This window comes from Bradyrhizobium cajani (genome assembly GCF_009759665.1).
Classification (GTDB): domain Bacteria; phylum Pseudomonadota; class Alphaproteobacteria; order Rhizobiales; family Xanthobacteraceae; genus Bradyrhizobium; species Bradyrhizobium cajani.
The window spans coordinates 113,804-170,741 of sequence record NZ_WQNE01000016.1; the positions used below are offsets into that span (position 1 = coordinate 113,804).

Annotated in this window: 49 protein-coding genes and 1 pseudogene (2 of these 50 cut by a window edge); 27 read left to right on the forward strand and 23 right to left on the reverse strand. The window is 65.2% G+C overall.

The genetic code is table 11. From position 1 onward, the window contains the following. Together GPL20_RS20115 and GPL20_RS20120 are read right to left on the reverse strand one after the other, a co-directional pair. Positions 1-1,371, reverse strand: the 5' portion of a protein-coding gene (locus tag GPL20_RS20115) for a TRAP transporter large permease (RefSeq protein WP_167533121.1). The gene continues 483 nt to the left of window position 1, outside the view; the window shows 1,371 of its 1,854 coding nt (coding positions 1-1,371); its start codon is at positions 1,369-1,371; the stop codon falls past the left edge of the window. A gap of 5 nt (positions 1,372-1,376) precedes the next feature. Then, complete coding sequence (locus GPL20_RS20120) at positions 1,377-2,408, reverse strand: TRAP transporter substrate-binding protein (protein ID WP_157331235.1); 1,032 nt, start codon at positions 2,406-2,408, stop codon at positions 1,377-1,379. Positions 2,409-2,822: 414 nt separating this feature from the next. On the opposite strand from GPL20_RS20120, the gene GPL20_RS20125 reads away from it, so the two are divergent. Beyond that, positions 2,823-4,307, forward strand: a complete 1,485-nt coding sequence (locus GPL20_RS20125) for a caspase family protein (protein ID WP_157331236.1) — start codon at positions 2,823-2,825, stop codon at positions 4,305-4,307. Between the two features lie 33 nt (positions 4,308-4,340). Here GPL20_RS20125 and GPL20_RS20130 read toward each other — a convergent pair whose 3' ends face one another. Both GPL20_RS20130 and GPL20_RS20135 read right to left on the reverse strand, forming a co-directional pair. Next, positions 4,341-4,697, reverse strand: coding sequence for a hypothetical protein (locus GPL20_RS20130; protein ID WP_157331237.1), 357 nt, complete (start codon positions 4,695-4,697; stop codon positions 4,341-4,343). Positions 4,698-4,816: 119 nt separating this feature from the next. After that, positions 4,817-5,920: a Spy/CpxP family protein refolding chaperone gene (locus tag GPL20_RS20135; RefSeq protein ID WP_246250757.1), complete on the reverse strand. Its 1,104-nt coding sequence runs from the start codon at positions 5,918-5,920 to the stop codon at positions 4,817-4,819. 6 nt (positions 5,921-5,926) lie between these two features. Here GPL20_RS20135 and GPL20_RS39595 point away from each other — a divergent pair, with 6 nt between their 5' ends. Next, positions 5,927-6,235: a hypothetical protein gene (locus GPL20_RS39595; protein ID WP_246250759.1), complete on the forward strand. Its 309-nt coding sequence runs from the start codon at positions 5,927-5,929 to the stop codon at positions 6,233-6,235. 23 nt (positions 6,236-6,258) lie between these two features. Here GPL20_RS39595 and GPL20_RS20140 read toward each other — a convergent pair whose 3' ends face one another. Continuing rightward, positions 6,259-7,683, reverse strand: a complete 1,425-nt coding sequence (locus GPL20_RS20140; RefSeq protein WP_254126136.1) for an FAD-binding oxidoreductase — start codon at positions 7,681-7,683, stop codon at positions 6,259-6,261. A gap of 86 nt (positions 7,684-7,769) precedes the next feature. Between GPL20_RS20140 and GPL20_RS20145 the strand changes: the two genes are divergently transcribed. Beyond that, positions 7,770-8,276 (forward strand): thioesterase family protein, encoded by a 507-nt coding sequence (locus GPL20_RS20145; protein WP_157331240.1) that lies wholly within the window; start codon positions 7,770-7,772, stop codon positions 8,274-8,276. A gap of 37 nt (positions 8,277-8,313) precedes the next feature. On the opposite strand, the gene GPL20_RS20150 is transcribed toward GPL20_RS20145, so the two are convergent. Beyond that, positions 8,314-8,487: a DUF1328 domain-containing protein gene (locus GPL20_RS20150; RefSeq protein ID WP_008556598.1), complete on the reverse strand. Its 174-nt coding sequence runs from the start codon at positions 8,485-8,487 to the stop codon at positions 8,314-8,316. A 237-nt stretch (positions 8,488-8,724) separates the two neighbouring features. Between GPL20_RS20150 and GPL20_RS20155 the strand changes: the two genes are divergently transcribed. The 9 genes from GPL20_RS20155 to GPL20_RS20195 all read left to right on the forward strand — a co-directional run bounded on the left by GPL20_RS20155 (position 8,725) and on the right by GPL20_RS20195 (position 17,030). Next, positions 8,725-11,325: an ATP-dependent helicase gene (locus GPL20_RS20155; protein ID WP_157331241.1), complete on the forward strand. Its 2,601-nt coding sequence runs from the start codon at positions 8,725-8,727 to the stop codon at positions 11,323-11,325. Positions 11,326-11,332: 7 nt separating this feature from the next. Continuing rightward, entirely contained in the window at positions 11,333-11,623 is a 291-nt protein-coding gene (locus GPL20_RS20160; protein WP_157331242.1) for a type II toxin-antitoxin system HicB family antitoxin, read from the forward strand. Between the two features lie 88 nt (positions 11,624-11,711). After that, positions 11,712-12,128: a hypothetical protein gene (locus GPL20_RS20165; RefSeq protein WP_157331243.1), complete on the forward strand. Its 417-nt coding sequence runs from the start codon at positions 11,712-11,714 to the stop codon at positions 12,126-12,128. Next, on the forward strand, positions 12,128-12,793 hold the full coding sequence (locus tag GPL20_RS20170) for an OmpA family protein (RefSeq protein ID WP_157331244.1): 666 nt from the start codon (positions 12,128-12,130) through the stop codon (positions 12,791-12,793). Before GPL20_RS20165 ends, GPL20_RS20170 begins: the two co-directional genes overlap by 1 nt. Positions 12,794-12,964: 171 nt before the next feature. Continuing rightward, complete coding sequence (locus GPL20_RS20175; protein WP_157331245.1) at positions 12,965-13,483, forward strand: Mpo1 family 2-hydroxy fatty acid dioxygenase; 519 nt, start codon at positions 12,965-12,967, stop codon at positions 13,481-13,483. A 29-nt stretch (positions 13,484-13,512) separates the two neighbouring features. Beyond that, entirely contained in the window at positions 13,513-14,544 is a 1,032-nt protein-coding gene (locus GPL20_RS20180) for an NAD-dependent epimerase/dehydratase family protein (protein ID WP_157331246.1), read from the forward strand. Between the two features lie 27 nt (positions 14,545-14,571). Next, positions 14,572-15,198, forward strand: coding sequence for a methyltransferase family protein (locus tag GPL20_RS20185; protein WP_157331247.1), 627 nt, complete (start codon positions 14,572-14,574; stop codon positions 15,196-15,198). A 174-nt stretch (positions 15,199-15,372) separates the two neighbouring features. Further along, a complete protein-coding gene (locus GPL20_RS20190) occupies positions 15,373-15,582 on the forward strand; it encodes a hypothetical protein (RefSeq protein WP_157331248.1) in 210 nt (69 codons plus the stop codon). Between the two features lie 143 nt (positions 15,583-15,725). Continuing rightward, on the forward strand, positions 15,726-17,030 hold the full coding sequence (locus GPL20_RS20195; protein WP_157331249.1) for a PQQ-dependent sugar dehydrogenase: 1,305 nt from the start codon (positions 15,726-15,728) through the stop codon (positions 17,028-17,030). 324 nt (positions 17,031-17,354) lie between these two features. Here GPL20_RS20195 and GPL20_RS20200 read toward each other — a convergent pair whose 3' ends face one another. Next, positions 17,355-18,179, reverse strand: a complete 825-nt coding sequence (locus GPL20_RS20200; RefSeq protein ID WP_167533117.1) for an aspartate dehydrogenase — start codon at positions 18,177-18,179, stop codon at positions 17,355-17,357. 38 nt (positions 18,180-18,217) lie between these two features. Beyond that, positions 18,218-19,135 (reverse strand): LysR family transcriptional regulator, encoded by a 918-nt coding sequence (locus GPL20_RS20205; protein WP_157331251.1) that lies wholly within the window; start codon positions 19,133-19,135, stop codon positions 18,218-18,220. Positions 19,136-19,282: 147 nt separating this feature from the next. On the opposite strand from GPL20_RS20205, the gene GPL20_RS20210 reads away from it, so the two are divergent. After that, positions 19,283-20,356 (forward strand): tartrate dehydrogenase, encoded by a 1,074-nt coding sequence (locus GPL20_RS20210; protein ID WP_157331252.1) that lies wholly within the window; start codon positions 19,283-19,285, stop codon positions 20,354-20,356. An 80-nt stretch (positions 20,357-20,436) separates the two neighbouring features. On the opposite strand, the gene GPL20_RS20215 is transcribed toward GPL20_RS20210, so the two are convergent. Next, positions 20,437-21,291, reverse strand: coding sequence for a tetratricopeptide repeat protein (locus GPL20_RS20215; protein ID WP_157331253.1), 855 nt, complete (start codon positions 21,289-21,291; stop codon positions 20,437-20,439). Between the two features lie 26 nt (positions 21,292-21,317). Continuing rightward, a complete protein-coding gene (locus GPL20_RS20220; protein ID WP_309143240.1) occupies positions 21,318-21,941 on the reverse strand; it encodes a FecR family protein in 624 nt (207 codons plus the stop codon). 469 nt (positions 21,942-22,410) lie between these two features. Between GPL20_RS20220 and GPL20_RS20225 the strand changes: the two genes are divergently transcribed. Further along, a complete protein-coding gene (locus tag GPL20_RS20225) occupies positions 22,411-26,439 on the forward strand; it encodes a VCBS domain-containing protein (protein ID WP_246250762.1) in 4,029 nt (1,342 codons plus the stop codon). Between the two features lie 12 nt (positions 26,440-26,451). On the opposite strand, the gene GPL20_RS20230 is transcribed toward GPL20_RS20225, so the two are convergent. Then, complete coding sequence (locus GPL20_RS20230; RefSeq protein WP_157331255.1) at positions 26,452-27,387, reverse strand: LysM peptidoglycan-binding domain-containing protein; 936 nt, start codon at positions 27,385-27,387, stop codon at positions 26,452-26,454. Between the two features lie 141 nt (positions 27,388-27,528). After that, a complete protein-coding gene (locus GPL20_RS20235) occupies positions 27,529-28,146 on the reverse strand; it encodes a CGNR zinc finger domain-containing protein (protein WP_157331256.1) in 618 nt (205 codons plus the stop codon). Positions 28,147-28,273: 127 nt separating this feature from the next. Here GPL20_RS20235 and GPL20_RS20240 point away from each other — a divergent pair, with 127 nt between their 5' ends. Beyond that, entirely contained in the window at positions 28,274-29,125 is an 852-nt protein-coding gene (locus tag GPL20_RS20240; RefSeq protein WP_157331257.1) for an alpha/beta fold hydrolase, read from the forward strand. A 9-nt stretch (positions 29,126-29,134) separates the two neighbouring features. Here the strand turns inward: GPL20_RS20240 and GPL20_RS20245 are convergent, their stop codons facing one another. Then, complete coding sequence (locus GPL20_RS20245) at positions 29,135-29,614, reverse strand: MarR family winged helix-turn-helix transcriptional regulator (RefSeq protein ID WP_157331258.1); 480 nt, start codon at positions 29,612-29,614, stop codon at positions 29,135-29,137. 106 nt (positions 29,615-29,720) lie between these two features. Between GPL20_RS20245 and GPL20_RS20250 the strand changes: the two genes are divergently transcribed. After that, complete coding sequence (locus GPL20_RS20250; RefSeq protein WP_157331259.1) at positions 29,721-30,929, forward strand: ABC transporter substrate-binding protein; 1,209 nt, start codon at positions 29,721-29,723, stop codon at positions 30,927-30,929. 17 nt (positions 30,930-30,946) lie between these two features. After that, positions 30,947-32,125, forward strand: coding sequence for a cytochrome P450 (locus tag GPL20_RS20255; RefSeq protein ID WP_157331260.1), 1,179 nt, complete (start codon positions 30,947-30,949; stop codon positions 32,123-32,125). A gap of 144 nt (positions 32,126-32,269) precedes the next feature. Here the strand turns inward: GPL20_RS20255 and GPL20_RS20260 are convergent, their stop codons facing one another. Continuing rightward, positions 32,270-32,986 carry a hypothetical protein gene (locus GPL20_RS20260; RefSeq protein ID WP_157331261.1) on the reverse strand — a complete coding sequence of 239 codons (717 nt, stop codon included), beginning with the start codon at positions 32,984-32,986 and terminating at the stop codon, positions 32,270-32,272. A gap of 291 nt (positions 32,987-33,277) precedes the next feature. On the opposite strand from GPL20_RS20260, the gene GPL20_RS20265 reads away from it, so the two are divergent. Then, positions 33,278-34,201 (forward strand): ABC transporter ATP-binding protein, encoded by a 924-nt coding sequence (locus GPL20_RS20265; RefSeq protein ID WP_157331262.1) that lies wholly within the window; start codon positions 33,278-33,280, stop codon positions 34,199-34,201. Beyond that, positions 34,198-34,959, forward strand: coding sequence for an ABC transporter permease (locus GPL20_RS20270; RefSeq protein ID WP_157331263.1), 762 nt, complete (start codon positions 34,198-34,200; stop codon positions 34,957-34,959). The genes GPL20_RS20265 and GPL20_RS20270 overlap by 4 nt, the downstream gene beginning before the upstream one ends. A 51-nt stretch (positions 34,960-35,010) precedes the next feature. On the opposite strand, the gene GPL20_RS20275 is transcribed toward GPL20_RS20270, so the two are convergent. Beyond that, on the reverse strand, positions 35,011-35,340 hold the full coding sequence (locus tag GPL20_RS20275; RefSeq protein WP_157331264.1) for a hypothetical protein: 330 nt from the start codon (positions 35,338-35,340) through the stop codon (positions 35,011-35,013). Between the two features lie 363 nt (positions 35,341-35,703). Here GPL20_RS20275 and GPL20_RS20285 point away from each other — a divergent pair, with 363 nt between their 5' ends. From GPL20_RS20285 to GPL20_RS20295, 3 genes are all read left to right on the forward strand, one after another. Continuing rightward, the gene (locus tag GPL20_RS20285; protein ID WP_167533118.1) at positions 35,704-36,486 is read left to right on the forward strand and encodes a L,D-transpeptidase; all 783 of its coding nucleotides are present in this window, start codon (positions 35,704-35,706) and stop codon (positions 36,484-36,486) included. A gap of 265 nt (positions 36,487-36,751) precedes the next feature. Beyond that, positions 36,752-37,609, forward strand: a complete 858-nt coding sequence (locus GPL20_RS20290; protein WP_157331266.1) for an alpha/beta fold hydrolase — start codon at positions 36,752-36,754, stop codon at positions 37,607-37,609. Positions 37,610-37,741: 132 nt separating this feature from the next. Next, positions 37,742-38,725 carry a glycerophosphodiester phosphodiesterase gene (locus GPL20_RS20295; protein WP_167533123.1) on the forward strand — a complete coding sequence of 328 codons (984 nt, stop codon included), beginning with the start codon at positions 37,742-37,744 and terminating at the stop codon, positions 38,723-38,725. 109 nt (positions 38,726-38,834) lie between these two features. On the opposite strand, the gene GPL20_RS20300 is transcribed toward GPL20_RS20295, so the two are convergent. Continuing rightward, positions 38,835-41,114 carry a fused MFS/spermidine synthase gene (locus GPL20_RS20300; RefSeq protein ID WP_157331267.1) on the reverse strand — a complete coding sequence of 760 codons (2,280 nt, stop codon included), beginning with the start codon at positions 41,112-41,114 and terminating at the stop codon, positions 38,835-38,837. A 226-nt stretch (positions 41,115-41,340) separates the two neighbouring features. Here GPL20_RS20300 and GPL20_RS20305 point away from each other — a divergent pair, with 226 nt between their 5' ends. Beyond that, positions 41,341-42,951, forward strand: coding sequence for a phytoene desaturase family protein (locus GPL20_RS20305; protein ID WP_157331268.1), 1,611 nt, complete (start codon positions 41,341-41,343; stop codon positions 42,949-42,951). 280 nt (positions 42,952-43,231) lie between these two features. Here GPL20_RS20305 and GPL20_RS20310 read toward each other — a convergent pair whose 3' ends face one another. After that, on the reverse strand, positions 43,232-43,387 hold the full coding sequence (locus tag GPL20_RS20310) for a Flp family type IVb pilin (RefSeq protein WP_157331295.1): 156 nt from the start codon (positions 43,385-43,387) through the stop codon (positions 43,232-43,234). A 162-nt stretch (positions 43,388-43,549) separates the two neighbouring features. Here GPL20_RS20310 and GPL20_RS20315 point away from each other — a divergent pair, with 162 nt between their 5' ends. Continuing rightward, the gene (locus tag GPL20_RS20315) at positions 43,550-44,437 is read left to right on the forward strand and encodes a 50S ribosomal protein L11 methyltransferase (RefSeq protein ID WP_157331269.1); all 888 of its coding nucleotides are present in this window, start codon (positions 43,550-43,552) and stop codon (positions 44,435-44,437) included. A 188-nt stretch (positions 44,438-44,625) separates the two neighbouring features. Here GPL20_RS20315 and GPL20_RS20320 read toward each other — a convergent pair whose 3' ends face one another. Beyond that, positions 44,626-44,805, reverse strand: a complete 180-nt coding sequence (locus GPL20_RS20320) for a hypothetical protein (protein ID WP_157331270.1) — start codon at positions 44,803-44,805, stop codon at positions 44,626-44,628. A 186-nt stretch (positions 44,806-44,991) separates the two neighbouring features. Here GPL20_RS20320 and GPL20_RS20325 point away from each other — a divergent pair, with 186 nt between their 5' ends. Both GPL20_RS20325 and GPL20_RS20330 read left to right on the forward strand, forming a co-directional pair. Further along, entirely contained in the window at positions 44,992-46,821 is a 1,830-nt protein-coding gene (locus GPL20_RS20325; RefSeq protein ID WP_157331271.1) for an aminopeptidase P family protein, read from the forward strand. A gap of 300 nt (positions 46,822-47,121) precedes the next feature. Continuing rightward, positions 47,122-48,396: a multidrug effflux MFS transporter gene (locus GPL20_RS20330; RefSeq protein ID WP_157331272.1), complete on the forward strand. Its 1,275-nt coding sequence runs from the start codon at positions 47,122-47,124 to the stop codon at positions 48,394-48,396. A 124-nt stretch (positions 48,397-48,520) separates the two neighbouring features. On the opposite strand, the gene ligA is transcribed toward GPL20_RS20330, so the two are convergent. Further along, entirely contained in the window at positions 48,521-50,671 is a 2,151-nt protein-coding gene (gene ligA / locus GPL20_RS20340) for an NAD-dependent DNA ligase LigA (protein WP_167533124.1), read from the reverse strand. Positions 50,672-50,764: 93 nt separating this feature from the next. On the opposite strand from ligA, the pseudogene GPL20_RS20345 reads away from it, so the two are divergent. Further along, a pseudogene (locus tag GPL20_RS20345) lies at positions 50,765-51,084 on the forward strand (GIY-YIG nuclease family protein). 96 nt (positions 51,085-51,180) lie between these two features. On the opposite strand, the gene recN reads toward GPL20_RS20345, so the two are convergent. The 4 genes from recN to ftsZ all read right to left on the reverse strand — a co-directional run. Next, complete coding sequence (gene recN, locus GPL20_RS20350; protein ID WP_157331274.1) at positions 51,181-52,854, reverse strand: DNA repair protein RecN; 1,674 nt, start codon at positions 52,852-52,854, stop codon at positions 51,181-51,183. Between the two features lie 16 nt (positions 52,855-52,870). Then, positions 52,871-53,770: an outer membrane protein assembly factor BamD gene (locus GPL20_RS20355; protein WP_157331275.1), complete on the reverse strand. Its 900-nt coding sequence runs from the start codon at positions 53,768-53,770 to the stop codon at positions 52,871-52,873. Between the two features lie 244 nt (positions 53,771-54,014). After that, positions 54,015-54,977, reverse strand: coding sequence for a UDP-3-O-acyl-N-acetylglucosamine deacetylase (gene lpxC, locus GPL20_RS20360; protein ID WP_157331276.1), 963 nt, complete (start codon positions 54,975-54,977; stop codon positions 54,015-54,017). Between the two features lie 361 nt (positions 54,978-55,338). Beyond that, positions 55,339-56,938 carry the 3' portion of a cell division protein FtsZ gene (gene ftsZ / locus GPL20_RS20365; protein ID WP_157331277.1) on the reverse strand. 188 nt of this gene lie beyond the right edge of the window, so only the last 1,600 of its 1,788 coding nucleotides appear in the window; the start codon falls outside the window, past its right edge; it ends in the stop codon at positions 55,339-55,341.

Here is a 56,938-nt window from a genome sequence, read left to right on the forward strand (position 1 = left end):
AAAACTGTGCGCGGCCGATCTGAAGCCGAGCTCGCGGAACACCACGCTGCCGACGACGAGCGCATAAGCCACCGCGAACGCCGATATTTCCGTGGCGGTGGCAAAGCCGCTCTTGAAGCCGAAGAAGATCATGAAGATCAGGCCGAACGAGGCGATCGCGCCGCTCCACAGGCCCGACACCGGCATCTGCGGTTCGACCTCTTCGGCCTGCGCCGGCCGCTTGCCGAAGATGATGGAGACCGCGATCAGGACCAGCGCCATCAGCGCCGACGGCAGGAGGCCGGCGACGAACAGCCCGCCGATCGACAGGTTCGCGACGAAGCCGAGGATGATCAGATTGATGCAGGGCGGAATGGTCTCGGCCATCACCGCGGACGCCGCCAGCAGCGCCACCGCTCCGCCCGGGTTCTGCTTCGAGCGGCGCGCCGCCGGGATCAGCACGGAACCGACGGCGGCAACATCCGCCATCTTCGAGCCGGAGATGCCGGAGAACAGCACCATGGAGGCGACCATCACGACGTTCAGGCCTCCGCGCATCCGGCCCACCGCGCGCTGCAACAGCTCGATCAGCCGCACCGACATGCCGTTGGCTTCCATGAGGTAGCCGACCAGGATGAAGAAGGGAATCGCGAGCAGCACGAAATTGTCGATGCCGCGCGCCATCTGCTGGGCGAAGATGACGCCGGGCAGCGCGCCTTCGACCCAGATGAAGATCAGCGCGGCGAGCGCCAGCGCAAAACCGATCGGCAATCCGCCGAACAGGGTTGCGAAGAAGCCGATCAGCATCAGCGTACCCGCCGACGGCACCGAGGACGGCGACAGATAATCCCAGGCGAGATAGAGGCCGGTCACGACGATGATCGCAACGAGGCCCCTGACGATATCGGGCAACGGCCTTGCGCAGAGATGGTCGATCGCGAACACCGTCATGAACAGCGCGCCGACGCCCATCGGGTAGAAGGTCAGCTCCAGCGGCAGGCCGGAACCGGTGGTCTGGCCCGATGTCAGCGAGCCGAGCTTGATGGCGTTGTAGGCGACATAGCCGGAGATCAGCACGATCAGCAGTGCGCTCGCGGCATCGACCAGCGTGCGCAGCCGCGCCGGCAGCAGGTCGCGGAAGAAGGACACGCCGACATTCTCGCCGCGCGCGAGCGCGCTCGCCGCGCCGAAGAAGGCCGAGCCGACCATCAGTCCGCGCGCGACGTCGTCCGACCATTCGACCGGCGCATTGAAGAAGAAGCGCAGCAGCACGGACGCGCAGACCACCAGCAGGTCGGCGGCCAGCAGGATGGCCGCGACCGCATCGCTGAGGCGAAGCAGCAGGGCGATGCTCCCGTGGCGGCCGCCCGAGAGCGACATGGCGCCTGTCATCGCCATCAGGCTTGCGTCGCGCGGATGATGTCGATGACGGCCCTGGACTCCGGCCGCGCCTTGATGAAGTTCTCGGTCTGCGGCGCCACGCGCGTGCGGAAGGCCTCGCGGTCGCATTCAGCCAACGTGACGCCCTTCTCGGTCAAGGCCGCCAGCGCCTCCTTCTCGACCGCAAGCCCATGAGCGCGCGTGTCGGACGCGGCTTTCTTCGCGGCATCGAGGAAGCCCTCGCGCAGCTTCGGGTCCATGCGGTTGTAGGTCATGTCGCTGAAGTAGATCGCGAGCGGCGAGAAATTGTGCTGCGTCAGCCCATAGAACTTCGACGTTTCGAAGAACTTGCTGGCCAGGATCGTCGGCGGATCGTGCTCAAGCCCGTCCAGCACGCCGGCCTGCAACGCCGTGTAGATCTCGCCGAACGCCAGCGGCGTCGCCGCGGCGCCCATCAGGCGCAGGCATTCCGTGATGACAGGATTTGGCAGCGTCCTGATCTTCAGGCCGGCGAGATCCTCCGGCGTCTTGACCGGCTTCTTCGCCAGCACGCTGCGGGAGCCGAAATTATAGGCCCAGGCGATGATGCGGATGTTGCCGCCCTTGAGCAGGGCGTCCTCGATCGGCTTGGCGGCGCCGGCGTCGAACGCCTTGGTCTGCTGCGGGAAGCTCGAGAACAGGAAGCCGAGATCGAAGGTGCCGACCAGCGGCACGAGGTTCGCCGAGATCGACGAGCCCGACACCATGAGATCGATGACGCCGAGCTTCACCGAATTGATGACGTCGATCTCCTGGCCGAGCTGGTTATCGGGAAAGAATGCGACCTCGATCTGCTCGCCAAGCCCGTTCGCCTTCAGGTTCTTGACCAGATTGTCGCAGTAGACGCGGCCGTTGGCGTATTTGGGATCGTTCGGCAGCGAGGAGGAGCATTTCAGCTTCAACGTTGCGGCTTCGGCGCGGCCGATGATGGCGGGGGAGAGCACGAGACCGGCGGTGACCGCCGCCGATGACTTGATGAACGCGCGACGGTTCACGGGCACGATGGTCATGGTGCGGTCTCTCCCCGACTGTTCTTGTTGGTGGCCGCGATCGTCGCGTGCGGCCTGTTGCGCGAACTGTATGGCCAAAGCGACAGGGCAGGCAAGGGTTGCAGCCAGCCGCCGCCGAGCGGCGCCCTGCGAATGACGACGGCACGAAAGCGGCGCGAAACAACCGTGTTTTTCCGCGATTCTCGCTCAGGACCGGCCGCGCCGTCCGATGTTCGAGTCCGCTTTGGCGCGACGCTCCCGATCGATCCAATTGGAGCATGGATCAATGCGCAATTCACATGGATGACACCACAACGATGCTAGGCTGGCTCCGGCGGGCGCCATTCGCAGCGTGATCCAGCGCACAGACAGACGCGTGGCGACAACCTAGAAAAAGTGACATCATCGCGCGCATTGCCGATGGAGGTGACAACCATGCGCCGTCCAGTCCTTTGCAATTTGTTCCTTGCATCCGGTCTTCTTGCGCTCACGCAATTGATGACACCGACGGATGCCGCCGCCGAAGCCCGTCTCGCGCTCGTGATCGGTCAATCCGCCTATCGCACGGTGCCGGAACTGCCCAACGCCGCCAACGACGCCAAGGGCATGACCGAGTTGCTCGGCAGCGCAGGCTTCACCGTCACCACGGCAGCCAATCTGGCGCAGAACGAGATGCGCCAGGCGATCTCGGATTTCGCCGGCAAGGTCAGCGCCAGCGGCGCCGACACCGTTGCGCTGGTGTTCTATGCCGGCCACGGCCTGCAGATCGACGGCGAGAACTATCTGGTGCCGGTCGATCTCGACCCGAAGCGCGAGGCCGACATTCCGCTCCAGGGCGTACGGCTGAACGATTTGCTCAATACGCTCGGCGCGCTACCGACGCGGGCGCGCATCTTCATGCTCGATGCCTGCCGCAACAATCCGTTCCCGGCGCTCAGCGGCGCCGGCCACGGCCTTGCGATCGTCGACACCAAGGCCGGTGCGCCCGGCTCGTTCATCTCCTATTCGACCTCGCCCGGCGCGGAGGCCGAGGACGGCTCGGGCATCGACAGTCCCTACACCACGGCAGCACTCACCGTCGCCAAGCAACCGAACCTGCCGATCGAGGAGGTGTTCAAGCGCATCCGCGTCGCCGTGGCGCAATCGACCGATGGACGGCAGATCCCCTGGGAAAGCTCGTCGCTGACGACCGACTTCAGGTTCTTTGGCGAGACCGGCAGCCAGCAGCCGTCCCTTCCGGGCGCAGGCTCAATGGCGCTCGCCAGCGGCACGCGCAGCGTCGAGGACTGGCGCAGGGACTTGCAAGGCAAGCCGGCCATGGTTGCCTATGAACTCGTGATCACCGACGACACCGTGCCGGCGTATCAGGCCTATATCGAATTGTACGCCCAGGACACCCGCACGCCGCGCCTGCGCGCGGTGCTGGAACGGCGACGGCAGATGCTGGCCTGGGAGCGCGCGACCGCGATCAACACCCGCGCCTCGTTCGAAGCCTATCTGGCGAACTGGGACAACAGCGATCTGGCCGCGACCGCGCGCCGGCTGCTGCTCCGCGTCCAGAACCGCAACTACGCACTGCCTGTCGCCGCTGCGGCCACTCCCGCCCCGGTCGCGGTCGCGATGGCACCGACCTGCCCGTGCTCGACGCCGTCGCCGCCGGCAACGCCGGTCAACCCGGCGGTTGCGCCCATCATCAAGAAGCGCGTCGACGACACGCCGCCGAAGCGCAAGGTCGTCGAGACGCCGCCCAAGCGCCGGCCTGCGCCTCCGCCGGAGGAAGTGGTCTACGAGCGCGCGCCGCCCCCCGGTCCGCCGCCCGGCGCCGTGATGCAGGGTATCGGCATCGGGATCGGACTCGGCATGGGAATGGGCGGCCGCGGCGGCGGAGACAATTATCGCGGCGACTACCGCAGATACTGAGGCGGTCCGAAAACGAACGAGGCAGGCTTACGACTACGCGAGCGCCGGATAGTCGCGCTGCATGGCCTCGCGAACCCAACTGGCCTGGATTGCGCGCGACAATATCTGGGCGGTCTTGACGTCGTCGGCCTTCATGCAGAGATCGACGATCCGGCGGACAGCGTCGTCGCGCATCAGATCGTCGGAGATCTTCATCGCGATCTCCATCGCGGCGCGTGCCGCGCGTTCATAGCGCTCGGCACCTTGTACGGAATCTCCGACGGTTTCGGCGCTCGCCCTCGCGGCCTGGCAGATCTTGCGTATCCGGTCGGCTGCCTCGATGTCGCCGATCGGGCCCTGGATCGGCTCATCCCATATGTCTGCGGGACGCCGCCTTGCAAACCACTTCATCTTTCCGCCACCCCGTGATCTCCCAGTCACGCCTCGTCCGGTTTCGGCAGCGCCCAGCATAGTGGGCCCGGTCAGAATCGGCGAGGCGGTTTTTTCCGCCCGTTTGGCTTGCCGCGTGCTCAGGACATGCGGCGCGGCCCGATCGCTTCGAACTGCGCCTTCTGCTCGTCATTCAGCGTGGCGTAGAAATCATCGAGCGCCGCGCGCACCGATTTGACGCCCTCCAGCATCACGTCGAGGCGCTGGCGGATCGCGGCCATGCGTGCCGGCGGTGTCATCACGTCATTGGGCTGGCAGGCCGCCTTGAGCGATGCGCCGACGTTGGCGCTGGTATCCTGGAGCACCTGGAGCGCCGCGCGCTGGGTGTCGTTGGGACGAAGCCTCTCCTCGATCGTGGCGCCGGGCCAATCGAACGCGGCGGGCGTGCTGCAACTCTGGACCACCGATCCATCGACATTGTTCGAGGCCGTCGCGCGACGCTGATTTTCGGCCAGCGCGTTGAAGCGCGCCTTCTGCTCGTCGGTCAGCGAACCGTAGAACCTGTCGAGCGCGGGCTGGACGAGATCGACCGCCTTCTCCATCGCCTCGACCCGCTGCTGCATCGCCGCGAGCCGGCCGGGCGCCGTCGCCGCAACCTGGGTCGGACAGGACGTTCGGATCAGCTCGGCCGCGTCGATCGAGGCATTGCCGAGAGCATCGAGGTTGGCGCCTTGCGCATCCGTGGGCTGCACTGCGGCCGCGATCTGATCGATCGGCAGACCGACGATGGCGCGGCGATCGCTGCCGCAGAGCTGATCGAGCGTAGCACCGCGCGCGTGCCGTCGTCCTTGTGGACGTTGCGGCAGATACATCGCGAGGCGATCATAGCCGTAGGGACCGAACATGCCGGCATAGATGTCCGGATAGCCGTAGCCCCAGAAGCCGACACCGTCGCCCCAGATCGTGTAGTCGTAGAGATCGTTGTAGGCGAACGGCCAGAACAGTGGTCCGACCCAGCCATAGCCGCCACCCGCATGCTGCCACCAGCCGCTGCTCGTGCCGTGCCAGCCGGCGAGCGCGGCCGCGGCCGCGAGCTGCGCCCGTGCGGCCGGATTGCTGATCAACCGGCCGTTGCGGAATGCGCTGGCGTTCAGCGCATTGCGGAAGTTCGCAGGCCGTATCGCCGCATTGCGGATCTGACCGAAGTTTTGGCCGCCACGCCGGGCCCCGGTTGCAAACCGCATCCCGCCATGATGCCCGCCACCGTGAGCGTGCTTGAAGCCATGACCACCATGATGACCACCACCATGGTGACCACCGCCATGATGACCGCCGCCATGGTGACCGCCGCCATGGTGACCGCCACCGTGATGGCCACCGCCATGCCCGCCGCCGTGGCCGCCGCCATGTCCGCCCTTCGCCAGAGCCGCACCCGCCAGCACGCAAGCAAGCGCCACCACTGCAATTCCAACGACTGGTCGCAACATCGTATCCTCCCGAAGAGCCGCGCCATTGAGGCATCGGAACTTGGCGGGAATTGGAACCGGCTGGACTGCTGAAAGTTCCCGACGCAGGCCGCGGCCTACGCCTCCGGCACGATCTTGCCGGGATTGAAGATGTTGAGCGGATCGAGCGCCTGCTTCAGCGCCCGCATCGCGTCGAGCGCCTCGGGACCGAGCTCGGCCTTGAGGTATTTCTGCTTGCCCTGGCCGATGCCGTGCTCGCCGGTGCAGGTGCCGTCCATCGCCTGCGCACGCTCGACCAGGCGATGCATGAACTCCTCGCCGCGCGCCATCTCGCCGGCGTCATTGGTGTCGCAGACCAGCGAGCAATGGAAATTGCCGTCACCGACATGGCCGACGATCGGCGACAGCAGGTTGAGGCGCTTGAGATCTTCCTCGGTCTCGCTGACGCAATCGGCGAGCCGCGAGATCGGCACGCAGACGTCGGTCGCGACCACGCCGATGCTGTCGCCGGGCCGCAGCGCCTTCACCGACCAATAGGCGTCGTGACGTGCCTGCCACAGCTTCGTGCGATCCTCCGGCTTGGTGGTCCAGGAGAAATCGCCGCCGCCGCACTCTTTGGCGATCTCGCCGAATGCCTTCGACTGCTCGGCGACCTCGACCTCGCTGCCGTGGAATTCCATCAGCAGCAGCGGCGTCTCCGGCAGCGTCAGCTTGGAATAGGCGTTGCAGGCCTGCACCTGCGCGGCATTGAGCAGCTCGATGCGCGCCACGGGAATGCCGGTCTGGATCGCCAGGATCACCGCCTGACACGCCCCGTGCACGGTCTCGAACGACACGGCGCCGGCCGCGATCGTTTCCGGGATGCCGCGCAGGCGGATGGTCAGCTCCGAGATGATGCCGAGCGTGCCTTCGGCGCCGACGAACAGATGCGTCAGATCATAGCCCGCCGAGGATTTCTTCGCGCGCGTGCCGGTCGTGATGATCTCGCCGTCGCCGCGCACGACCTTCAGCGCCAGCACGCTCTCGCGCATCGTGCCATAGCGCACCGCATTGGTGCCGGACGCGCGCGTCGAGGCCATGCCGCCGAGCGAAGCATCCGCGCCGGGATCGATCGGGAAGAACAGGCCCTGGTCGCGCAGATGCTCGTTGAGCGCCTTGCGGGTGACGCCGGGCTGGATCACGCAGTCGAGGTCCTCGGCATGAACCGCGAGCACCTTGTTCATGTCGCGCAGGTCGATCGAGATGCCGCCGGCGGGCGCATTGACCTGGCCCTCGAGCGAAGTGCCCGTGCCGAACGGGATGACCGGCACGCGATGTCTGGCGCAGATCCGCACCACGTCCTGGATGTCGGCGGTCTCCTGCGCCATCACCACGCCGTCCGGCGGCTGGTTGACGATCCATGTGGTGGTATGGCCGTGCTGCTCGCGGACGGCCTGCGAGGTGATGAGGCGGTTGCCGAAGCGTGCGGCGAGCTGGTGCAGCGCGCTCGCGAGGGCTTCCGGCTCCGGCCGCGGCGGATTATTGGTAATGGTCGTACCCACGGACATTCCTCCCGACAGAAGAACCGTGGCAAAGGACATATAACCGGTCAAGTCAAGGGACCGGACGCATAGCCAGGGAATGAGACATGCCGGAGACTGCCGCTTCAGCGCCCAACGCCGAGCCGTTCCGCGCCTCGATCATGCAGATCGAGCCGCAATGGATCGACTATAACGGCCACCTCAACATGGCCTATTACAACGTGATGTTCGACCGGGCGATCGACCAGATGTGGCTCCAGCTCGGGATGGGGCCGGCCTACATGAAGGAGCGCGGCGGCTCGAGCTTCACCGCCGAATGCCATGTGCGCTATTTGCGCGAGATCCATCTCGGCGATCCCGTGCAGATCTTCGTCTGGCTGCTGGAGGCGGACGACAAGCGGATACACACGTTCGAGGAGATGCGGCACGCCACCGAGGGCTGGCTGTCCGCCACTTCCGAGAACATGTCGCTGCACATGGACATGAAAGCGCGGCGCGTTGCGCCGTTTCCGCCCGACATCCAGCAGCGCATCGCTGCGGTCACGGAGGCCCACAGCGCCGTGCCGCGCCCCGAGGGCATCGGCCGGAGCGTGGCGATGCCCTCGAGGCGTTAAGTTCGGCGCGATCGTGTATGGCGTTTTGGCGGTCGCCCTATATCCTGTTGCGGCCGCGCGCCAGACCGACCACGGCCGAGACCAGGAACAGGACGACCGCGATGAAGAAGATGATCTTGGCGATTTCGATCGAAGCGCCGGCGATGCCGCCGAAGCCCAGGATACCGGCGATCAGTGCGATAACCAGAAACGTCACAACCCAGCCAAGCATGGTCAAACCCTCGTCTTGATGTCTGTCTGCGTCTAGCGCGACTGGCCGCGCCACCTGCCCAGACAATCTCGACGCGAGAACGATGGTTCCGGCAGGCATAGGGTGGAAATTCGCAGCCTTCGCAGGAACAAATCGGCCCGCCGCGTACGTGGAAAACCCTTGCCGGCGCCCCATATAGGCACCATTCCCTGTTATGAAGGCTCCCTTCCGCCACCCCGCGGTGCCATCGTGGGGCCAATGATTCGCATGACCGAGCCGAGCAAGATCACCTCCCAGAGCGTCCCCGACCACCAGCCCGCGGCCGGCGGCATCGCCGCGCGTGCCCGCGCCTCGGTGGGACCGAAATATCTGTCCGGGCTCAATCCCGAGCAGCGCGAGGCGGTGGAGACGCTGGACGGCCCGGTCCTGGTGCTGGCCGGCGCCGGCACCGGCAAGACACGCGTGCTCACCACGCGCATCGCCCACATCCTGAGCCAGGGCCGCGCGCGCCCGGCCGAGATCCTGTCGGTGACCTTCACCAACAAGGCCGCGCGCGAGATGAAGCACCGGCTCGGCCAGATGCTCGGCCACGCGGTGGAGGGCATGCCGTGGCTCGGCACCTTCCACTCCATCGGCGGGCGCATCCTGCGCTTCCATGCCGAGCTGGCGCAGCTCAAGTCGAATTTCACCGTGCTCGACGTCGACGACCAGGTGCGGCTGCTCAAGCAGCTGCTCCAGGCCGAGAGCATCGACGACAAGCGCTGGCCGGCACGCATGCTGGCCGGGCTGATCGACGGCTGGAAGAACCGCGGGCTGATGCCATCGCAGGTGCCGTCAGGCGAGGCTGCGATGTTCGCCAACGGCAAGGGCGGCAAGCTCTATGCGAGCTACCAGGAGCGGCTGAAAATCCTGAACGCCGCCGATTTCGGCGATCTGCTGCTGGAGAACATCCGCATCTTCCGCGAGCACCCGGACATCCTGCGGCAGTACCAGCAGCGTTTCAAATTCATCCTGGTCGACGAGTATCAGGACACCAACGTCGCGCAATATCTGTGGCTGCGGCTGCTGTCGCAGGCGCCGGCGAAGCCAGCCGCACAAGCCGTCATTCCGGGGCGGCTCGAAGAGCCGAACCCGGAATCTGGAGATGAGTCCACGGATCGAGATTCCGGGTTCGATGCTGCGCATCGCCCCGGAATGACGGAGCGCGCGGCGATTGCGGCCGCTCCCGCAGGCCCCACCAAAAACATCTGCTGCGTCGGCGACGACGACCAGTCGATCTATGGCTGGCGCGGCGCAGAGGTCGACAACATCCTGCGCTTCGAGCACGATTTTCCCGGCGCCAAGGTGATCCGCCTCGAGCGCAACTACCGTTCGACCGGCCACATCCTCGCCGCCGCCTCGCATCTGATCGCGCACAACGAAGGCCGGCTCGGCAAGACGCTGCGCACCGAGGACCATGACGGCGAAAAGGTCACGGTGACGGGCTCGTGGGATTCCGAGGAGGAGGCCCGCGGCATCGGCGAGGAGATCGAGCAGCTCCAGCGCCAGGGCGAGAAGCTCAACGAGATCGCGATCCTGGTGCGCGCCTCCTACCAGATGCGCGAATTCGAAGACCGCTTCGTCACGCTCGGCCTGCCCTATCGCGTGATCGGCGGCCCACGCTTCTACGAGCGCGCCGAAATCCGCGACGCGCTCGCGTATTTGCGCGTCATCAATTCACCGGCCGACGATCTCGCCTTCGAGCGCATCGTCAACACGCCGAAGCGCGGGCTTGGCGACGCCACCGTGCAGATGCTGCATGACCACGCCCGCAAGCGCCGCATCCCCTTGTTCGAGGCGGCGCGCGCCGTGGTCGAGACCGACGAGCTGAAGCCGAAGGCGCGCGGCAGCTTGCGCGATCTCATCACCCAGTTCGACCGCTGGCGCGCCCAGCGCGAGGTCACCGCGCATACGGATCTCGCCCAGATCGTGCTCGACGAGAGCGGCTATACCGAGATGTGGCAGAAGGACCGCTCGGCGGACGCCGCGGGCCGGCTGGAGAACCTGAAAGAACTGGTGCGCTCGATGGAGGAGTTCGAGAACCTGCAAGGGTTCCTCGAGCACATCTCGCTGGTGATGGACCGCGAGGGCGGCGCCGAGGACGATGCGGTCTCGCTGATGACGCTGCATTCGGCCAAGGGCCTCGAGTTCGACAACGTGTTCCTGCCCGGCTGGGAGGAAGGCCTGTTCCCGAGCCAGCGCACGCTGGACGAACAGGGCCGCGCCGGCCTGGAGGAAGAGCGGCGGCTCGGCCATGTCGGCCTGACCCGGGCGCGGCGCCGCGCCAAGATCTATTTTGCGACCAACCGCCGGATCCATGGCACCTGGTCGACCACGATCCCGTCGCGCTTCCTCGACGAATTGCCCGCGGCCAATGTCGAGATCACGGAATCCAAGGGCGGCTCGGCCTGGGGCGGCACCGGCGGCTACGGCGCCTCGCGCTTCGACGACATGGAGGCGTTCGGCTCCAGCTATTCGACGCCGGGCTGGCAGCGGGCCCAGGCAAACCGCAACCGCGGCGGGGGCCGCGGCGGCGGCGGCCGGGGCGGCTTCGAGGAAGAGGCATCGACGTTCTCGTCCGCGTCGTCCTCACCCGATTTCGGCAGCTTCTCCTCGCGCCGCCGCGGGCCCCTGACGATCGAGGGCGAGCTGGTCGCCAAATCCACCGGCACGACCTCGGAATTCTCGCTCTCGGACCGCGTGTTCCACCAGAAATTCGGCTACGGCCACGTCACCAAGATCGACGGCAACAAGCTCACCATCGCCTTCGACAAGGCCGGCGAGAAGAAGGTCGTGGACAGTTTCGTGCAGCGGGCGTGAGGCCGATATGCCTCAGTACGTTGCCATCATCGAAGACTCAGGCCCTGACGACGCCGTCAGCTTGTGGTTTCCGGACCTGCCCGGCTGCATTTCCGGCGGCGACGACGTCGACGAGGCGCTGGAGAATGCGCCCGAGGCGCTCGCTCTCTATGCGCAGGACCTGATCGAGGATGGTCGGCAGCTTCCCCCGCCGAGGACACTGGACCAGCTCAAGGCAGATCCGGAATTTGCCGACGACCTGGCGAAACACACGGTCGCCCTGATCGAATGGCCGCCCCTCACTGAGGCCACGGAGTGAGGATTGTTCGCCGCACTGCCGCAACTCTCGACGGTTCTGGTCCGAACAGCCCTTGACCATACCGAACTTCCCCGTATCAGATGCAGCCATGGTCCGGGGCTCCATCACACTGATCGTGCTTGCATTGGTCATGCCGTCGCTTGCGGCGGCGGAGACCATGAGCTTTGGCGATTCGATCGGGATGCTGGCCAAAAGCTGCGGTGCGGAAATCGTCGCCAATTGCCGCGGCGTCAACCCGGACTCGACCCGGCTGAAGGAGTGCCTGTCGCGCAACCGCGACGTGCTGTCGCAACAATGCCAGGGTGACTACCTCCGCACCTTCGACGCCATCCAGAAGCGCGTCGCCGCGCGCGTCACGGTGGCGAACGCCTGCCAGCGCGAGATCGTCAAGGTCTGCGGCGGCTCGACCAAGGAGACCAGCAAGTCGATCCCCTGCCTGGTCTCGACGCCCAAGGGCATCAGCAACAACTGCCTGAAGGCCGTCGACGAGGCGGGATACCGGTGATGCGCGCGAAGGGGCTCTCCACCGCCGGAATCGGCATCGCGCTGGGTTTCGCCCTGCTCGCGACCGCCGCACGCGCGCAGACGGCACCGACCCGCGACGACATCGTCGGCAAGCTCAACCATTTCGAGGAAGCCGCCGAGGTCGACCTTCCCGCGCTGAAGCAGCAGGTGATGGAGCGCGCCAAGGCCAGGATCAAGAACGATCCGGGTCCGGTGAACCGGCCGCTGATCGCGCCTGATCTGGCCAAGCTGCCCGCCTTCAATGCCCAGATCCAGTTCGATGCCGACACGCCGATCATCCAGCCGGACTCCTACCAGACCGTCGGCCGCATCGCGGACGCGCTGGTTCATTCTTCGCTGCTGCCCTACACCTTCCTGATCGTCGGCCATGTCGAATCCAACTCGAAGACGCGCGAGGCCAACGCGATCCTCAGCCAGCGCCGGGCCGACGCCATCCGCGACGTCCTGGTCAACACGTTCAAGATCTCGACCAAGCGGCTGCACCCGATCGGCCTCGGCGAGGAGCAGTTCCTCGACCGGGCCAAGCCGACCTCGGCCGTCAACGGTCAGTTGCAGATCCTGACCTATGCCAAGCTGCCGGAGGAGCCGGCGCATCCGGCTGCGGCACCTGCGCCTGCGGCGAAAAAGCCCGCCAAGAAGCGCTGAGGATGCGCGCCGCGGCGCCCGACGGAACCCCTTGAAGTCCTGACCATTTGTGACCTGTCTCACAGCGCGACAGCATGGTTTCGCGCGACAATGGAGCCTGTTTGTGCACCGCCCGGTCCGGTGCTATAGGCTTTTTTCGTCCTTCCCGACCCCGTGCTGCATGAGACCAAGATGGGTGGCTATTTTCAACGCCAACTTGCCGTTTATGTCGAGTACCATCGTGATCCTCGGAATACGGCGATGCATGTGGTCGGCATTCTCCTGCTGTTCACCGGCGCCGTGCTGCCGCTGACCCTGGTGAAGGTGCCGCTGTTCGGAATGGAGCTCAGCCTGGCGGTCATCCTGGCCTTGCCGGTTCTGGTCTATTGGCTGCTGCTCGACGTGGCGCTCGGGGTCGGTATTCTGGTCGTCTCCATCGTGCTGTTTTCGATCGCAACGAGCGTTGCGGCCCAAGTCAGCATCGTGGCGATGTGGGCGATCTTCGCCACGCTGGTCGTGCTCGGCTTCGCCGCGCAGACCATCGGCCACAAGGTTTTTGAGGGGCGCGAGGCCTCGTTGTTCACCTTTCCCTCGCATCTTTTGCTTGGACCGATGTTCGTGATGGCAAAATTATTCATCGCGCTGGGTTTTCGTCGCGACCTTGCCGCGATTCTGGCGCCTCTTCCGACCAATTCCCTTTCAACCCGATAGCTCCAGAAGCGAAACAGTAAACCTTCTTCATGGCTCTCGTACTGGTTACCGGTGGCAGTGGTTTCATCGGACATCATCTCGTAGATGCGCTCCGCGCCCGAGGGCAGCGGGTACGCGTTCTCGATGTGCGTCCGCCAGCCGCGGCGAACGCGGACGTTGAACATGTGCACGGTTCAGTGCTCGACGGCGCCGCGGTCGATGCCGCGCTCGCCGGCGTCGAGCAGGTCTATCACCTCGCCGGCCTGCCCGGCATGTGGGTCGCCAACAAACAGGACTTTCACGACGTCAATTGCCGCGGCACCGAAGTCATGCTCGCGGCAGCGATGAAGCGCGGCGTGTCGCGCTTCCTGCATTGCTCGACGGAATCGATCCTGTTTCCCTATACCGACCTCAACGGTGTTGCCGCCGAAGAGGCGCTCCAGCCGGCCGATGCGATGCCCGGCGCCTATACGCGGTCGAAGTCGCTCGCCGAGCATCATGCTGCCAAGGCCGCGGCCGATGGCTTTCCGCTCGTGATCGGCACGCCGACCATGCCGATCGGAGCTGCCGACCACAATCTGACGCCGCCGACGGCGATGCTGTGGTACTTCCTCCAGAAGAAGGTGCAGCCGCATCTCAACTTCCTGGTCAATCTCGTCGATGTCCGCGATGTCGCGATGGGCCTCGTGCTGACCATGGAGCGCGGCCGCATCGGCCAGCGCTACATCCTCGGCGGCGACTGCGTCCCGCTCGGCAATATCCTGCGGATGATGTCCGCGATGAGCGGGCGCCGGCAGTTTCCGGTCGTCGTGCCCGGCAGGATCGCCGAGCTTTCGGGCATCATGCTCGAATACATCTCCGATCGCATCACGCGCCGGCCGCCTAACGGCACCGCCGAGGGCGTGCGCATCGCGCTCGCCGCGAGCGACCTCTCGATCGGCAAGGCGCGGACCGAGCTCGGCTACTCGCCGCGCCCGATCGAGCCGGTGCTGCGCGAAACCATCACCCATCTGCTTGCCCGCAACGGCCAGCGGCCTTCCGGCGCCATCGAGCATCACGCGCTTTCCTCGCGCGCGGGCTGAAGCCGCCGCCCAACCCAAAGAACCTTCATGTCCTTCGATTTCAGCAAGCTTCTCTCTGTCGCCTGGGGTGGTTGGACCACGACCTGGCCGACGCAACTGCTCGCCCTGATCTGGCTCGCCTGGCTCGCAAGCTGGGTCGGCGCCTCGTTCTGGCAGGGCCGCACCCAGAAGCAGGTGTTGACGCTGGAGTCCGGCCGCTATCGCATCCCGATCCTGGTGGGCGGCATCCTGTTCACGCCGTGGACCGCGGAAGTGCTGAACGAGAAGCCGCTGTGGGTCTTCAGCAATGCCGGTGTCTACATCACGGCCCTGATCGTGCTCGCCGGCATCTCCTTCACCTGGTGGGGACGGCTGCATCTCGGAAAGTTCTGGTCCAACACCATCACCCACAAGGAAGACCATCGCGTCATCGACACCGGCCCGTACGGCATCGTGCGCCATCCGATCTACACCGGCCTGATCGCCGGCATGCTCGCGACCGGCATTGCCGTCGGCACGGTCACCGCGATCCTCGGCGCCGTCCTGATCTCGCTCGGCATGTGGCAGAAGGGCCGGATGGAAGAGGTGTTCCTGTCCAAGGAGCTCGGCGAGGACGCCTACGGCGCCTATTGCCGTCGCGTCCCGATGATCATCCCGTTCCTGTCGCCGCGGTGAGGCGCGCTCTCGCGTCCGGACGCGCGGCTTGTAGCCCGCATGAGCGAAGCGATATGCGGGACCAGTCGCCCCGGATATCGCTTCGCTCATGCGGGCTACGGGAATCATTACCAGGAACCGCCCCTCCGCTCGCCCGTTACCCCTCGACCTGCATCGACCGCAGAGCATCGAGCCATGTCGGACGCCTACGACTATTTTCGCGCGCATGCGATCGCCGCCGTCCGCAAGGCGCGGGCGCTGCGGCCCGGACGATCGAAGCAGAAGCAACGCACCGTGGCGCGGGTCTATCATCTCCTGTCCAAGGAGGCTGCGCTCGCACCGAACATCCATCATCTCGATGATTTTCGCGTAGCCCGGCGGCTGGAGCGGCAGATCGGCCGGTGATGTCCCGGGTAAGGCCCGTCGGCGCTCGTCCCATGCAAATTCGGTCGGCTGCCATTCCACGGGAATAGGCCCCGGCGGCGTGCCGCACAGGTTGACGTCTGCCCCGTCAGCCAGTTGGATGCGCGCGCAAACAGGGGCTTCTCATGACCTTTTCCAGCATCTTCGCGCAGTTCGTCGCATTCCTTGGTGGCGTCGCGCTGCAATGGCGGAAGCTGTCCGGCACCGAGCCCGCGCCGGCCTGGGGAGAGAAGCCGGCCATTCCCGAAGCCAAGCCGCAAGGCGCCATCCCGACCTTGAAGATGCCGACCGCGCGCGGCTGGAGCGAGGGGCAGAAGCCGACGGTCGCGCCCGGGCTCAAGGTCAACGCGTTTGCGACCGGCCTCGACCATCCGCGCTGGATCGAGGTGCTGCCCAACGGCGACGTGCTGATCGCTGAAGCGACGCAGATCGCCGGTCCGCCGCGCAGCGTGTTTCACTATGCGATGCAGGCGACGATGCGGCGCGCCGCGGCCCTCGGCGTTTCCGCCAACCGCATCACGCTGCTGCGCGACAAGGACGGCGACGGCCTCGCCGAATATCGCGGCGCGTTCATGGAGAACCTCAGCCAGCCCTTCGGCATGGCGCTGGTCGGCGACACCTTCTATGTCGGCAACACCGATGGCGTGATGGCCTTTCCCTATGTCGCGAACGCAGATCGCATCACCGCGCCGGGCAAGCGGCTCACGACGTTCAAGCCGAGCGGCCACTGGACACGGAGTCTTCTGGCAAGCCCCGACGGCAAAAAGCTCTATGCCGGCGTCGGCTCGCTCAGCAACATCGCCGAGACGGGCATGGAGGTCGAGGAAGGCCGCGCCGCGGTCTACGAGCTCGACCTCGTCGCCGGCACGCATCGCATCTTCGGCGCCGGCCTGCGCAATCCCGTGGGACTCGCGTGGGAGCCGACGACCGGCGTGCTCTGGACCGTCGTCAACGAGCGCGACGGTCTCGGCGACGAAACGCCGCCGGACTATCTGACCTCGGTGCGCGACGGCGGCTTCTACGGCTGGCCCTATTGCTATTGGGGCAAGACCGTGGACGACCGCGTGCCGCAGGACCCGGCGATGGTCGCCAAGGCGCTTCAACCGGATTACGCGCTCGGCGGCCACACCGCCTCGCTCGGCCTGTGCTGGATGCCCGCGGGCACGCTGCCCGGCTTCCCCGACGGCATGGTGATCGGCCAGCACGGCTCATGGAATCGCAGCAAGCTCTCCGGCTACAAACTGGTGTTCATCCCGTTCGAGAACGGAAAGCCCTCCGGCCCCGGTCGCGACATCCTGTCGGGCTTCCTGTCCCCGGACGAGAAAGAATCCTACGGCCGCCCGGTCGGCGTCACGATCGGCCCCGACAAGAAGTCGCTGCTGATGGCCGACGACGTCGGCAACGTGATCTGGCGCGTGACGGGCGCGTAACCCCGACACAGCTGTGTTCCCTCCCCGCCTGAGGCAGGGCTATCGCATATGGCATTTTGCGTGACCTGAGCGCGCGCCTCGTCCTTCGAGACGACCGCTTCGCGGTCTCCTCAGGATGAGGCTAAGCGGCATCGGCGCTCGTCGAAACTGCTGCCACGCACTCGGTCCTCATCCTGAGGGCCCGCCAACGGCGGGCGTCTCGAAGGACGGCCACAAAGAAATTGGCAGCATATGCGATAGCCCTCCCCACAAGGGGGGAGGGAACGGAGAGAGCACTGCCGTTGGTCGAGCTTGACTAGACCTCAACTCATCATCCTCTAAAACTCACGTCCCGACGCAGAGCGTGGCGCGCTGCTTGCGCAGCAGCGCGATCACGGAGAGCGCCGTGATCAGCCCGGTCTTGGGATTCTCGGACGGGATGTTCTCGATGGACATCGAGAAGCGCGCCGAATCCGCCTCGACCTCGATGCGGTGAACGTTGCGCGTCACCGTCGGGTCGGCCCAGATCTGCACTTGGGTTCGGTCGGGCCCGACGCCCGCGAGCGACAGCGCAACCGCGACGTTGAGATTGGCCGGGAAGCCCTTTGCGGCCTCGCGCGCGGTGCCTTCGAACAGCTTGAGCGGCTCGCGCAGATTGTCGATGTCGATGTTGTTCTCGACGATGAACGGCGCACCCTTCAAACCGTCGATCGGCTTGCGCGTCACCATCTTCACGGAATGGATGGTACCGACCGCGGCGGCGTTGACGGCGTCGAGCCCGATCAGCGCGCCGGTCGGCACGATGATGCGGCCGCCATTGGCGCGGGCGAGATCGACGAGATCGAAATTGTCGAGCAGCCCGCCGACGCTGACGACGACCGCGGACTTGCCGCGCCTCACCGCGGGTTCGACGATCTCGCGCAGGTGCTGACTTGGGGCGCATTCGACCACGATGTCGGCGACGTCGCCGAGCTGGTCGATCGGCACGATTGTCGGCGAACGACGCAGGCCATCGACGAGCGCTTGGTGCTTCGCGGGATCGCGCACCGCGATGGCCGACAGCGTCAGGCCTTCGATGCCCTGATCGAGCGCGGTCGCGATTTTGGTGCCGATCGATCCCAGCCCGGCAATGCCCACCCGCAACTCGCTCACAGCTTTCCGCTCGGTCATGACATCCCACCTCCTCGCCAAGCCAACGTCATAACCCCTCAGGCATCCCGCGCATAGCTGCGCAGGCGCGCCTCCAGCAGCGCCAGCATTGCGTCGCGGGCCGGATCGCGCGAGCCGCGCAGCCATGCGGCCGCGAGCGGCAGCCGGCCGACCGGACCATTCCGCTTCGGCCGGAGCGGCACGAAGCGTACGCCGGTGACCGCCATGCGCGCGGTCCAGCGCGGCACGATCGCGACCCCGAGCTTGGTTGCGACCAGATTGATGATGGTCTGTTTCTCGTCGGCGACCTGCACGATGCGCGGCGTCAATCCTGCCTGCTCGAACAGTTTGACCGTGAGGTCGTGGCTGTGCGGCCGCGAGCGGCGGTCCGGCACCAGCATCGCCTCCTCGGCGATATCGGCCAGCGTGATTGATTTGCGCCCGGCCATCGCGTGCCGCTGCGGGAACGCCACGATGGCGGTCTCCTGGAGCAGATCGCGGAATTCGAGCCGCTTGTCGGCGCGGCCGGGCGGACGGACGAAGGCGAGATCGAGCGCCCCGGTCAGGATCTTCGGCAGCAGACGGACCGTCTTGTCCTCGAGAAGCTGCACCGCGATGTCAGGGTGCTTGTCGCGGAAATCGCGCAGCAGCGGCGGCAGCAAGCCGGCCGCCGCGCTGTCGATGGCGCCGATCCGCAGGCGGCGCGGGGCGCCCGCGCGCGAGCGGTTGCGCAAGTTACTCTCAACCGCCTCGACCCGGGCAAGGATGGCGCGGGCATCGCGCAGCAGCGTCGTTCCGTCCTCGGTAAGCGACACGGCACGCGTCGTCCGCGCGAACAGCCGCGTTCCCAGGTCCTCCTCCAGCAGCCTGATCTGACGGCCGAGCGCTGAGGGCAGCATCTGGAGCTGCTGCGCCGCGCGGCCGAAATGCAACTGCTCGGCCGCCGCCACGAAGCATCGGAGTTGCTGCAATTCCATTCCGGACCTCTCGTCTCGCCATGCGAGGATTATATCATTTTTTTGTATAAACCAGCGTCAATTGAGTCTGCTGCTCGCCCCGTTTAGCTTCGCCGCCGACGCAGACCGTCAGATATGCTGGCGCGATCTCTCAAACGGAGCCCTCCCATGCGCACCCATTCGATCGCAGCAATCCCCGCCGACGGCATCGGCCCCGAGGTCATCTCGGCCGGCGTCCGCGTGCTGGAGGCGCTGGCAAAGCGCAGCGGCGACCTCGCCTTCAACGTCAGGACCTTTGACTGGGGCTCGGATTACTACAAGAAGCACGGCGTGATGATGCCGGCCGACGGCCTTACCGAGTTGAAGAAGTTCGACGCGATCTATTTCGGCGCGGTCGGGGCGCCCGACGTGCCCGACCACATCACGCTTTGGGGCCTGCGCTTGCCGATCTGCCAGGGCTTTGACCAATACGCCAATGTGCGGCCGACAAAGATCCTGCCGGGCGTCGCCTCGCCGCTGCGCAATGTCGGCGTCGGCCATCTCGACTGGGTGATCGTGCGCGAGAATTCGGAAGGCGAATATGCCGGCATGGGCGGCCGCGCGCACAAGGGCTTGCCGGAAGAGGTCGGGACGGAAGTCGCGGTGTTCACCCGCGTCGGCGTCACGCGGATCATGCGCTATGCGTTCCAGCTCGCACAGTCGCGCCCGCGCAAGCTGCTCACCGTCGTGACCAAATCGAATGCGCAGCGCCATGGCATGGTGATGTGGGACGAGATCGCGGCGGAGGTCGCTACCGAATTCCCCGATGTCAGCTGGGACAAGATGCTGGTCGATGCCATGACCGTGCGCATGACGCTGCATCCGAAGAGCCTCGACACCATCGTTGCGACCAACCTCCACGCCGACATCCTCTCCGATCTCGCCGGTGCGCTTGCGGGGAGCCTCGGCGTGGCGCCGACCGGCAACATCGATCCGCAGCGCCGCTTTCCCTCGATGTTCGAGCCGATCCACGGCTCGGCCTTCGACATCACCGGCAAGGGCATCGCCAATCCGGTTGCGACCTTCTGGACCGGCGCGCAGATGCTCGAGCATCTCGGCGAGAAGGACGCCGCTGCCCGGCTGATGGCAGCCGTCGAGCGCGTCTGTGCAGCCGGCGTGCTGACACCCGATGTCGGCGGCAAGGCGACGACGAAGGAAGTGACGGACGCGGTGATCGACGCGATCCACGGCTCGAACGCATAGCATTGTGGCTCAGGACGCCTGAGGGGCCTTGTGGTCCATGAACTCAACATCAATGCGGATTCAGTGGACCGGCCGCGACGTCACTGCACGCCATAGCGCGCGAAGGCGTCGCCGACCTTGACGTCGATGAGCCGTGCGGCCGAGACGTCGCGATCGCCGCCGGCCTTGTCACCCTGCCTGAGTCTGGCCAGCCCGCGCCCATGGAGCGCGCTTGCCTGATTTGGCGCCAGGCGCAACGCCGAATTGTAGTCGTCGATGGCCGCGGCGAACTGGCCCATCTTCAGATGGATCAGCGCACGGGAATCGTATGTCGCGGCATCGTTTGATCCCGTCTGGATCGCCCTGTCGCAGTCGTCGAGCCCGGCCTGGAGATCACCGATGATCGCTCGGGTCCAGCACCGCCCGCTCCTTGCCAATCTCGAATCCGGATCGAGGCGGATGGCCTCGTCGAAGTCCCGCACGGCCCGATCATACTGGTTCAATTTAAGATGGGCCTCGGCGCGGTTGGCGAAGGCGCCGCCATAACCGGGGTTGAGCCGGATTGCCTCATCGAAAGCCTTGATGGCGTCGCCATACGCGCCCTTCCTCAAATAGGCCACGCCGCGGTTGTTCACCGGCTTGACGTAGCCAGACGCGAGTTCGATCGCCCGATCGAAATCGCTGATCGCACGGTCGTACTCCGCTGTCGCGGTATAGGCGTTGCCACGATTGTTGTAGGCCACGGCCAGCGCGGTCGCCTTGACGTCACCCGAATTGATGAGCGCCGTACAACCGGCGATCCGGGCTTGCGCCGGGATGCGGTCCGCACCGTTGCACTGCTCAACGGTCTTGAGCCGACTGCTCTTCTGCGGCTGCTGCGCGGCCGCCGGCGACCCGAGCAACAGCAGGGCGAGAATGGGCGCGACGCTGCCGATGATGGCGGCCCTCATAATCATCTTCGTGTCTCATCCCGAAGATCGCTTCAGCATCCTCGGCAGATGTTCAGTCTGGGACCGCTTTCCCGTTCGGGCTGCCGCGGCGTGGCCGCGGCGCGCTTCTTGAGCAATTTGCCCTTGCCCTCTTCGATGAGAGTCGAAAACTTGACCGCGCCATCATCTGAAATTTCGATGTGCGGCGTGGTGCCCCGGATTCCCATCGTTGCAACGGGCGTATCGACCTTCATATCGCCGGTCTTCGCGACCTGGCCGGCAACGAATGTGGCCGTCCCTCTGGTCAGATTGAAGAACGTGGCGTTGGACTTGCCGTCAGGCTCGTACACGTACTCGTCCAAAGTCATGCGCGCGTTGCTCGACAGATTGAACGACGAGCCATCGTTGAAATTGATGCTGACGCGGCTGTCCGTCTCGGTTCGCACCACGTCGCGCAGATACACGACGTCGCCCACCTTGGTTTGAGCGGCCTGATCGGGAAGGTTCGCCTGGACGACGACCGCACCAGCGTGCTCGATCGTGACCGACCCCGTGACGGCCACGACCTTTCCGATGGGCTTTGGCGCAACATCCCGAAGGACGGGCCTTAACGGATCGACTTGAGCCTGCGCCGGCGCAGCAAGTCCATTCGCGATGACCCAAGCAAAACCGGCCACCAAGGTTGTAATCGTGTGCCTCCACATGACCCGCCCTTTCCGAGAAGATCCTGTTCGCGTGCCCGCTTGCCGGGCTCTGCAAGTCCCGGCCAAGCTCGCGTGTCGCGCACCGCCAATATCTACCACCCGGATTGGTCCTCTGGACCAGCTCACCAGAGGGAGTACCTCGTTTTTGCCATTGATCTCAGCGCCAAGCCGTTTGCCTCGCCATAGAAAGTGAGCCACCTTTTTCGCGCCGCTTAGTCGTCAATTGTTCCGAGAGACAAGCTGCTCGTGTCGAGTTCGCGGCATCTGGCGTGACTTGGTGATCGCCTTCCGTACCCCTAGAGATGGGACTTTAGTCAAACGTTTCGGCCTGCAGGTCTGGGATGCCAGCGCCAATGTTTGCTCCAATGGCGTAGGCAAAGCCGACAAGAAAACCGCAGCACCGCGCCAAGCCCGAATAATTCGGCATGCGAGGCCAAAGCCAATGTTCATCGCTTCGGGCGTTGCTCCCCATGGGGCCATGGCGGCTCCGCCTCTCCAGATCATCGGCATGGTTCAGACAACCTTTGGTCAGGCTACTCTCAGGCGTGACAGCGGCGCGGCGAGTCGGGTCAGCGTTGGCGACCTTGTCTGCCGCGGTGACGTAATCGAGACTGCTGCGGATGCGCAGATCGGCATTCGGCTTCTCGACGACACTGTATTCAACGTCTCCAGCCGCGCTCGTATCGAACTGCGCGAGTTCGCCTGCGATTCCGACGGGGCTCCGCGTTCGACCGTCGTTGCGGTCACCAGCGGAAATTTTGCCTTCGCGGCCGGCCGGCTGGCAAACAGCGGCACCCTGACGGTCGACACCCCCATGGGAAGCGTTCGCAGCCGTTCCCATGCGAGCGGGTTCGGCATCTTGACGATCGCGGCGTTGACTTTCTCGATGGTGAAGGACGCACCAGCCGCAGACCCGGACGCCACGTTTCTGGACGACGACAAGATCACCTACAAGGACCTGCAGCACGGCGCCTTCGAGCTCATCACCAAGGAGCCGGTACCACGACACATCATCGTCGATGATCCCAGCGAGACGATCGTCCTGAACCGGATCGGTTCCTCGGTCAGTGTGAACCAGGTTGCCAACAGCGCTGCTCGAATGGAGGAGTTGCAGGCGGCTCAACAGGACGTGCTCGCCAATCTAACGCGAGGCGCAACGGGATCGAGCACGCCACCTTTCGCCGACTCGCTGCCGCTAGAGCACATCAATTTCACGTTCGAAGAGAGAATTGCGCCGTTGGGCTCGGCTACGCCAGAGCCGGTGTTCGTGATCCCACTCATCGTACGGCCGCCGCCGACGCTGGGCGTGTCGGCCGGCCCAGTCGAGATCGACACGATCACATTCGACGAATTCACCGCGACCACCGGTACCTTCGCCGCCAACAGCTCGCTCAATGCCACATTGACCTACGGTCTCGGCGGCGGGACGGCCGGCACCACGGTCCTGAACGGAAGTACATACGATCTTTCGCAGACCGGACCGTACGGCACCCTCTATCTCAATAGCACATCCGGCGCCTACGTGTTTGTGCCGAACAGCGCTGCAATCAATGCCCTGTCGTCGCCGACGAGCACGAGCTTCGTCATCACGGTCTCGGACGGCGGGCTCTCGGCGAGTCAGATCTTCACCATCGCCATCAACGGAGTCAACGACACCGCCACGATCTCAGGCGACGCCGGCGGCGCGGTGGTGGAGGCGGGCGGCACCGCCAATGCGGCGCCCGGCATGCCAACCGCGACCGGCACGCTCACAGACACGGATGTCGACAACCCGCCCAACACCTTCACGGCCATCAGTTCGCCGACCAGGAGCACGGGCGGCTACGGCAGTTTCACGATGACTGCCGCCGGCGTGTGGACTTACATCCTCGACGATCGCAATAGCACGGTGCAGGCCCTTCGCGTCGGCGACACCTTGACCGACACCCTTACGGTGACCAGCATCGACGGCACCCCGCAAGTCGTGACGATCACGATCCAAGGCAGCAACGACGCCGCCGTCATCTCCGGGACTTCGACCGGTTCCGTCGTCGAGGCGAGCGGCGCTTCGCCCGGCATGCCGATCGCGGCGGGTACACTTGTCGCCACGGATGTCGACGACCCCTTCAGCACCTTCGTGGCGGTCGGCGCGCCGACGGCAAGCGCGCACGGCTATGGCTGTTTCACGATCACCGCGGCCGGCGTGTGGACCTATAAACTCGACAATGCCAACGCTGCGGTTCAGGCGCTCAACAAGGCCGACACGCTGACCGACTGCTTCACGGTGACCACGACCGACGGCACGGCACAGGTTGTGACGATCACCATCAACGGCAGCAACGATGCGGCTGTCATTTGCGGAACGACGACCGGCTGGGTGCTCGAGGCCGGATGTGTGGCCAATGGAAAGCCTGGCAAGCCGACTGCGACCGGCACGTTGACCGATGCCGATCCCGATGATGCGTCCAACACCTTCACCGCGGTGAGCACGCCAAAGACGAGCGCGGGCGGCTTCGGGACCTTCACGATGACCGCGCTCGGCACGTGGACCTACACGCTCGACGACAACAACAGCACGGTGCAAGCCCTCAATGCCTGCGATACTCGGACCGATCATTTCACCGTGACGACGCTCGACGGTACGCCGCAGGTGGTGACAATCACGATCAAGGGCACGAACGACGCCGCCATCATTTCCGGAACCACGACGGGCTCGGTGCTCGAAGCCGGCGGCATCTCGTCCGGGATCCCATGCGCGACCGGCAAGCTCGCCGATACCGACGTCGACAATCCGGCCAACACCTTCACGGCGGTAACCTCGTGCACTGCAAGCGACGGCGGCTACGGCACCTTCACCATGACCGCGTCCGGCGTATGGACCTATGTGCTCGACAACAACAACTGCGTGGTGGACGCGCTCGACATCGGCGATACGGTCACCGATCACTTCACGGTGACGACCATCGACGGCACCGCCCAAGAGGTGACGATCTGCATCCATGGCGCCAGTGAAGCCGACCCCAACGACTTCGACAATCTGGCAACAGGAGCAACCGTCGTCTGCGATCCCCCGTTTGTCTACGGCACGCCGGGGGATGACTGTATCGCCGGCGGCGGCAATTTTCCCCAAACGGTCTACGGAGGCGCCGGTGATGACACCCTCAACGGCACCGGCGTGAACGACACCATCTTTGGCGGATCGGGCAACGATGCGATCAAGGGCAACAACGGGGATGACGTCATCTACGGCGGCTCCGGACGAGACAATATCGACGGCTGCAACGGGTGCGACACCATCATCGGCGGGCTCGGTCCGGACAAGCTCACGGGCGGCAATGGCGATGACGCCTTCGTTTATCTGTCGACGGCAGATTCCCGTGCAGACCGGTTCGATACGATCACTGATTTCAGATCGGGAGCCGACAAGATCGATTTGACGGCTATCGGTGCGCTCGCATTCCTGGTCCTGGCATTGACCTCGACTGGCACATCCGTGCCGGCCCACACCATCGCCTGGATTTACGACGGCTCGGCCAATGAAACCGTCGTCTATGTCAATCCGACGGATCAAGCGCTCCATATCGGTGATTCCAGCCTGCTGGAAGTTCATCTCCAGGGTGTCGCGACCATCGATTCGTCCGATTTCATCGTGGACCAAACCGTCGCGCCAGCCCCGGCTGTGAGCGACACCATCGGCCCGACCGCAGCAATGCAAGGTGACACCGCCGTCGCTGCGATCGGTACGTCCGAGATCTCCGCCGACACGACGGACGGTAACAGTCCGCTCTCCTCCAGCGGAGGCTCAACCGCTCCATCGGTGGATGTAAGCCATCGCCTCGATGCCGCTCAGGATCAAAGCACCTTGAGCGAGGCAACCACCTCTTCCACCTCGGGCCAAGCTGCCACGCAATCCACCCTCTCGGATCCGGCAACCGTTTCGCCGTCGATGGACTCCTTCAGATTTGTGTTCGAACAGACCGCGACCAGCGAGAGCACCCATTTGAGCGGAACTGGCGCGAGCGGCATGCCGGCGGAAAGTCATCCCATGCCGGATGTTGCCTCCACCATGGCGAGCGCTGCCGATACCGGAAATGCGGTCGATGCCGTCCCCGAGATCGGCCTCGACAACGGCGACGGCGCTCATTCGAGTCCTCCTCAGGCAAACGAACACCGTCACGCTCCGACTGGGGAGCCAGGCAGGCCTCATTCTCAACTGCATTCTGCGGCTGATGGCGCGCTCGGCGCATACGGACACTGGCAGGCGAATCCGCACGGGCTGGGCCATTCCTTCCACTTCCTGAATCCGGCGATCGAGAGATCGGGCGTCACATTCGAGAACGATGTCCCATCGCCGCTCGACCATCACGAACGCGCGGCAAAAGCCGAAGGACATGGCGGCGCCGCGGCGGCAGCCGACGTTTTGCAGCTGGACCATGGCGCTCACGTCGCCGGCGGCTTAGCCGCCCATGCGCCGCACGACCTCTTGGTGTGAAACGATTTCGGCCTATTTCCGCCCAGCCGGTGGCGGCGTCGCCATCGCCGCCGCCGGCTCGGGCGGCGCCAGGTGGCGCGGGACGATGATGGACTGGCCGGGGGTGAGCTGCGCATTCTCCGGCAGCGAGTTGCTCTGCGCGAGCGACCACAGCGGCACGCGATTGGCCGCCGCGATGCTTTCCATGGTGTCGCCGCGGCGGACCGGCAGGCGCACGCCGCTATCCCACAATTCGACCAGCGTATCGCCGGGCACCAGATAGCGCAGCGGCACGGCACCGGCCTGGGCCTGCGCCTGAATGCGCGGCAGCTGCGTCACCATGTCGAGGATCTGGCGATGGATGTCGTCGGACTTTTCGATGTTGATGTGGCTGACCCGCGCGTTCTCCTTGAGGTCGTAGCTCGCATAATGGCCGCGATAGCCGGCCACGGCCACGACATCGCCGCCGCCGAGCACGCTGTCGGAGAGGAAGATGTTGATGAAACGCTCGACATTGAGCGGCACGTCGCCGGTCGCGTGCGCGGGGTCGATGGTGATCACGAGGCTGATCGGGATGTTCTCCTTGGCCGCCATCTCGGAGATGACGATCGAGCACAGCCCGCCCATGGAATGGCCGATCAGCACGATCGGCGCCGACGTTTCCTTGTAGCTGGCGATGGCGCGATTGCCGATCAGCCGGCACAGGGTGAATTCATAGACATCCGCCGAGAAGCCGGCCTGCGTCAGCTTCTCGCCGAGCCGGTCCATGCCGGTCGAGAAGAGCGGACCCATGGCGCCGCGGAACAGGTAGATCTTCGGCGGCGGCAACGGCTCGGCCGGCGCAGGCGGCGGCACGGCGGGAGCGACGGCAGCGGGCTTCAGCTTGGGCGGTGAAGCCACGGCCATGCCGGTGCTCAAGGCGAGCAGCCCGAGCGCTGCCAGCGCGACGATTCGCCTTCGATCAACCATCAGTCCAGCAGTCCCACCACGGAAGGCAAAGACCTTCCCCCGCCGGGCTTAGTGACCATCGATTGGGTGGAATTTGGGGCATCGAGGCTCAGCCGCGGCGTACGGCCGCCTGCATCAAAGCTCCGTGATCTGCCGAGGCCGTCACTGCCTGCCCTTGAGCCGGCTGCGGTGCGCGGCCTGCTTGGCGCGGTTGCCGCAGATCGCCATGGCGCACCAGCGCCGCGCACGCCTGCGGGTGTGGTCGGCGAACAGCATGGTGCAGTTGTGGCCCTCGCATGCCTTCACGTTCGAAAAGTCCTCCTCGCAGACGAATTGCGCCAGCGCCTCGCCGACCGGCAGCAGCAGAGATTGCGGCGATTGCCAGCGCCGCGTCATCTGCAGCGCCAGCGCCCCGCCACGGTCGGGAGCCGGTACGATCTGCCGGAATGCCTCGTCGCGCTCCAGGAGACTGTTGAGCGGGCCCAGTTCCTGGAGTGCGCTCGCCGTGAGCGGCCGGCCGCCATGCTTGCGAACGAACCCCCTGAACCATTCCCGCAAGGCGCGGGCCTCGTCGGCCACTTTGCCCAGCTCCGCCGGTGTTGCGCGCGCCTTCAGCGCATCCAGCGCATCGGTCGGCACGAGCCCCGCCTGCGCCAGCCAGTCGATCAGGCCATCGCCATCGTCGAGCCAATCGATGGGCGTATCGAGCGGCGTCGCAACCGAATTCAGGAAGTCGAGGCCGCGCGAGTCCGCGATGAACATGGCAGGCGGTCTGTGCATGAGCGATCCCCAAGCCGGTCTGAAAGGGTCATTTTCAGTAACCTGTTAAAAGCCAATTGACAAGTTACTAAACGGCGACGTAACCTCATGTAAGTCATTAAACAGGTTACTACGAAGGAGAACGGTGATGACCCCGACCACCTATCGCACCGCAGATGTCGACGGCTTCAAGCTGTTCTATCGCGAAGCTGGTCCTGTCGGCGCACCGAAGCTTCTTCTGCTGCACGGCTTCCCGAGCGCGGGCCACATGTTCCGCGATCTGATCCCGCTGCTCGCCGACAGGTTTCACATCGTGGCACCGGATCTTCCCGGCTTCGGCCAGTCCGACATGCCCCCGCGCGACGCCTTCTCCTATACCTTCGACAACGTCGCGCGCGTGATCGCGCGCTTCGCCGAGATCATCGGTTTCGATCGCTTCGCGGTCTATGTCTTCGACTATGGTGCGCCGACAGGTTTTCGGCTTGCGCTGCGCCACCCCGAGCGCATCACAGCCATCATCTCGCAGAACGGCAACGCCTATGAAGACGGCCTCAGCGACGGCTGGACACCGATCAAGGCCTATTGGCAGAACCCCTCGCAAGCCAATCGCGATGCGCTGCGCGCTTTCCTGACGCCGGAGGCGACGCGCTGGCAATACACGCATGGGGTGCCCGATCCGACCATGGTGTCGCCGGACGGCCAGAACCTCGACAATTACTATCTGGCGCGCCCGGGCTCGGACGACGTGCAGCTCGATCTGTTCGGCGACTACAAGAGCAACGTCGCGCTCTATCCCTCATTCCAGGACTATTTCCGCACGCACAAGCCGCCCTTCCTGGCAGTCTGGGGCAAGCACGACCCGTTCTTCATCCCGCCCGGCGCGGAAGCGTTCAAGCGCGACAATCCCAACGCCGTGGTGCAGTTCTTCGACACCGGCCATTTCGCGCTGGAAACACATGCAAGAGAGATTGCTGACGCCATTCGCGCGTTCTTGCACTGACGGGAGCGGCTAGAACCGCAAAATCCGGTTCAGCAATTCGAGCAAGCTGCGCTGCTCGGCCTCGTCGAGCGGCGCCAGCATCTTTTTGTTGTAGGGCGCCGTCAGCCGCGCGCCCTCCTGAATCAGCTTTGCACCCTTCGGCGTGAGCATGAGCTCGATGGCGCGGCGGTCCGACTTCGAGCGGTTGCGCTTGATGAAGCCGGACGATTCGAGCTCGTTCAGGATCTTGATCAGGTTCGGCAGGCGCAGCCGAAGCACGCTGGCGAGGCTGCTCGGCGGAACGCCGGGATTGTCGCGAATGACGACGAAGATCGCATAGGTCGCGGGCGTCAGCCCCAACGCCGCGAACTCCTCGTAGAAGCCCTCGAAGAATTTGAGCTGCGCGAGCCGCAGCATGAAGCCGGGGGTTCGCTGGAGCGCTCGCAGGTCCAGCAATCCTTCCGACGGCTGCGCGGCCTTCGTTCCGGGTCTCAACGCTTTCGGGCTCATGATCCTCAATCCGCGGCGGCCAGTTTGGCCGAATTGACACGCTCAGAAACAGCTATAAAATATAACTATTATTGAGCGGCACCAAGACCGCCATGGGAGGGAGACAATGAACAGCAAATTCCTGCATAAATTGTGCATCTTGGCCTCTGTTCTGGCGGCGGCACCGGCATTCGCCCAGGACGTGGTGAGGATCGGCGTTCTCAACGACCAGTCGGGTCCGTTTGCGAGCTACCAAGGCATCGGCTCGGTCGTCGCCGCCAAGATGGCGGTCGAGGATTTCGGCGGAAAGGCTGCCGGCAAGCCGATCGAGGTCGTCGCGGCCGATCACCAGAACAAGACCGACATCGGGATCGGCATCGCCAGACGCTGGTATGAGAACGACGGCGTCGATGCGATCTTCGACATTCCGAACTCGTCGATCGCGCTTGCGGTGGCCGGCATGAGCGCCGAGAAGAACAAGGTCTTTGTCGGATCGGGCGCTGGAACGGTGCTCTTGACCGGCGAGAAGTGCACGCCCAATACGGTGCACTGGACCTACGACACCTATGCTTACGGCCGCGGCCTCGGCAAGGCGATCGTGCAGCAGGGCGGCAAGAAGTGGTTCTTCATCACCGCCGACTATGCGTTCGGCCACGACCTGGAGAAGCAGGCCGCGGAGGCCGTGAAAGCATCAGGCGGCGAAGTGCTCGGCAGCGTGCGACATCCGCTGGGAACGGCGGACTACGCCTCTTTCCTGCTTCAGGCCCAGGCGTCGGGCGCGACCATCATCGGCTTCGCCAATGCCGGCGACGATACCATCACCTCGATGAAGCAGGCTGCCGAGTTCGGGCTGACCAAGGACCACAAACTGGTCGGATTGATCCTTGGCATGAACGGCCTGCCCGCGCTCGGCCTGAAGTTTGCGCAGGGCGCGCAGATCATGAACCCGTTCTACTGGGATATGAACGACGGCACGCGCGCTTTCGCAAAACGCTTCGCCGAACGCATTCCGTCGAAGGCCTATCCGAACGACATGCAGGCCGGCGTCTATGCCTCGGTCATTCACTATCTCAAGGCGGTGGACAAGGTCGGCAGCACCAAGGACGGCAAGGCCGTCGTCGCCGCCATGAAGGAGATGCCGACCGACGATCCACTGTTCGGCAAGGGTTATGTCCGCAAGGACGGGCGCAAGATCCATCCGCTCTACCTCTTGCAGGTCAAGGCACCCGAGGAGTCGACCTCCACCTGGGATCTGCTGAAGGTCGTCGCCACGATCAAGGGCGAGGAGGCGTTCCGCTCCGAGAGCGACGGCCAGTGCCCGCTGGCGAAGCAATAGCGGGCCTGGAGCTGACCATGAGCGGCATTGCCTCCAGTCCGGTCGACCCGTTCGCGCCTGACTTCCTGATGGACCCTTATCCTGCCTATGACGCGCTGCGCGCGCTCGGGCCCGCGTTCGAATTGGAGCGTTACGGCGTGTGGGCCATGGCGGGCTATGCAGAGGTCGAGCCGGCCCTGAAGGACTGGAAGACATTCATCAGCGGCGAGGGCGTCGGGCTGCACGGGATGAACCCGGCCTTGCCGAAGCCGCTGACGCTCCAGATCGATCCTCCCGACCACGACAAGGGCCGGCGGGTCCTCGGCCGCACGCTGTCTCCGGGCGTCGCGAGAAAGCTGCGCGAGACGTTTCAGCGGGAAGCAGAGAAGAAGGTCTCGGAGCTGATCGACAAAGGCACGTTCGATGCCGTGGCTGATCTCGCCGAAGCCTATCCGATGAAGGTGTTTCCGGATGCGATCGGCATCCGTCCGGACGGCCGCGAAAAGCTGCTGGCCTGGAGCACGTTCGTCTTCGACAGCTTTGGGCCGGAGAACGAGATGCTCGCGGCTTCGCGGCAAGAGGGGCTCGCGGCGCAGAGCTGGATCATGGAATGTTGTGCTCGGGATGCGCTGCGGCCCGACAGCCTCGGCATGATGATCTACCAGGCCGCCGACGACGGCGAGATCACCGAGCACGAAGCAACGCATCTGGTGCGGCCGTTCCTCACCGCGGGGATCGACACCACGGTCAACGGCATCGGCAACACCCTGCTCGCGCTTGCCACGCACGCGGATGAATATCGCAAGCTGCACCACAGGCCGGAGCTGGCGCGCAATGCCTTCGAGGAAGGCCTGCGCTATGACTCCCCGGTGCAGACGTTCTTCCGCACCACCTCGCGCGACGTCGAGATCGGCGGCGGTGTGATCCCGGCGCATCGCAAGGTGCTGCTGTTCATGGCCTCGGCCAACCGCGATCCGGCGCGGTGGGACGGACCCGACCGCTTCGAGGTCGAGCGGGTCGCAACCGGCCATGTCGGCTTCGGCGCCGGCATCCATGCCTGCGTCGGCCAGATGATCGCCCGTCTGGAAGGCGAATTGATCTTCAGCGAACTCGCAAGGCGCGTGAAGTCCATCGAGCTTACGGCGGAGCCGAGGCGCAGGCTCAACAATTCCCTGCGCGGACTGGAGAGCATGCCCGTGCGGGTGAGGGCCGCTTAACGAAGGAGAGAACCCTCACCCGGCGCTTCGCGCCGACCTCTCCCGCAAGCGGGAGAGGTGGGAACGAGCCGGGCCAGCCGATTCAACTCAAAGCCATTCCGCTTAGGCCGGATCACGCGGCGCCGGGGCGACGAGACGTTGCCCTCAATTCCTCGCGGGAGCCGCCGCGGCCGCGGCGCGTGCGGGCCGCGGTGCGCCGGGTTCGGCAACCGGCGCCGGTGCACGCGAGCGCATGATCGCGGCATCGATCTCGGCGATCACGCGGCGCTGGATCGCCTCGTTCTTGTCGATCGAGATGTGGCCGACGCCGGTACCGCGCACGTCGACATTGACGAGCTTGCCGCGCAGGCCGGCCGCAGCGCGAACGGGCTCGCCGGGACCATCGCCGATATAGATGTTGATGTAGCGCTCGGCGCCGGTCGAGAGCCTGGTCTTGAACACGGAGTCGAGGCCGATCGCGAGCTTCACGGGCACGCCGAGCTGGTTGAGCTTGGCGATCATGTCGGGCAGCGCGGTCGCGCCGGAGGAATGCCCGACCAGGATGATGGTCTTGAGCCGGCCGGCCTTGTAGGCGGTCGCCGCCTCATCGGCGAGCGAGGACCAGGACACGAAGTTGGCGACGGTCACCGGGATGCCCTGCGCCTGGAGCCGGGCGCCGATCGTGTCGAGCCCGAGCGAGAAGATGTTGAGCACACCGCGGAGCAGGTAGACATGCGTGGTCGCGGCCGCGGCCTGGCTCGGTGCGGCCTTGGCGGTGGTCGGGCTGATGGCAACAGCGGACAGCAGGAGCAGGCCCATCGCCCAGGCGCGGAGGGCGGACAACTGGCTGGCGCCAGCGGTGTGACGGCCGTTCGGTCTCATCGATGTTTTCCCTGGGGACGATACGCTTCGCGATTGGCCGGAATCGTAGCCATGGCCTGCTCGCAGACGCAACAAAGAGCCGCGTGAGCGACAATCTTAGCAGCAAGCCGTGACCATCGCGCAACACCTGCCCGGAACCTGCCACCGAACGGCCTGTTTTGAGACCATTTTTCTCCGGGCAATTGCGGCCCGGCAAGGGCATTCCTATCTCAGGGCTCCGCTGACCTGCCCTCCCGGGACGGGTTCCAGCCTCCCTCCCCCAGCCTTTGCCCCTTAGCCTTGCGGCCATTCATGTCCTCCATCATCTCCGTCGCCAATCTGTCGAAGACCTATGGGTCCGGCTTCAAGGCGCTCAAGAACATCAATCTCGACATCAGGCGCGGCGAAATCTTCGCGCTGCTCGGCCCCAACGGTGCCGGCAAGACGACGCTGATCTCCATCATCTGCGGCATCGCCAACCCGAGTGAGGGCCGCGTCCTCGTCGGCGGCGAGGACATCCAGACCTCCTACCGCAAGGCGCGCTCGCTGATCGGCCTGGTGCCGCAGGAGCTGCACACCGACGCCTTCGAGAGCGTGTGGGCGACGGTGAGCTTCTCCCGCGGCCTGTTTGGCAAGCCGAAGAATCCTGCGCATATCGAGAAGGTGCTCAAGGACCTCTCTCTGTGGGACAAGAAGGACAACAAGATCATCACCCTCTCCGGCGGCATGAAGCGCCGCGTGATGATCGCCAAGGCGCTGTCGCACGAGCCGCAGATCCTGTTCCTGGACGAGCCGACCGCCGGCGTCGACGTCGAGCTGCGCAAGGGCATGTGGGAGGTCGTGCGCGGCCTCCAGCAGTCCGGCGTCACCATCATCCTCACCACGCACTACATCGAGGAAGCCGAGGAGATGGCCGACCGCATCGGCGTCATCAACAAGGGCGAGATCGTGCTGGTCGAGGACAAGACGACCTTGATGCAGAAGCTCGGCAGGAAGCGGCTGACGGTGCATTTGCAGGGCAAGCTCGCGGCATTGCCGGAGAGCCTCAGCCCCTACAAGCTCGACCTTTGCGATGGCGGCGCGACGCTGGTCTACGACTACGACACCAAGGGCGAGCGCACCGGCATCACCAGCCTGCTCGGCGACCTCCGCACCGCCGGCATCCGCTTCAACGATCTCGACACGACGCAATCGTCGCTCGAGGACATCTTCGTCGACCTCGTGAGGACGTCATGAATCACCGTGCCATCCGCGCCATCTATCTGTTCGAAATGGCGCGCACCTGGCGCACGCTGCTGCAAAGCATCGTCTCGCCGGTGGTCTCGACCTCGCTCTATTTCGTGGTGTTCGGCGCCGCGATCGGCTCGCGCATCAGCGAAGTCGAGGGCGTCAGCTACGGCACCTTCATCGTGCCGGGCCTGATCATGCTCTCGGTGCTGACCCAGAGCATCGCCAATGCCTCGTTCGGCATCTACTTCCCGAAATTCACCGGCACGATCTACGAGATCCTGTCCGCGCCGATCTCCCATTTCGAGATCGTGCTGGGCTATGTCGGCGCGGCCGCGACCAAGTCGATCATTCTGGGCCTTATCATCCTGGCGACAGCCGGGCTTTTCGTTCCATTGCATATTCACCATCCGGTCTGGATGCTGACCTTCCTGGTGCTGACGGCGGTGACCTTCAGCCTGTTCGGCTTCATCATCGGGATCTGGGCCGACGGCTTCGAGAAGCTCCAGATGATCCCGATGCTGGTGGTGACGCCGCTGACCTTCCTCGGCGGCAGCTTCTATTCCATCGATATGCTGCCGCAGGGCTGGCGCACGGTGGCGCTGCTCAATCCGGTGGTCTACCTGATCTCCGGCTTCCGCTGGAGCTTCTACGAGATCGCGGATGTCAGCGTGTCCGTCAGCATCGGCATGACGACGGCATTCCTGGTGATCTGCCTCGCCATTGTCTGGTGGATTTTCCGCACCGGGTATCGGCTGAAGAATTAGCTGTCATTCCGGGGCGTCCCAAGGGCGAGCCCCGGAATGACGGCCGTGGACTCACCGATAGCAGTGGAAGCGGTGATAGCCGTCGTAGTAGCCGTGGCAGCGGTGGCGATAGTGGCGATGGGGAATGCCGAGCACGCCCTCGACCGCACCGACGGCGCCGCCGACACCGGCACCGACGACGCCTCCGACCGCGCCGCCCACAGGGCCGGCGATCCGGTTGCCCTCATAAGAGCCTTCCTGGGCGCCGCGCACGATGCCCTGAGCGCGGCTGGCTTGCGGGATCGACATCAGCGCGAGAAGGATGGCCGCGGCTGCGAGCAGCAGGCGGGCGGACAAACCGGCCGGCAATTGCGCGGCGGTGACGACAGGAGCTTTGTTCATCTTCGATCCCAAGGGAAGCGCTAGGAGTAAAGGGAAGCACAAGGGGTGACTTGCGGCGGGCGCCGCGTCTCGAGGCGGGCCATCATCAACGCGCCCGGCGGCCAAATGGTTGCGCCTTTATGACGAATTGTCGGCGTTGTGAACGCATGTCGGGCTCGCGAAAATGTCAGCACCGCCAGAGCCAGCGCGGCACAGAGCGGCCTTGCTTACGCCCGGCATCGCGTTAACGATGGACGGCCAGCCCGCTGGAACGAAAGCCGGATTGCAGGCATATTGCACGCCGGGGGACGGAGAGCCGCGGCGCGTAGCGTGAACAGGCCGGAGGCCAGAACTCAAATGCGTTTCCCTCAAATGCGTTTCCAGATGCGTTCCTTTTTCATTGCTTTCACTTCCCTGATGCTTTTGGGCGCGGGTACCGCGCAGGCCAAGGTCGAGATCACCGTCGACAAGGACAATCAGCAGATGATCGTCGCGATCGACGGCGTCACGCGCTATCGCTGGCCGGTGTCGACCGGCATCCCCTCGCGCGAGACGCCGAATGGCGCGTTCCGCGCCTTCCGCATGGAAGAGGATCACTACTCCAAGGAATTCGACGAGGCGCCGATGCCGCACTCGATCTTCTTCACCAAGGTCGGGCACGCCATCCACGGCACCGACTCGGTCGGCCGGCTCGGCTCGCCTGCGTCCCATGGCTGCGTGCGGCTGTCGCGGCAGAATGCATCGACGCTCTACGCCCTGGTGCAGGAGCAGGGCGTGCTCAACACCACGGTGACGCTGACCGGCTCGGCGCAAGTGGCGCTGGCGCGCAATCCGCGCGGCCGGAATGCCAACGCGGTTGCCCGCGCCGCGCAGCCCGCTGAGGACCAGTACTCTGCTGCCGGCGATCCCGTAAATCTGACGCCGCCGCAACCCGCCCGCCGCTACATGCCGCAGGACGACAATTACATCTACCCGGCCGACGGCAGCGACACCGGCGCACGCTATCCGGCGCCGCGCGGCAGCCGCCCACTCAATGACGCGCAGGTCTATCAGCAGCAACAGCCGCAGCAGTACTACAATCAGGGCTACGGCCAGCAGCAGGGCTACTATTATCAGCCACAGCCCCGGCAGGTTTATCAACCGCGCGGCTATTACTACCAGAACTGACGCTCTCTGAACGCGGCGTTGCCGCGTTCGACCATCTCCCTACCGCACCTCCGAAGGCACGGGCGACCGGCTTGGCGCGGGCCCTTCACTTTTGCGCGAAAATCCCGCGCGCCGGCAGCGGACGGACGTCCGTCATCCAGCTGTAAAAACCGGGCAATACCGTTTTGCTCCATAGATCGAGCATGTGAGCACGGACGCCCGAAGGGAGTAGCGCTCGCACACAACGTCCTTCGTGCCATTTGAATCACCAGCGGCGGAGACTGTCATGAAGCGAGGCATCGTCGTTTTTGTCTCGGTTGCGGCGCTTATGGGCTTCAATTATTTCGCGGCCGGCAAATGGGCGATCCGTCACAGGACCGTGCCACTCGCCGACATCCTGCGCGACGGCCGCGACGTGACCGTCGAGGTCTCCGTCCGCCGCGACCGGGAGATCCAGGCGATGGCTGAAATGATCGACCTGCCGGTCGTGATCCTCAGCCACGGCAACACGGTCAAGCACACCGAGTATTCGTTCCTCACCAACACATTCGCCGCCCGTGGCTATCTGGTCGTCAGCGTTCAGCACGATCTTTCGAGCGACGATCCCATGGTCACGAAGGTCGGCGAGGAATATGTCGGCCGCCGCTCGCAATACAACCGCGGCATCGCCAACATCCTGTTCACGATCGAACGGCTCAAGCAGCTCTACCCGAATGCGGACTACCGCCACCTGACCCTGGTCGGACATTCGAATGGCGGCGACATCTCGATGTATTTCGCCAAGCGCCATCCGGAGCTGGTGAAGAAAGTCGTCACGCTCGACAATCTGCGCGTCCCCTTCGTCACTGACGGCAAGATCAAGATCCTGTCCTTCCGCTCGAAGGATCCGCAATTCAAACCCGATCCCGGCGTCGTTCCTGACGACGAGACCTGCGCCAAGGTCGGCATCCAGGTGGTCAAGACCGAATTCCAGCACAACGAGCTCAGCGACCGCGGCTCGGATCAGGTCAAGGGCTTCATCGAAGGCGCCGTGCACGACTTCCTGAACGAGCTCGGCGAAGACGACAGTCCCTTCAACATGCCGCGTCTTTCAAAGCCGCGGCCCACCATCGACCAGCTCGCGGCCGCCGCACCCGACCGTTGAGCACGCCTTGCGCAGATCCTCTCTTGCGCGTCGAATCCCGGCCCTGCCGGCTGGACGGGATCGCGGATGCTGATTATTGGTCGGTCCGGCACTGCGATGAAGCTGCGTTCCTCCTGCCTCGCATGGTTCGTGATGTCATTCCGTTTTGCGGCAATACTGGGCACGCTCTGTCTTCTCGTCACGGGAGAGGCCATGGCCTTCGATCTCGAAGCACATCGTGGCGGGCGGGCGCTGCTGCCGGAAAATACCCTGCCGGCCTTTGCCAACGCCCTGTCAATGGGCGTGGACACGCTGGAGCTCGACGTCGGCGTGACGGCGGATGGCGAGATCGTCGTCTCGCATGAGCGCGGACTCAATCCGGATCTCGCGCGCCGCGCCGATGGCACCTACGTCAATCCACCGGGCATACCGTTGGTGAAACTGCGGCTCGATGAGGTCAGGACCTACGACGTCGGCCAGATCCGGCCGGGCAGCACCTACGCGAAACAATTCCCGGACCAGCGCGCCGTGCCGGGAACGCGCATTCCAACCTTGAGCGAGCTGTTCGCGCTGGTGCGCAAGTCCGGGAATACGCGCGTGCGCTTCAACATCGAGACCAAGATCGATCCGAACCGCCCGGACGAATCCCTCGACCCGAGCAGCTTCGTCACGAAGCTGCTCGGGCTGGTCGAAGAGGAAAAGCTTTCCGACCGCGTCATGATCCAGTCGTTCGACTGGCGAACGTTGCAGCTCGTGCAGCAGCAGGCACCGAAGACGCCGACCGTGTACCTGACGCTCCAGCGCGGCTCGGGCCAGACGGTGGCACTCGACAAAGCCACCAGCTGGACGGCAGGCTTCAATCCGGCCGATCATGGCGGCTCGCTGCCGCGGACGATCAAGGCCGCAGGTGGCGCGATCTGGTCGCCTAATTTCGGCGATGTGACCGCGGCGCTCATCTCGGAGGCCCACGCGCTCGGGCTGCGCGTCGTGGTGTGGACGGTCAACAAGCCCGAAGACATGGCGCGCATGATCGAGCTCGGCGTCGACGGCATCATCTCGGACAGGCCGGACCTGTTGCGGCAGGTGGCGAGCGAAAAGGGAATTGCGTTGCCAGGGGGGACGCCGGTGGAGCCGTAGAATCGCGTCGCCTTGTAGCCCGGATGGAGCGCAGCGCAATCCGGGGCCGCTCGTGCGTTAGAGACGGTTCCCGGATTACGCTGCGCTCCATCCGGGCTACGAAGCTGCCCTACTCCCCACTCCGCAAACGCCGGTACAGCGCGCCCAGAATGTTGGAATAATCGTCGGTCCAGACCCGCACCCTGTCGTCGGCCTCGGTCTCCTCCCACTGCTTGGAGGAGACGATCTTGCCGACATCGGTCGCCTCGCGCGCGGAGATGACGACGTCGGTGGAGAAGATGTAATCGGAATCGCGGCCCGAGTCCTCGTTATAGACCCAGCTCTTCAGATCATTGGCGTCGGCGATGCCGACCACGACCGGCTCGAGATCGAGATGCCGGTTGGAGACATGCATCACCACCGCGCCATGCGGGGCAAGCTTGTCCTTGTAGATCTTCATCGCCTCTTCGGTCGCAAGATGGATCGGGATCGCGTCCGAGGAATAGGCATCGACGATGATGAGGTCGTAGGCGCCGTCCGGCTCCTTGGCGAAGGTGAGGCGCGCATCGCCGATCACCGGCTTCAGATCCGGCAGGCAGCTCGATATGTAGCGGAAATTCCTGGTGTCCCGCGCGGCATCGACCATGGTCTGGTCGATCTCGAAGAATTTCCAGCTCTCGCCGGGTTCAGCCGCGCAGGCAAGCGTGCCCGAGCCGACGCCGATCGCGGCGACCTTCAGCGGCGCGCCCTTGCGCTCGCGGATCGCGGTGATGGCCTGACCGATGCCGCCGTCCTTGTGATAGTAGGTGATCGGCTCGGGCCGGCCAACGACCGGCGTGCCGTCATTGTTGAGGAAACGCTCGGCGCCGTGAATCGTGGTGCCGTGCATCAGCACGTGAAAATAGCCGCCGGGCGTCACCACGATCTTGTGCACGCCGAAGAAGCTGCGCACGGTGATGACGCGCCCCTCGTCCGCGGGATAAACGCGGATCAGCGCCAGCGCGAGCACGACGGTGGCGAAGATCTTCCAGCGGCCCGCGTTGAGCGCGAGCGCCAGCAGCGCTGCGAGCACGCCGACGGCGCCGGCCACCCAGACGCGGTGGTCCTCGAACCAGGTCGAGAGACTGCCCGTCGTGGTGGACGGCGCGACGAGCGCGACCGCGAGCGCGACGAGCGCCAGCCAGTACCATTTGACGATGCCGGCAAGCCGCTCGTTCGCCGAGGGCCGGCACAGCGCCGCGAGCGCGATCAGGATCGGATATTCGGCGATCCATGAGAAGGTGAAGGGTGCAACGAGCCCGGCGAACAGGCCGCCGACCATGCCGCCGAACGACAGCGCGACATAGAAACCGGTGAGATATTTGGCGGCCGGCCGCGTCCGCGCCAGTTCGCCATGGCAGGCCATGGCGATGACGAAGAAGCACAATTGGTGACCGCCAAGGGTCAGCAGCAGGTTCTGCTCGCCGCCGAAGGCGAGCAGGACAACGACGCCAGCGATCGCGACCGGCTGGAGCATCAGCATCCATTTGTGCGGCAACAGCGGCCGCGACTGGAACACCACCACCCAGGTGAGCAGATACAGCGACAGCGGCAGCACCCACAGCAGCGGCGCCGCGGCGACATCGGTCGAGATGTGCGCGGTGACGGCAATGAGCAGGCCCGACGGCACCGCGGCCAGGAATATCCAGCGCAGCCGCGTCACGAGCCCGGGCGCCGGCGCATTCACCTCCTCGGTTTGCGCGTCGGCGACAGCAAGCTTCGGCGAGCGCAACAGCAGCGCGCCGCAGGCGGCGATCAGGAGGATCAGGAGGCCGTAGCCGGCGGTCCAGAACCGGTTCTGCGCGTGCAGCGTGAACATCGGCTCCAGCAGGAACGGATAGGACAAGAGCGCGAGGAAGCTGCCGATGTTGGAGGAGGCATAGAGGAAATAGGGATCGTGAGCGGCCGGATGGCCGGTGCGGACGAACCAGGCCTGGAGCAGCGGATTGTTGGCCGCGAGCGCGAAGAACGGCAGGCCGATCGAGACCACGAACAGGCCAAGCAGCCAGAACGCATAGCCCGAGCCGGGTGGCTCGCCATAGGCGGAGGCGATGCCGAGCGGCAGCGTCGCGAAGGCCGCGATAAGCAGCAGCAGATGCACCGCAACCGGAACGATCCGGTTCCGGATCTGCATCAGGAGATGCGCATAGGCGTAGCCCGCGAGCAGCAGCGACTGGAAGAACACCATAGCCACCGACCACACCGCCGGCGAGCCGCCGAGCCGCGGCAGCACCATCTTCGTGAACAGCGGCTGCACCGAGAACAAAAGCAGCGCGCTGACGAAGATCGCAGCGGTGTAGACCGTCAGCAGCAGCCGGTTGCGCGAGGCGGACGGCTGCTCCGTGGCGGCGGGTTGCACGATCGAATCCATGGATGCTCCGGCAAAACCCCGGCGGGCGCCGGGCGCGCGCAATGGAGCACAAGGCGCCTGAACGGGCAATAAAGGGCCGCGTGATGTTGCAGCGAGGAATGCTTGATATACAGATGTCGTTCCGGGATGGTCCGAAGAACTTACCCGGAACCTCGAGATTCTCCGGTGCGCAACCGCGCACCGTCGTTCGATGCCTTGCATCGCCCCGGAATGACGCCAGGAAATCATGAGCGAAACCGACGTCGTCATCATCGGCGCTGGCCATAACGGCCTCACCTGCGCGGCCTATCTCGCGACGGCGGGACTGCGCGTGCGCGTGGTCGAGCGGCGCAAGGTGGTCGGCGGCGCGGCAGTCACGGAGGAGTTTCACCCGGGCTTCCGCAATTCGGTCGCGGCCTACACCGTGAGCCTGCTCAATCCGCAGGTGATCCGCGACCTCAAGCTCGCCGAACAGGGCCTGCGAATCGTCGAACGGCGCGCGCAGAATTTTCTGCCCGCGCCCGACGGCAGCTATCTCCTCACCGGCGAGGGGCGGACGAAGGCGTCAGTTGCACGGCTCAGCGCGCATGATGCCGATGCGCTCGACGGCTTCTCGCGGGAGCTCGAGGACATCGCCGATGTGCTGCGGCAGTTCGTGCTGCGCGCCCCGCCGAACCTGCTCGACGGTTTTGGTACCGCCGCTCTCCGCGAGGCCGTGAACGCATTGCAGAGCGCCAACATCCTGCGCTCCCTGACCCTGGAGCAGAGCCGCAGCCTGCTCGATCTCTTCACGCGCTCGGCCGGCGAGATGCTGGACGAACGTTTCGAGCACGATCTCGTCAAGGCACTGTTCGGCTTCGATGCCATCGTCGGCAATTATGCCAGCCCCTACGCTGCGGGCTCGGCCTATGTGATGCTGCACCACGCCTTCGGCGAGGTGAACGGCAAGAAGGGCGTCTGGGGGCACGCCATCGGCGGCATGGGCGCGATCACGCAGGCGATGGCGCGTGCCGCGCGCGACATGGGCGTTGCGATCGACACCGATGCCGGCGTGCGCGAGATCATCGTCGAGCGCGACCGCGCGGTCGGCGTCGTGCTGGAGAACGGCGCGACGATCCGCGCCAAGTATGTCGCGGCCAATGTCAACCCGAAGCTGCTCTATACCCGGCTGATCGCGGCCGATGCCCTGCCAGGGGACTTTCTCGCCCGCATCCGCCACTGGAAGAACGGCTCCGGCACGTTCCGCATGAATGTGGCGCTGGACCGCCTGCCCTCCTTCACGGCGCTGCCTGATAATGGCGATCATCTCACGTCCGGCATCATCCTGGCACCGAGCCTCGGCTATATGGACCGCGCCTATCTCGATGCCCGCGCGCACGGGTGGAGCCGGGACCCCGTCGTCGAGATGCTGATCCCCTCGACGCTCGACGACACGCTGGCGCCCGAAGGCAAGCACGTCGCGAGCCTGTTCTGCCAGCACGTTGCGCCGGAGCTGCCCGATGGAAAGTCCTGGGACGAGTATCGCGACGAGGTCTCCGATCTCATGATCGCGACGGTGGACAAATATGCACCCGGCTTCGCCGCCAGCGTGCTCGGCCGCCAGATCCTCTCCCCGCTCGATCTCGAGCGGCAGTTCGGCCTGCTCGGCGGCGACATCTTCCACGGCGCGCTGACGCTGAACCAGCTGTTCTCGGCCCGGCCGATGCTGGGCCATGCCGATTATCGCGGCCCCCTGAGAGGCCTCTATCACTGCGGCTCCGGCGCCCACCCCGGCGGCGGCGTCACCGGCGCCCCCGGCCACAACGCCGCGCAGGCGATCTTGAGGGATCACCGATCGCTGTTCGGAAGTCGTGGATAGGCCTGTGGGCAGGCTGTGGACAGCGTGTGACCAAACCGGGGACATCCTGCACGGCTGATCAGGACAGGCTTGGGGACCGGCAGTGGAAAACCGCGGGGGTGATTGCGGGAAAGGTCGGTGGATAACGTCCTGGCAGGAGCGCGGATAATATGTGGAGACCGCCTGAACGGTTGCGCACGGCAAAAACGACTTCGCCCGCAAGGGGTAATTCCCCATGCGGGCGCTCGTCAGAAATAGCCTGCGAAGAAAAGTAGCCCCGTAAGAAAATGGGAGGGGGAAATTACTTCAAGGAGGTGCTAATCGAAGTGAACTTCTCGTTCATCGCGGTGCCCAGGCCGTTCACCACGGTGATAATCGCCAGGGCGATACCGGCCGCGATCAGGCCGTATTCGATCGCAGTGGCTCCGCACTCGTCCGACCAGAACTTCAAAACCATGCGCTTCAAGACACGTCTCCATTCTACTTCAAGTTGCTTCGATTGATCACGACATCCGAAAATATACGTGGCGGAACCTTCGGCTCGGTTAATCCTCAAATCGCAACTTATGCGGAAAGTTGGGAACAAAAGTTCCAAAAATTGAACTCGACGGAACCCTAGATGCAGCCTTCCCCAACCCATCGCGCCAGTTTTTCGATCGGCACCGAACTTACCGCCCGGCGGGTCGTCGACGTGCTCACCGAGGTCTTTTTCGAGGGCGATGCGGCGGTCGCGGCCTTTGAGCAGCCGGACGGGCGATGGGAGGTCACGCTGCATTTCGCCGAGGCGCCGGACCAGGCATTGTTGCGCGAACTCGTTGCAACTTCGGCAGGAAATGAGATCGCCGCCACCCTCGCCTTCGACACAATCGAGGCCAAGGACTGGGTCAAGGCGAGCCTGGAAGACCTCGTCCCGGTGCCGGCCGGGCGCTTCGTCGTGCATGGCAGCCACGACCGCGACCGCGTGGCGCCGAACAAGCTCACAATCGAGATCGAGGCCGCGCTCGCCTTCGGCACCGGCCACCATGGCACCACCCGCGGCTGTTTACTGTTGCTTGACCATGTCCTGAAGAGTTCCCGGCCGAGGAACCTGCTCGACCTCGGCACCGGGACCGGCGTGCTGGCGATCGCCGCCGCGAAGGCGCTGCACCGCGCGGTGCTGGCCTCCGACATCGATCCGCCGTCGGTGCGGGTGGCGGCGGAGAACGCGACGCTGAACGAAGTCGGCAACCATGTGCGGGTGATCCGCGCCACCGGCTTCGCCGCGCCGGATTTTGCCAGATGCGGTCCGTTCGACCTGGTGCTCGCCAACATCCTTGCCAACCCGCTCCGGCAATTGGCCGGCCCAATGGCGCGGCATCTGGCCCCCGGCGGACGCGTCATCCTCTCGGGCCTGTTGACGCACCAGGCGCCCGCCGTCATCGCCGCCTACCGCGCGCGCGGCCTCGTGCCGCTGCGTCATCTGCGGATCGAAGGCTGGAGCAGTCTGTTGCTGCGGAAGGTCGGATGAGCTGCGGCCTGAACGGTGCTGCGCTCCCTCACCCCGTTCTTACGGGGAGAGAGTTGGGGTGAGGGGCCGCTTCCACAAAGATGGTGACAGTTGGACTCGCGGAGACGCCCCCTCACCCGGATTGCATCTTCGATGCAATCCGACCTCTCCCCGCAAGCGCGGCGAGGTGGAGACCAGCGCTCGCCGCCTTACTCCGCCGGCTTCTCGTCCCGGCGCATCGCGCGCTCGTCCTGCAAGGCGCGCCTCCCGCGGCGCTCGGCGAAACGGTCGATCATCTGGCTGATGAGGCCGCGCGGCTTCTTCGGTGTCGCCGCAGTCGGGGCGCGGCGAACGGGCGGCGAAATCTTCTCAAACGTGAACGCTGGCATCGTGTGTCCCCTCGCCGTTGAGATGAACCACTTGCTCGAATTTCCCTGTTATCCGGACGAAGCGCAACTGCCGCACCCTTTACTCCACTCGACTCGAACGGAACTTTTCAAGCACAGTCCATGCCAGATGCGACGTAAATGCGTCGACATTGCGAACTCACCCCTGTGATCCTAGACTGAGCAATCATGTTCGAAGCGCACTTCCAGACATTCGAGGAGCCCGAGGCCGGCGTCGCAATGACGGCGCGCCTTGCCGCGCTCCGCGAAGAACTCGCCCGCCGCAAGCTGACCGGCTTCGTCATTCCCCGCGCCGACCAGCAGCAGAACGAATATGTGGCGCCGTCGGAAGAGCGGCTGGCTTGGCTGACCGGCTTTACGGGCTCGGCGGGACTGGCGGTGGTGCTGACCCGCGAGGCCGCATTGTTCGTCGACGGCCGCTACACGATCCAGGCCGCCAAGCAGGTCGATGCAAAGGCCTGGGCGGTGGAATCGCTGATCGATCCGCCGCCGGAGAGTTGGGTGTCGGCGCATCTGAACGCCGGCGACCGCCTCGGATTTGATCCGTGGCTGCACACTTCTGCGGCAGCCGAGCGCTTGTCCGCCGCCTGCGCCAAGGCCGGCGCCGAGCTGGTCGCGGTCGACAGCAATCCGGTCGATGCCATCTGGCCGGACCGGCCGCAGCCGCCGCTCGCGCCCGTCGCCGTGCATGGAATGCAACATGCCGGGGTCACTGAAGCCGAGAAGCTGACGCAGATCAGGAGCGAGATCGCCAAGCTCGGCGCCGACGCGCTGGTGCTCTCCGACAGCCACGCGGTGGCCTGGACCTTCAACATCCGCGGCGCCGACGTTGCGCACACGCCGCTGCCACTGTCCTACGCGCTGGTGCCGAAGGACGGCCGGCCGACCGTCTTCATCGACCACCGCAAGCTCTCGAACCTCACGCGCGACCATCTCGAACAGTGCGCCGACGTGCGCGAGCCCGACGCGATGGCGCCGACGCTGATGGCGCTGGCCAAGGGCGGCGGATCGATCGCGCTCGACAATGCGACGGCGGCCGACGCGCTGAGCCGGCTGATCGCGGGAGCCGGCGGCAAGCCGGTGCGTGGCAGCGATCCGATCGCGCTGCTCAAAGCGGTCAAGAACGCGACCGAGATCGCCGGCACGCGGACGGCACACCGGCGCGATGCCGTGGCGCTGGCGCGCTTCCTTGCGTGGGTCGATCGTGAGGCACCAAGCGGCAGGCTCACCGAGATCGACGCAGTCGAGGCGCTGGAGACGTTCCGCCGCGACACCGGCGCGCTGAAGGATGTCTCGTTCCCGACCATCTCCGGCACCGGCCCGAACGGCGCCATCGTGCACTACCGCGTCACCCGCAAGAGCAACCGGCGGATCGCACCCGGCGACCTGCTGCTGATCGATTCCGGCGCGCAATATGAAGACGGCACCACCGACGTCACCCGCACCATGGCGGTCGGCGAACCCACGGACGAGATGCGCGACCGTTTCACCCGCGTGCTGCGCGGCCATATCGCGATCGCACGCGCGGTCTTCCCCGACGGCACCACCGGCGCGCAGCTCGACACGCTGGCGCGGCAATATCTCTGGGCCGCCGGCGTCGATTTCGAGCACGGCACCGGCCACGGCGTCGGCAGCTATCTCAGCGTGCATGAGGGGCCGGCACGCATTTCAAAGCTCGGCACCACGCCGCTGAAGCGCGGCATGATCCTCTCCAACGAGCCCGGCTACTACAAGACCGACGGCTTCGGCATCCGCATCGAGAACCTCGAGCTGGTGGTTGCCGCCGACATCAAGGGCGCCGAGAAGCCGATGAATGCGTTCGAGACGCTGACGCTGGCGCCGATCGACCGCCGGCTGATCGACGTCGCCATGCTGGGCAAGGACGAGCTCGACTGGCTCAATGCCTACCACGCCCGCGTAAGAGCCGAGGTAGGACCGGCGCTGGACGAGGCGACCAGGGCCTGGCTCGATCAAGCGACGGCGGAGCTGAAGCGGTAAGTTCGCCGTTCCGCCGTGCGCATGGCACTACGCGATTTGCGCAACTCTCCTCGCCCCACCACAGCTGTCATGCCCCGCGAAGGCGGGGCATCCAGTACACCGCGGCTTTTCCGTATACGATTTCTGCCTCTGGAATACTGGATTCCCCGCCTACGCGGGGAATGACAGCGGAGAGCGCAGTGAGCGTCGCGCCGCTCTCATCACCATCCCAAAATCCGTATGGCCGCATTCCGAAACGCCGATATCCGACTTGCGCAAGCACGCTACAGTCGGATTCGACTTTCTACGAGACGGACACGCATGCACGGCACGATCAGCAAGCCGCCGGGAGCGGCCACCAACATCGCGACATCGCGCGTGGTGCTGCTATTGCTCGTCGTCATGACCGGCATCGCGCCGATCTCGCTCTACATGCTGGTTCCGGCGCTGCCGGTGCTGGCGACGAATTTCGGTAGCGACATCTCGATCGCGCAGATGACGGTGTCGCTCTACATGGTCGGCATCGCGCTGTCGCAGCTCATCATGGGACCGCTGTCGGACAGGTTCGGGCGGCGCCCGGTGCTGCTTGCGGGCCTCGCGCTGATGGTCGCGGCCTCCGTTGCCTGCATCTTCGCGCAAAACCTGCCGCAGCTGATCGCTGCACGCTTCTTCCAGGCGCTGGGCGGCGCCACCGGCATGGTGGTGAGCCGCGCCATCATCCGCGACATCTACGCACGCGATCGCGTCGCCTCGATGATCAGCCTGGTGGTCGCGGCCCTGATGATCGGGCAGATGGTGTCCCCGCTCACCGGCGGCCTGATCGAGACCGCCTTCGGCTGGCGCGCGATCTTCTATGCCATCACCATCGGCGCCATCACGGTCGCAGTCGGCATCGCGGTCGCACTGCCGGAGACACGCCGCGACCGCGCCGCCGGCAGCGGCTTCCGCGGCGACGTCGGCATCCTGATCCGCAACCGCGCCTTCGTCGGCTACGTGATGTGCCAGGTGCTGGCCTCGCAGATCATCTTCACCTTTGCCGGCGGCGGTCCCTATATCGTGGTGACGCAGATGGGCCGGACCAGCGCCGAATACGGCGCCTGGTTCGCGACCTCGGGCTTTGCCTACCTGGTCGGCAATCTCCTCTGCGTGCGCTTCGCGCCGCGGCACTCGCTGGAGAAGCTGATCTGGTTCGGGCTCGCCCTCCAGCTCGGCGGCAGCCTTGCGAACCTGCTGTTCAGCTTCACCGGCTGGAACGAAGCGCCCGCCTGGTTGTTCGGCACGCAGATGATCGTGATGGCCGGCAATGCCTTCGTCATGGCGAATTCCGCCGCCGGCGCCATCAGCATCCGCCCAGAGGCGGCCGGCACCGCCTCGGGGGCGATGGGCTTCCTCCAGCAGGGCATCGGCGCGCTGATGTCGCAATTCGGCGCCTATCTCGGCGGCCATTCCACGACGACGCTGCCGCTGACCTCCGCGGTCCTCGCGATCTCGCTGCTCTGCGCCGGCATGATGATCTTCGTCGTACCCCGCCGCGAGGTTGTGGTGAGCGAGGCGCTGATCGAGCAGGCGGAGGAGGAAGAGAGCGGGATGATGTGAGGGTTTTTTCTCCGTCATTCCGGGGCGCCTCGGAGAGGCGAACCCGGAATCTCGAGATTCTCAGGTGCGCAATTGCGCACCATAGTTCGATGCTTCGCATCGCCCCGGAATGACGGAATCAAAATCACTCCCCGATCAGCTTCAGCCACTCATCTTCCGTCAAAACCTTGACGCCGTGCTTGTTGGCCTCCGCGAGCTTCGAGCCGGCGCCGGGGCCGGCGACGACGAGATCGGTCTTCTTCGACACCGAGCCTGACACCTTGGCGCCAAGCCTCTCCGCGGTCGCCTTGGCCTCATCCCGCGTCATCTTCTCCAGCGAGCCCGTGAACACGACCGTCTTGCCGGCGACGGCGGAATTGCTCTTCGGCTTCTCGGCGTCGATGATCTCGACCTCTTTCGTCAGCCGCTCGACGATGCCGCGATTATGGCTCTCGCCGAAATAGTCAGCGATGCTCTTGATCACGGTGTCGCCGATCTGGTCCAGCGCATCCATGTCCGCCATCGCCTCCTCGTCGCCCTTGGCGACCTTCAGGCAGGCATCGTGGAAGGCGTCCCATGAACCGTAGCCGCGCGCCAGCGCCAGCGCCGTGGTCTCGCCGACATGACGCATGCCGAGCGCATAGACGAAGCGCTCCAGCGCGATTCTGCGGCGACTCTCGATGGCGCCGAAGAGATTGCGCACCGATGTCGCGCCGTATCCCTCGATTTCCTCCAGCTTGAGCTTGTTGTTGCGCTTCTCCAGCGTGAAGATGTCGGCGGGCTCCTTGACCCAGCCTTCATCGAAGAAATACTGAAGCTGCTTCTCGCCGAGCCCGTCGATGTCGAAGGCACGCCGCGACACGAACAGCTTGAGGTGCTCGATCTTCTGATAGGGGCAGGCGAACTCGCCGGTGCAGCGGGCCCGCGAGCCCTCCTCGCCGGTCGCCGTCTCCTCGCGCGTGACGTCGGTATGCAACGGGCACGGGCACTTCTTCGGGAAGTGGAATTCCCTGGCGGTCTTCGGCCGCTTGTCGAGGACGACGTCGACCACCTGCGGAATCACATCGCCGGCGCGCTGGATCACGACGGTGTCACCGATCCTGATATCGCGCCCCTCGCGCAGCACCTCGCCCTTGTTGCCGATGCCCTTGATGTAGTCTTCGTTGTGCAACGTGACGTTCTGCACGATCACGCCGCCGACGCCGACCGGCTCGAGCTTGCCGACCGGCGTGAACGAGCCGGTGCGGCCGACCTGGATCTCGATGTCGCGCAGCACCGTCATGGCGCGCTCGGCCGGGAATTTGTGCGCAATGCCCCAGCGCGGCGTGCGCGAGACGAAGCCGAGCCGCTCCTGCCAGTCGATGCGGTCGACCTTGTAGACGACGCCGTCGATGTCGTAGTCGAGTCTTGCGCGCTGCTCCTCGATCGAATGATGGAAGGCGAGCAGCTCCTCGACGGAGTGACAGAGCTTGGTCAGCGGATTGGTCTTGAAACCGCAACGCTCGAACCAGCCGATCATGCCGCTCTGCGTACCCTCAGGCATCGCGCTCATCTCGCCCCAGGCATAGGCGAAGAAGCCGAGCGGGCGCGAGGCGGTGATGGTGGGATCCTTTTGCCGCAAGGAGCCTGCGGCCGAGTTGCGCGGATTGGCGAAGATGGTGTCGCCCGCCGCCCTCTGCCGCTCGTTGAGCGCAAGGAAGGCCTGCTTGGTCATGTAGACCTCGCCGCGCACCTCGCAGATATCAGGAACGTTGCGGCCCTTGAGCTTCTGCGGCACGTCTTCGAGCGTGCGGATGTTGGCGGTGACGTCCTCGCCTACCGCGCCATCGCCGCGCGTCGCTGCGGTGACGAGTTCGCCGCCCTCGTAGCGCAGCGACATCGAGAGACCGTCGATCTTCGGCTCGGCGGAGAAATCGACCTTGCCGTCGTCGAGTTTGAGGAAGCGGACGATGCGGCCGACGAAGTCGCGCACGTCCTCTTCGGCAAAGGCGTTGTCGAGCGACAGCATCGGCAGGGAATGCCGCACCTTCCTGAAGCGCCCGGACGGCGCCGCGCCGACCTTCTGCGACGGCGACTCCGCGCTGACGAACTCCGGAAAGCGCGTCTCGATCGCATTGAAGCGNTGGCGCAGCGCGTCGTACTCGGCATCGGTGACGGTGGGCGCGTCGTCCTGATAGTAGCGCTCGTTATGTCCCTCGATCTCGAGCGCGAGCCGCATGTGCTCGACCTTGGCCTGCGCCTTGGTGAGATCGGCGACGTCGCGAAGCGGCGGTTTGGATTTTGCTGCTCTGGCCATCATACTTAAGGTTCTAGCTCGTCGTTCCGGGATGGTCCGAAGGACCAGACCCGGAACCTCGAGATTCCGGGTTCGCACTTCGTGCGCCCCGGAATGACGGTGGGGAGAGGGGATTATGGCTTATTACGTCTATATCCTAGCAAGATCCTAGCAAGCCGGCGCGACGGGGCAATCTATGTCGGCATTACTAACGACCTCGTCCGTCGCGTCTACGAACATCGAATCAAGGCCGTTCCGGGCTTCACGGCCAAATACAACATCACGCGCCTGGTTTGGTTCGAGACGTACGACGCCCGATCTCGGCGATCTCACGCGAGAAAGAACTCAAAAAGTGGAAGCGAGCCTGGAAAACCCAGCTGATCGAGAAGGACAATCCAAATTGGGATGATCTATACGAGTCGATCTGCAATTAAGAGAGTCATTCCGGGATGGTCCGAAGGACCAGACCCGGAATCTCGAGATTCCGGGTTCGATGCTTCGCATCGCCCCGGAATGACGGTGGAAACAGACTAAGCCGTCGCCGCCTTGAGCAACCGTTCCGCGGCCGCCCTCGCCTCCGCCGTGATCTCGGCGCCGGCGAGCATACGGGCGATTTCCTCGCGGCGGTGGTCGGCGGCCAGCGCATTGACGCGGGTGGCGACGCGCTTGCCCTTGTCGAGGGCATCCTTGGAAATCAGGAGATGCTGATCGGCCCGGGCGGCGACCTGCGGGGCGTGGGTCACGGCCATGACCTGAACCTTGCCGGCAAGGCGCGCCAGGCGCCCGCCGATAGCGTCCGCAACGGCGCCGCCGACACCGGTGTCGATTTCGTCGAACACCAGGGTCGGCGCCGAGCCGCGGTCGGACAGCACGACCTTGAGCGCCAGCAGGAAGCGCGACAGCTCGCCGCCGGAGGCGACCTTCATCAGCGGCCCCGGCTTGGTGCCCGGATTGGTCTGCACCCAGAACTCGACGCGATCAAAACCTTGCGGGCCCGGCGTGGCCTCGTCGGTGTCGACCTGGGTCATGAACTTGGCGCGCTCGAGCTTGAGCGGCGCGAGCTCGGCATTGACGGCCTTGTTGAGCTTCTCGGCCGACTTCTGCCGCGCCATCGACAGTTTCTTGGCGGCGGCCGCATAGCGGCTATCGGCCTCGATCGCGGCCTGCTCCAGCTTCTTCAGCTGCGAGGCGCCGGCATCGATCAGCACGACGTCGGCGGCGTATCGGGCGGCGAGCGCGGCGAGGCCGTCGACCGGCGTCGAATATTTGCGCGAGGCGGCGCGCAGGGCGAACAGCCGCTCCTCGATGCGCTCGAGCTCGGCCGGATCGAAATCGGTCGCGGCGAGCGCGGCCTGGAGATGCTGGTCGGCTTCCTCCAGCGCGTTGATGGCGGCGTCGATCGCCTTCACGGCAGGCTCGACCAGCGCCGGCGAATTGACACCACGGCGCTCCAGGCGGCGTACCGCCGCCGACAGGGCCGCGACCGGCGAATGGTTGCCGCCGACCGCTTCCTGCGCCTCGCGCAGATCGGAGGCGATCTTCTCGCCCTGCATCATGGTGGTGCGGCGGGACGCCAGCGAGGTCTCCTCGCCATCCTTGGGCGCGAGCTGCTTCAGCTCATCGGAAGCGTGGCGCAGATAGTCGGCCTCACGCGCGGCGCGCTCCATGCCGGCGCGATGCTGCTCCAGCGCGCCGTTGGCGGTGCGGCGCGCCTCCCAGAGCGCTTCCACGGCTGCAACATCCTTTTCGAGGCCGGCAAAGGCATCGAGCAGGCGGCGGTGGGTGGCGGCATCGACCAGCGCACGCTCGTCATGCTGGCCATGGATCTCGACCAGGGCGGCGCCGACCGCCTTCAGGGTCTGCACACTGATCGACTGGTCGTTGATGAAGGCGCGGGTGCGGCCGTCGGCGAGCTGCACGCGGCGCAGGATCATCTCGCCGGTATCGTCCAGGCCGTTCTCGGCCAGGATGTTCGTTGCGGGGTGATTCTTGGGAATATCGAAGACGGCGGTGACTTGACCCTGCTCCGCACCATGGCGCACGAGGCCGGCATCGCCGCGGCCGCCGAGCGCCAGCGCAAAGGCATCGAGCAGGATGGATTTGCCCGCACCGGTCTCGCCGGTCAGAACCGCGAGCCCGGTGGCGAATTCGATATCGAGCCGTTCGATCAGGACGATGTCACGGATCGACAGACGCGCCAGCATAGAATCGAGTTTCCTGTTAGAGGCCCATCTTCTTGAAGGTCCTGCTGATCCAGGATCCCTGATTCTCGCTGGGCTCGAGACCGCCGGACTTTACAAGATTATAGGCGTCCTTGTACCAGCGGCTGTCAGGAAAATTGTGGCCAAGCACGGCGGCCGCGGTCTGGGCCTCGCCGACGATGCCGATCGCCATGTAGGACTCGGTGAGGCGAAACAGCGCCTCTTCGACGTGCCGCGTGGTCTGGTACTGCGTGACCACGGCCTTGTAGCGGTTGATCGCCGCGGTGTAGTCGCGCTTTTGCATGTAGTAGCGGCCGACATTCATTTCCTTGCCGGCGAGCTGATCGCGCGCACCCTCGATCTTGGCCTTGGCCGAGGTCGCGTATTCGGACGTCGGATATTTGCGCACCACCTCTTCCAGCGATGCGATCGCCTTCTCGGTGCGAGTCTGGTCGCGGCTGATGTCCGGGATCTGGTCGTAGTGAGAGGCGGCGATCAGGTATTGCGCATAGGCCGCGTCGGGACTGCCGGGATGCAGCGTGACGTAGCGGGTGGCGGCGCCGATGCAGCCGTCATAGTCGCCGCCCATATAGGACGCATAGGCGGACATCAGCAGCGATTTGCGGGCCCACTCGGAATAAGGATGTTGGCGATCGACCTCTTCGAACTTCTTGGTCGCCGCCTTCAAATCCTTCTTCTCGTTCATGAGGTACAGGCCCTCATTGTAGATCTTGTCGGCGGGCTCCTCGACGAAGGTATCGTCCTTGGCGGTGAACTTGTCCCAGAGTTCGCCGGTGCCGCAGCCGGCCAGCGGCAGCGCGAGCATGACGAAGGTGGCGGCCTGAAGCAGCCCCCGGGCCTTGGTCAAAGCCTTTGGCGAAACCGCGAGGTATCCGCGCGTCATACGCTGTGCCGACATGAGTTTTGACCTGACGCCCTGTGATGCGGTGCCCGCCAGCCCATGAAATCCCGTCATGGGCGCGAAATGTGACCGTGGTGCCTGCCATGCGACCACGCCGATGTAACCGAAAAACGATCGTTAACTCACCGGATAGGCAGGCATTTCGCCCGGATTAAGGCGAATGTGCCGCAATGCTAGCCCATCATGGTTACCAGGAGTTTCTCGGGGTGGTCGCGACCGGCGCTCCGCGACAACAGGTCCTTCAGGACACGTCCGGACCGTAGGCCGCGGCGATCCGGCCGCCGACGATGCCGTGACCGACATCGCCCACGGGACGCGTGGTGCGGCGGGCCGCCTCACCCTCGACCACCCGCCAGGCGGTGCGGTCGGCAAGCAGCGCGGTCAGGACAGCGTGGTTGAGCTTGTGGCCGCCGCGCACCGAACGGTAGGCGCCAAGCAGCGGCAGGCCGGCCAGCGCGAGGTCGCCGATCACGTCCAGCACCTTGTGACGGGCACATTCATCGGCGAAGCGCAGGCCCTCGGTGTTGAGCAGCCGCTCGTCGTCGAACACGACGGTGTTGTCGAAGGAAGCGCCAAGGGCGTAGCCCGCACTCCACAACCGGGCGACGTCGCACATCAGGCCGAAGGTCCGGGCGCGACCGACTTCACGGCGGAAGCGTTCCGGGCTCAGATCGAAGGCGTAGCTTTGCTGGCCGATGACGGGATTGGTGAAGTCGATCTCGACCTCGGCGCGGAACCCGCTGGCATAGGGCCTGATCTCACCGAAGGAGTCGCCGATCTTGACCGAGATCGGCTTCAAAACCTGAATGAAGCGGCGCTGCGCCGGCTGGCTGACGATGCCGGCCTGGTCGATCGCCGCGATGAACGCCGCGGCGCTGCCGTCCATGATCGGCACTTCCGGCCCGTCGATCTCGATCGTGGCGTTGTCGACGCCCATGCCCCGCAGCGCAGCAAGCACATGCTCGGCGGTGGAGACCAGCGGACCGGTACGGTCGCCGAGGACGGTGGCGAAATCGGTCGCGATCACCTGCTCGGCGGTCGCCTGAACTTCGCGGTCACTTCCCTCAAGGCCCGTGCGGACAAAAATAAAACCCGCGTCGACCGGCGCAGGCCCAAGGGTGAGCGTCACAGGAAGACCGGAGTGAACGCCGACGCCTGCCACGGTGGCTTGCGCACGAAGCGTTGTTTGCCGGCTAAATTTCATCTGGAACCCGCCCCACTACGACCCATCGCGACTTATACTAGACCCACCGACCGGCCAAGGCCGCCCGTCCCGAATCCGTATCCCCAAGTCACGACAAACCATAGTCACTGCCCCAAACAGCGCCAACTCACGCTTTTTTACCGATTGTTACCCCAAACCCGCCGTATTCGCGCCAAGGCTTAACCAAATTGCGCAGGGGTTTTGGGCCGCTGCCGGCAGCTCTACAGAACCACTGAATGCATAATTAATGATTTAAAATCAGTTGCTTGACTGGGCAATCCGAACAGGTCCGGTGCAAAAGGAAAGGTCCCGGCAAGCTTCCCGCCGGGACCTTTTTTCTACCGACTTATTGTAACAATCCTCACGTCGCCTGCCGCCGCAGGAAGGCCGGGATATCAAGATGGTCGTCGCCCTGTGGCGCCGGCGCAACAGGTGCCGGGCGGCCATGCATGTCCAGGCCCTGCGGCGCGGGACGGCGGGCATACTCCGATACCGGTTCGCTGGCCGCGATCTGCTGCGCCACGGTCTTCTGTGGACGGCGCTCGGGCAGCGGCGGCATCGCCGGACCGGAGGTGCGGGCCGCAACCGGCGGCTCGCTTTCCTCGTCGCGGCGGCCGAGACCGACATTGGCGAGGCGCTGGAGCAGCGACAGGCGGCTCTTCTGCGGGGCCTCTTCTTCCACCTCGCCGCGGGCCTGACGAATCTCGGCCTGGGCCGGCATCGGCAGTTCCTCAATGCGCGGCATCCGCGGCGCACGGACCGGACGCTCGGCCTGCGGCGGAATGAAGTTTTCGGGCGTCATCTGCTCCTGCATCGCGACCGGGGCCATGTCAGGCTCCGGAAACAGGGTCGGCTTCTGGGCGATCGGGCGCACGGTGACGTCGCCATAGGTCTGCGTCGGCGCGGGCGCCTGCGGAACATCGGCAACGGCGGCAGCGATGGCGGCGAGCGCAGCGCGCTCGACATTCGGGCGCGGCGCGGCGGCCGGGGCCGGTGCGGTGGCCGGGATCTGGGCCTCCAGCTTCTGGGCGCGTTCGGCGAGGCGCTGATTGTCGGCACGGAGCCGCGCGGTCAGGTCGGCGAGACGGCTCTCGGCAGCTGCGGCCGGAGCGGCAGCCTGCTGCGCCTGCGGCGCCGCGTTCGCGACGGGAGCGGAGGTCGCCTGGCTGTTGCGGGCGATCGCGGCCTGCTCGATGCCGGTGGCGACGACCGAGACGCGAATGAGGCCGTCGAGTGCTTCGTCGAAGGTGGCGCCGACGATGATGTTGGCGTCCTGGTCGACTTCCTCGCGGATGCGGGTCGCGGCTTCGTCGACCTCGAACAGGGTGAGGTCCTTGCCGCCTGTGATGGAGATGAGGAGGCCCTTGGCGCCCTTCATCGAGGAATCGTCGATCAGCGGGTTGGCGATCGCAGCTTCAGCGGCGGTCAGCGCGCGCTTGTCGCCGGAGGCTTCGCCCGTACCCATCATTGCCTTGCCCATCTCGCGCATGACGGCGCGGACGTCGGCGAAGTCGAGGTTGATCAGGCCTTCCTTGACCATCAGGTCGGTGATGCAGGCAACGCCCGAATAGAGCACCTGGTCGGCCATCGCGAAGGCGTCGGCGAAGGTGGTCTTCTCGTTGGCGACCCGGAACAGGTTCTGGTTCGGGATGATCAGGAGCGTATCCACGACCTTGTGCAGCTCGTTGATGCCGGCCTCGGCCGTGCGCATGCGGCGGCCACCCTCGAAGTGGAACGGCTTGGTCACGACGCCGACGGTGAGGATGCCCATGTCGCGCGCGGTCTTGGCGATGACGGGAGCAGCGCCGGTGCCGGTGCCGCCGCCCATACCCGCGGTGACGAACACCATGTTGGCGCCCGAGAGATGGTCGCGCAGCTCGTCGATCACCTCTTCCGCCGCCGCCGCGCCGACGTTCGGCTGCGAGCCGGCGCCGAGGCCTTGCGTGACCGCCGTGCCCATC

Bases quoted from the DNA above. Each gene is read 5' to 3' on its own strand.
- GPL20_RS20120 (WP_157331235.1), bottom strand. From the start codon at position 2,408: ATGACCATCGTGCCCGTGAACCGTCGCGCGTTCATCAAGTCATCGGCG.
- GPL20_RS20125 (WP_157331236.1), top strand. From the start codon at position 2,823: ATGCGCCGTCCAGTCCTTTGCAATTTGTTCCTTGCATCCGGTCTTCTT.
- GPL20_RS20130 (WP_157331237.1), bottom strand. From the start codon at position 4,697: ATGAAGTGGTTTGCAAGGCGGCGTCCCGCAGACATATGGGATGAGCCG.
- GPL20_RS20135 (WP_246250757.1), bottom strand. From the start codon at position 5,920: ATGCGGTTTGCAACCGGGGCCCGGCGTGGCGGCCAAAACTTCGGTCAG.
- GPL20_RS39595 (WP_246250759.1), top strand. From the start codon at position 5,927: ATGATGCCCGCCACCGTGAGCGTGCTTGAAGCCATGACCACCATGATG.
- GPL20_RS20145 (WP_157331240.1), top strand. From the start codon at position 7,770: ATGCCGGAGACTGCCGCTTCAGCGCCCAACGCCGAGCCGTTCCGCGCC.
- GPL20_RS20150 (WP_008556598.1), bottom strand. From the start codon at position 8,487: ATGCTTGGCTGGGTTGTGACGTTTCTGGTTATCGCACTGATCGCCGGT.
- GPL20_RS20155 (WP_157331241.1), top strand. From the start codon at position 8,725: ATGATTCGCATGACCGAGCCGAGCAAGATCACCTCCCAGAGCGTCCCC.
- GPL20_RS20160 (WP_157331242.1), top strand. From the start codon at position 11,333: ATGCCTCAGTACGTTGCCATCATCGAAGACTCAGGCCCTGACGACGCC.
- GPL20_RS20165 (WP_157331243.1), top strand. From the start codon at position 11,712: ATGGTCCGGGGCTCCATCACACTGATCGTGCTTGCATTGGTCATGCCG.
- GPL20_RS20170 (WP_157331244.1), top strand. From the start codon at position 12,128: ATGCGCGCGAAGGGGCTCTCCACCGCCGGAATCGGCATCGCGCTGGGT.
- GPL20_RS20175 (WP_157331245.1), top strand. From the start codon at position 12,965: ATGGGTGGCTATTTTCAACGCCAACTTGCCGTTTATGTCGAGTACCAT.
- GPL20_RS20180 (WP_157331246.1), top strand. From the start codon at position 13,513: ATGGCTCTCGTACTGGTTACCGGTGGCAGTGGTTTCATCGGACATCAT.
- GPL20_RS20185 (WP_157331247.1), top strand. From the start codon at position 14,572: ATGTCCTTCGATTTCAGCAAGCTTCTCTCTGTCGCCTGGGGTGGTTGG.
- GPL20_RS20190 (WP_157331248.1), top strand. From the start codon at position 15,373: ATGTCGGACGCCTACGACTATTTTCGCGCGCATGCGATCGCCGCCGTC.
- GPL20_RS20195 (WP_157331249.1), top strand. From the start codon at position 15,726: ATGACCTTTTCCAGCATCTTCGCGCAGTTCGTCGCATTCCTTGGTGGC.
- GPL20_RS20200 (WP_167533117.1), bottom strand. From the start codon at position 18,179: ATGACCGAGCGGAAAGCTGTGAGCGAGTTGCGGGTGGGCATTGCCGGG.
- GPL20_RS20205 (WP_157331251.1), bottom strand. From the start codon at position 19,135: ATGGAATTGCAGCAACTCCGATGCTTCGTGGCGGCGGCCGAGCAGTTG.
- GPL20_RS20210 (WP_157331252.1), top strand. From the start codon at position 19,283: ATGCGCACCCATTCGATCGCAGCAATCCCCGCCGACGGCATCGGCCCC.
- GPL20_RS20215 (WP_157331253.1), bottom strand. From the start codon at position 21,291: ATGATTATGAGGGCCGCCATCATCGGCAGCGTCGCGCCCATTCTCGCC.
- GPL20_RS20225 (WP_246250762.1), top strand. From the start codon at position 22,411: ATGTTCATCGCTTCGGGCGTTGCTCCCCATGGGGCCATGGCGGCTCCG.
- GPL20_RS20230 (WP_157331255.1), bottom strand. From the start codon at position 27,387: ATGGTTGATCGAAGGCGAATCGTCGCGCTGGCAGCGCTCGGGCTGCTC.
- GPL20_RS20235 (WP_157331256.1), bottom strand. From the start codon at position 28,146: ATGCACAGACCGCCTGCCATGTTCATCGCGGACTCGCGCGGCCTCGAC.
- GPL20_RS20240 (WP_157331257.1), top strand. From the start codon at position 28,274: ATGACCCCGACCACCTATCGCACCGCAGATGTCGACGGCTTCAAGCTG.
- GPL20_RS20245 (WP_157331258.1), bottom strand. From the start codon at position 29,614: ATGAGCCCGAAAGCGTTGAGACCCGGAACGAAGGCCGCGCAGCCGTCG.
- GPL20_RS20250 (WP_157331259.1), top strand. From the start codon at position 29,721: ATGAACAGCAAATTCCTGCATAAATTGTGCATCTTGGCCTCTGTTCTG.
- GPL20_RS20255 (WP_157331260.1), top strand. From the start codon at position 30,947: ATGAGCGGCATTGCCTCCAGTCCGGTCGACCCGTTCGCGCCTGACTTC.
- GPL20_RS20260 (WP_157331261.1), bottom strand. From the start codon at position 32,986: ATGAGACCGAACGGCCGTCACACCGCTGGCGCCAGCCAGTTGTCCGCC.
- GPL20_RS20265 (WP_157331262.1), top strand. From the start codon at position 33,278: ATGTCCTCCATCATCTCCGTCGCCAATCTGTCGAAGACCTATGGGTCC.
- GPL20_RS20270 (WP_157331263.1), top strand. From the start codon at position 34,198: ATGAATCACCGTGCCATCCGCGCCATCTATCTGTTCGAAATGGCGCGC.
- GPL20_RS20275 (WP_157331264.1), bottom strand. From the start codon at position 35,340: ATGAACAAAGCTCCTGTCGTCACCGCCGCGCAATTGCCGGCCGGTTTG.
- GPL20_RS20285 (WP_167533118.1), top strand. From the start codon at position 35,704: ATGCGTTCCTTTTTCATTGCTTTCACTTCCCTGATGCTTTTGGGCGCG.
- GPL20_RS20290 (WP_157331266.1), top strand. From the start codon at position 36,752: ATGAAGCGAGGCATCGTCGTTTTTGTCTCGGTTGCGGCGCTTATGGGC.
- GPL20_RS20295 (WP_167533123.1), top strand. From the start codon at position 37,742: ATGTCATTCCGTTTTGCGGCAATACTGGGCACGCTCTGTCTTCTCGTC.
- GPL20_RS20300 (WP_157331267.1), bottom strand. From the start codon at position 41,114: ATGGATTCGATCGTGCAACCCGCCGCCACGGAGCAGCCGTCCGCCTCG.
- GPL20_RS20305 (WP_157331268.1), top strand. From the start codon at position 41,341: ATGAGCGAAACCGACGTCGTCATCATCGGCGCTGGCCATAACGGCCTC.
- GPL20_RS20310 (WP_157331295.1), bottom strand. From the start codon at position 43,387: ATGGTTTTGAAGTTCTGGTCGGACGAGTGCGGAGCCACTGCGATCGAA.
- GPL20_RS20315 (WP_157331269.1), top strand. From the start codon at position 43,550: ATGCAGCCTTCCCCAACCCATCGCGCCAGTTTTTCGATCGGCACCGAA.
- GPL20_RS20320 (WP_157331270.1), bottom strand. From the start codon at position 44,805: ATGCCAGCGTTCACGTTTGAGAAGATTTCGCCGCCCGTTCGCCGCGCC.
- GPL20_RS20325 (WP_157331271.1), top strand. From the start codon at position 44,992: ATGTTCGAAGCGCACTTCCAGACATTCGAGGAGCCCGAGGCCGGCGTC.
- GPL20_RS20330 (WP_157331272.1), top strand. From the start codon at position 47,122: ATGCACGGCACGATCAGCAAGCCGCCGGGAGCGGCCACCAACATCGCG.
- recN (WP_157331274.1), bottom strand. From the start codon at position 52,854: ATGCTGGCGCGTCTGTCGATCCGTGACATCGTCCTGATCGAACGGCTC.
- GPL20_RS20355 (WP_157331275.1), bottom strand. From the start codon at position 53,770: ATGTCGGCACAGCGTATGACGCGCGGATACCTCGCGGTTTCGCCAAAG.
- lpxC (WP_157331276.1), bottom strand. From the start codon at position 54,977: ATGAAATTTAGCCGGCAAACAACGCTTCGTGCGCAAGCCACCGTGGCA.